This is a genomic window from Streptomyces sp. NPDC042259, from assembly GCF_055582085.1.
Genome location: NZ_JBVJDW010000008.1, coordinates 278,799 through 334,588, shown reverse-complemented (window position 1 = coordinate 334,588; position 55,790 = coordinate 278,799). Strand labels below are relative to the sequence as shown.

Here is a 55,790-nt window from a genome sequence, read left to right as displayed (position 1 = left end):
CCGGACGGGCTTACGCGGCGGTCACCACGTGCTCGGTGCCCAGCGGCCGGTGCGGAGCGATGATCTGTCCGTCCGGCAGCAGCTCACCGGTGTCCTCGAAGAACAGGACGCCGTTGCACAGCAGGCTCCATCCCTGTTCCGGGTAGTGCGCCACCAGATGGGCGGCCTCCCGGTCGGTGGAGTCGGCTGACGGGCACGCGGGCTGGTGCTGGCACATGGAAGGGTTCTTTCGCTGCGGTGTGGTCTCTGTCCTGCGGCTCGATGCGGTGGTCATGCCGCCCCCCGTTGTGAATCGTTTGGTCGCTCCCCAGTGTTGCCCTACGGGCGTGATTCCGCAGGGATTTCCCGGCAGCTCTCCTCACCGGAAGGAGACGCGTCACCCGTGCGGGCGGTTGCTGTCAACAAGACGGCCACTTCGGGGGGTTCGGGAGTAGTCAATGTGGGCTACGCCGCGGGGGTGAGGACAGCACGGCGCCCCGCGACCGGTGGGTCACGGGGCGCTCGGTGCTCGTAGCGGGACGGATGGTTCGAAGATCTGCGCGGCGGCCGCGACTGCCGTGCCTCAGGCCGCCGGAGACGTCAGACGCGGGGCCGGGGCGAGCCGGTGGGTGAGGACCGTCAGCAGATCGGCGACCCGGTGCGGGCGGTGGGCGGCGATTCCGGGGGGAGCGGGGGCGAGCGGCACCAGCAGATCGCCCGGCCCGGGGACGCCCGACGAGGCGTCGGCGGTGATGTCGGCATGCAACCAGAGGGTGAGCATGTACAGCTCGGGCACCGACAGCAGCCGCGGTTGGTAAGGCGTCGTCATCGATTCGGCCTGACGCAGGGCCAGCTCGGTCGAGGCGACGTACGGCCCCTCGAAGAAGTAGGAGAACGCCCAGCCGTCGGCGGTCGGCGTCGTCTCGCCCGCGGCCACCGCCCGCTGCGCTTCCTTGATCAGAAAGCGCCAGCCGGTGAGCCGGGTGCGCGGCGCGCCGCTCCGGGCGGTCACGTGCTCCAGCACATGGACGGGCAGCGGGAGTTCGGCGGTGAGGGGCCCTTGGGCGGCCTTGAGGGAAGGGGTGCGTGCCGCACGGACCGCGGTGGGGGAACCGAGGGCCGTGAGGACCGTGCGGAGGGCAGGCGCGGGGGCAGGGGGGACATGCAGGGGCATGGCGGGTCGCCTCTCACTTCGGAGACACGGTGATGCTGGGCAGGTGCGGACGACGCTGTCGGTGTGCAGGGTCAGAGGGGGGCCGGGACCGACTGCCAGGGCGCCTACTCTCTGCCTTGTCCATGGAGTTTATACGACACATGTTCACGGAGTGTTTCCGCTAGCGGTCGTGCGTATTTCCGGCAAGGGGAAATCCGGGCCCGGTTCCGGGGGGATTTCGGTGAATTTGTTCCCGGCCCGCTCTCATGACCTCGGAATCTGCCCCGGATACGGTCGGCCGAATCTCGTCGGTGTTTATCACCAGCGCAATGCGATATGCCCGGGGTGTCGCTTCATGCCGACGGAATGTGCCGGAGTGCGCTTCGGGCCGAGCCTACCGGGTATGCGGCTCCGGCACGGCGTTATCGATCACATTGCCTGGGCATCATCGATGCGGACACGAGCGCCTGACGCCGCGGGCGACCCACGTGAGGAGGGACCCTTCGATGGGTGAGAAGGTCGTGGCCGAGGAGTTCGACCTCGCTGACCGGCAGTGGTACCGGGACAAGCTCCGGCGGTGTCTGCGCGGGCTGGGGAGGCTGCTGGAGGAGAAGCGGTTCGACCGCCCCAGGAATCTCATGGGTGTGGAGATCGAGCTGAATCTCGCGGGCCCCGACGGGTTGCCGAGCATGATGAACTCGAAGGTGCTGGAGCGTATTGCGAGCCGTGATTTCCAGACCGAACTGGGGCGTTTCAATCTGGAAGTCAATATCGTGCCGCACCGGCTGACCGGCCGTGTCCTGGACCAGCTCGCCGAAGAGCTGCGCACGGGCCTTTCCTACGCCGACCGCAAGGCCGGCGAAGTGGATTCCCGGATCGTGATGATCGGTATTCTGCCGACGCTCACCGCGGCGGACCTGGTCTCCGCCAACCTCTCCGAGGCCGATCGCTACACCCTGCTCAACGACACGATCGTGGCCGCGCGCGGTGAGGATTTCACCATCGACATCGCCGGCGTCGAGCGGCTGACCTGCACCGCGAAGTCGATCACGCCCGAGGCGGCGTGCACCTCCGTCCAGCTGCATCTGCAGGTGACCCCCGGCCGGTTCGCCGCCGTATGGAACGCGGCGCAGGCCGTCGCCGCCGCGCAGATCGCCGTCGGCGCCAACTCCCCCTTCCTCTTCGGCAGGGAGCTGTGGCGCGAGTCCCGCCCGCCGTTGTTCGTGCAGTCCACCGACACCCGGCCGCCCGAACTCCAGGCGCAGGGCGTGCGGCCGCGCACCTGGTTCGGGGAGCGCTGGATCGAGTCGGCCTACGAACTCTTCGAGGAGAACCTGCGCTTCTTCCCGCCGCTGCTGCCCCTCTCCGACGACGAGGACCCCCTGCGGGTGCTGGACGAGGGCGGGGTGCCCGGGCTGTACGAACTCGTGCTGCACAACGGCACCGTCTACCGCTGGAACCGGCCCGTCTACGGCATCGCCGACGGCGTCCCGCACCTGCGGGTGGAGAACCGCGTCCTGCCCGCCGGCCCCACCGTCTGCGACACCATCGCCAACGCCGCCTTCTACTACGGGCTGGTCAGGGCGCTCGCGGAGGAGGGGCGTCCGGTGTGGACGCGGCTGCCGTTCGCCGTCGCCGGGGAGAATTTCGACGCGGCCTGCCGGGACGGCATCGAGGCCACCCTGCGCTGGCCCAAGGGGCGCACCGGCACCCTGACCCGGGTGCCGGCCGTGCGGCTGGTGCGGGAGGAGCTGCTTCCGCTGGCCGCGGCCGGGCTCGACGCGTGGGGTGTGGAGCCCGCCGACCGGGACCGCTATCTCGGCATCGTCGAAGAGCGCTGCCGGCGCCGGGCCAACGGGGCGTCCTGGCAGGCCGGCACGTACCACCGGGCCCGGGGCGCGGGGATGGGCCGGGACCGGGCACTGGCCGCCACCACCCGGCGCTACCGCGAGCTGATGCTGACGGGGGAACCGGTACACACCTGGCCGCTCGGGCTCGGTGACTGACAAAGGACCCGGTCGGCGGCCGTTTGGCGGGCGCGAGGTCGTCGGGCAAGCTGGTGACGACCATGGGCGACGCTCCTCTCCGCGGGTGTGAGGGCGGGAGGAAGTGGAGGCAGGTGTGCGACGAGGTGCGCGCGACGAGGTGGACGTTCCGCCCGGCGGCCTGTCCGGTGTGCTCCCCGGTTCCTCGCCCGGCAAGGCGGGCGACGCCGGGGCGGGGCTGTCGCGGCGGACGCTGCGGGCCGAGCTGCTGCTCGTCCTGGCGCTGTCACTCGGGGCCAGCGGTGTCTCGTCGCTGATCAGCTTCGTCGGCGCGGCCACCCGCCCCGGGGGACTGAGCGACCAGGCCGCCACCCTCAACGGCAGCCACGCCCCCGGCCGGCCGTGGCTGGAACTCGCCTGGCAGGTCTTCGGGATCACGACCTCGCTGGTGCCCGTCTTCCTCGTCGCGCATCTGCTGCTGCGCGAGGGCGCGGGACTGCGGGTCATCGGCTTCGACCGGCGGCGGCCGCGATACGACCTGACGCGGGGGACGGCCCTCGCCGCGGCCATCGGCGGCACCGGGCTGCTCTTCTACCTCGGTGCCCGCGCGGCGGGGTTCAACCTGACGGTGGTGCCCGAGGCGCTGCCCGACGTCTGGTGGAAGCTGCCGGTACTGATCGCCTCCGCCGCGCAGAACGCGGTACTGGAGGAGGTCGTCGTGGTCGGCTACCTGCTGCGCAGACTCGGCCAGCTGGGCTGGACACCGATGGCGGCCCTGGTGGCCAGTGCCGTGCTGCGCGGCTCGTACCACCTCTACCAGGGCATCGGTGGTTTCGTCGGCAACATGGCCATGGGCGTGGTGTTCGTCCTGCTCTACCGGCGCTGGGGGCGGGTGGGGCCGCTGGTCGCCGCGCACGCGCTGATCGACGTCGTGGCCTTCGTCGGCTACGCCCTGCTCGCCGGCAAGGTGGGCTGGCTGCCCACGGCCTGACCGGACCGGTCGAAGCCGTGGGCGGGCGCGGGCTCGTCAGGCGAGCAGTTCGCCGTCGATGACGGTGACGGCGGTGCCGGTCAGCAGGGTGCGGTCGCCGCGCAGGCCGGTCCGTACGCGCCCGGAGCGGGCGGACGCCTGCAGACCCGTCAGGTCGTCGCGGCCCAGGCGTGCGGACCAGAAGGGGGCCAGGGCGGTGTGCGCGCTGCCGGTCACCGGGTCCTCGTCGACGCCGACGTTGGGGAAGAAGCAGCGCGAGACGTAGTCGTAGCCGCGCGCGGGGTCCTCGGCCGCGGCCGTGGCGATGATGCCCCGGCGGGAATGCCGGGCGAGCGCGGGAATGTCGGGGGACAGTCCCCGGACGGTCTTCTCGTCGGCCAGTTCCACCAGGAGGTCGCCGATGTGCGGGCCGGTGTCGTGCACGGAGAGCGGTTGTGCGCCGAGCGCGGCGGAGACGCCGTCGGGGACGGTGGCCGGGGTGAGCGGCGACGTCGGGAAGTCCAGGGTGATCGAGCCGTCGTCGTGTGCCGTCGCGGTCAGGATGCCGCAGCGGGCGGAGAAGCGGACGGTGCCGGTGGCGGTGCCCGTGCTGTGCAGGACGTGCGCGGTGGCGAGCGTGGCGTGCCCGCACATGTCGACCTCGGTGGTGGGGGTGAACCAGCGCAGCGCCCAGTCGGCGTCGGCGCCCCGGGGCAGCCGGTGCGCGAAGGCGGTCTCGGAGAGGTTGACCTCGGCGGCGATCCGCTGGAGCCGGCCGTCGTCGGGGAAGGCATCGGAGTCGAAGAGCAGGACCCCGGCCGGGTTGCCGGCGAAGGGGCGGTCGGTGAAGGCGTCGACGATTCGTATCCGCATGGCCGGACCGTAGAGGGTCACTGACCTGCGGCGACACGGCCAATTCGGAAAATGTGGCCCGGTTCGGGCGACGGGCGTGGCGGAAGAGCGTTGTCATACGATCGGTTCCGATATATCGTTGATGCATCACGAAAGATCAACGATGGGAGAAACGTCATCATGCGTTTTCACGGGCACGAGCACGAGCACGGTGGACCCGGCCCTCGCGGTCGGGGTGAATCCGGTGGCGGCCGCGCCGCCTTCGGGCCGTTCGGACCTCCTTTCGGGGGCCCGCCCCCCTTCGGCCGGGGCCCGTTCGGCGGCCACCGGCGCGGCGGGCCGGGCGGCAGGGCCCGGCGGGGCGATGTACGGACCTCGATCCTGGCCCTGCTCAAGGACCGGCCGATGCACGGCTACGAAATGATCCAGGAGATCGTCGAGCGCAGCGGCGGCACCTGGAAGCCGAGCCCGGGCTCGGTCTACCCGACGCTCCAGCTGCTGGAGGACGAGGGGCTGATCAGCAGCGCGAGCGAGGGCGGCAAGAAGCTGTTCACGCTCACCGAGACGGGCCGGGCCGAGGCCGACGCGGGGGCGCGGGCCCCGTGGGAGGAAGCCGGGCGCGGCGTCGACTGGGAGGCCGCGAACGAGATCCGCCAGGCGGGTTTCGGGCTGATGGAAGCCTTCGGTCAGGTCTGGAAGACCGGCAGCGAGGAGCAGCGGCAGAAGGCTCTCGCGGTCATCAACGAATCGCGCAAGAAGCTCTACCTGATCCTCGCCGACGAGGCCTGAGGCCGGCCGGGCCGGCAAGGGGGCGTCCTGTGGGTTCCCACCTCTTCGGCCCGGACAGGTGACGGAACCGGCGGGAGACGAACAGGAGCCAAAAGGGGTGACGCTCCTGACATCGGCTGCCATGATGCAGCGATGCAATCGTCTCAAGACAGGGGCGCGGGCAGGGGCGCGGGCCTCGGGCCGGCCCTGGTGTCCGCGCTCGCGTTCGGCGGCTCCGGCGTCGCGGCCAAACCGCTGATCGAGGCGGGTCTCGACCCGCTCCACGTGGTGTGGCTGCGAGTGGCCGGGGCGGCGCTCGTGCTGCTGCCCGTCGCCTGGCGGCACCGCGCCCTGGTGACGCGCCGGCCCGCACTCCTCGCGGGGTTCGGGCTGCTCGCCGTCGCGGGGGTCCAGGCCTGTTACTTCGCCGCCATCGCCCGGATCCCCGTCGGGGTGGCCCTGCTGGTCGAATACCTCGGGCCCGCCCTGCTGCTCGGCTGGGTGCGATTCGTCCAACGACGATCCGTCAGCCGGGCCGCCGTCGTGGGCGTCGTGCTCGCCGTCGCCGGGCTCGCCTGCGTGGTGGAGGTGTGGGCCGGGCTCGGGTTCGATGCCGTGGGCCTGCTGCTGGCCCTCGGCGCGGCCTGCTGCCAGGTCGGCTATTTCGTCCTGTCCGACCACGGCGGCGAGGGGGACGAGCCCGCCGACGCGGTCGGAGTCGTCGCCTACGGGCTGCTCGTCGGCGCGGTCGTCCTGACGGCGGTCGCCGCCCCCTGGACCATGGACTGGCAGGTGCTCGCCGGGCGGGCCGAGCTGGCCGGGACGGCGCTGCCGGCCGGGCTGTTGCTCGCCTGGATCGTGCTGGTCGCGACCGTGGCGGCGTATCTCACCGGCGTCCTCTCCGTGCGTCGGCTCTCGCCGCAGGTGGCCGGTGTGGTCGCCTGCCTGGAAGCGGTCGTCGCCACCGTCCTGGCCTGGGTGCTGCTCGGCGAGCACCTGTCCACGCCGCAGATCGTGGGCGGGGCCGTGGTGCTGCTGGGTGCCTTCATCGCCCAGACCTCCACCCCGAAGCCGGCCCCCGCCGCCCCGGTCGCGGGCGGCGGGCCGCCGGCGGGCGCCGAGGGGAAGTTGTCGAGCGGGTCCCGTCCGGCTTAGTGTGCCGATCATGCCGATGACTGTTCTGCCGCCTCCCGCCGCGTAGCGCGGGCGGCCGCTCCCGGAAGACCGGGCCCGGGGCGATGCCCCGGGCGGATCGCCGCTGCCCGCACAGGGGACCACGCGATCACCTCTTGTCTTACGCGGGAGAACAGTCATGCGACGCTCCACTCTTTCCCCCTGCCCTGCGGCGGGCCCGTCCTCCGTGCTGCCCTCGGGCGGCCGGCCCGCGCGGCCGGGACCGTCCGTCGGCCGGGGGCTGCTCTATGTGGCCTTCGCGGCCGCCGCCTGGGGCACCACGGGCCCGACCGCCGCCCTGGTCTTCGACAGCAGCGGCCTCGGCCCCGTCGCGCTCACCTTCTGGCGCACGGCCGGGGCACTCGTCCTGTTGTCCGTCGTCCGGGCCGTACGGTCGCGCCGCCTGCCGAAGGGCCCCGCGCGGGCTCACGAGCCCAAGCGGCGCCGGGTGCTCCGGACGCTGGTCACCGGCGTGGGGCTCACGGTCTTCCAGACCGCCTACTTCGCTGCGGTGGCCGGAACGGGGATCGCGGTCGGCACCGTCGTCACTCTGGGGGCCGCGCCCGTACTGGTGGCACTCGGGGGCAGGCCGCTGATGGGCGAACGGCTCGGCGCGGGAGGCAGGGTGGCCGTGTGCGGCGCGCTCCTCGGGCTGGCCGTGCTGATGACGGCCGGCGACGGCACGGGCGCGGTGCGGCCGGCGGGGGTCGCCCTCGGGCTGCTGTCCGCCGCCGGATACGCGGTGGTCACCCTCGCCACGCGGTTCCCGGGCCGGACGGGCCCGGCCGCCGACCCGTTCACGACGACACTGGCCTCCTTCGCCGTCGGCACGGTCTGCCTGCTGCCGCTCGCGGCCGCCGAGGGGCTGTGGCCGCACACGCGTGAACTGGGCCGCACCCTGTGGCTGATGGGGTACCTGGTCACCGTGCCGACGGCGCTCGCCTACGGGCTGTTCTTCGCCGGGCTGCTGGTGGTGCGCGGCACCACGGTCGCGGTCGTCACCCTCATCGAACCGGTGACGGCCGCGGTCATCGCCGTCGTCCTGCTCGGCGAGCACCTCACCGCCGCGACCGTGGCGGGCACGGCGGTCCTTCTGTGCGCGGTGGCGGCGCTGGCCCTCGCCGAGGCGCGCGGCGCCGCCGCCCCCGCGGACGGAGCCCCGCTCAGCGGAGCCCCACTCAGCGGGCGGTGAGGTAGCCGGGCACGGGAATGCCCGGCGTGAGGTCGTCCGCGGGGATCAGGGGGCCGTAGCCGGTGGTGAGCGGGACGACGCCGCTCCAGTAGGGCAGGGCGACGTCCTCCTCGTAGTCGTCCGGGCCGGCATCGCGGACCTTGGCGGACACCTCGGTCAGATCGATGCCCAGCACGGCCGTCGCGGCCAGCTCCCGGGGCGACGCCGGCCGGCAGTCGGCCGCGCGGCCCGGCACCACCTGGTCGACGAGGGCGTCGAGGGCGGCGTTGACCTCTTCCTCGTCCGTCACCGGCCGGGCCGTGCCGTGCACCACGACGGAGCGGTAGTTGAGCGAGTGACTGAAGGCGGAGCGGGCGAGGACGAGCCCGTCGACATGGGTGACGGTGACGCACACGGGCAGGCCGTCATCCGTCCGCCCGGCGGCGCGCAGCGGGCGGGAGCCGGTCGAACCGTGCACGTAGAGCCGCTCGCCGATGCGTCCGTAGAGGGTCGGCAGGACGACGGGCGCCCCGTCGCGGACGAAGCCGAGGTGGCAGACGTAACCCGCGTCGAGTATCGAGTGGACCAGCTCGCGGTCGTAGTGGGCGCGCTCGCGGTGACGGGTGACGGTGGTCCGCTCGGTCCGCTCGTAGGCGGGCGGCTCGTGCGAGGCGGGGGCGACGGGTGCCGGCATTGCGCTCTCCATTGCACTAGTGCATACTTGGCTTTGTGCTAGGAGACTATCGGATCGAAGGTCGTCGCGCAGCGGACATTTCGGCGAATGTGGAGCGCGCCGTCGGAGCGGGCAAGCTCGCCCCGGGCGAACTGCTGCCGCCCATGCGGGAGTTGGCGGTCGAGCTGGGCGTCAATCCCAATACGGTCGCGGCCGCCTATCGCATCCTGCGTGAGCGGGGAGTGATCGAGACCTCGGGCCGCCGGGGCAGCCGGGTGCGCCACCGTCCGGCCAGTACGCACCGCGAGCTGATCCGCGTGGAGGCGCCCGAAGGCGTGCGCGACGTGTCGACCGGCAACCCCGATCCGGAGCTGCTGCCCCCGCTCGGCGAGGCGCTCGCCGAGGCCGCCACCCGCGCCGCCGAGGGCCCGGTGCTCTACGGTTCGTCCGCCGTCGACACCGAGCTGGAGCGGATGGCCCGCGCCGCCTTCGACGCCGACCGGGTCCCGGCCGGGCCGCTGGCGGTCACCTCCGGATCGCTGGACGCCATCGAGCGCGTCCTGAGTGCCCATCTGCGGCCGGGGGACGAGGTGGCGGTCGAGGACCCCGGCTGGGGCAGCCTCCTCGACCTGATCTCCGCGCTCGGCCTGCGCGCGGTCCCCGTCGCGCTCGACGATGACGGGCCGCTGCCCGAGGAGACCGACCGCGCGCTACGGCAGGGCGCCCGGGCCCTGGTCGTCACCGACCGGGCGCAGAACCCCACCGGTGCGGCCGTCAGTGCGGCGCGCGCCCGTGAGCTGCGGGCCGTGCTCGCCGAGCACCCGCAGGTGCTGCTCATCGAGGACGACCACGGCCACGGCATCGTCGATCTCCCCCTGCACCCCCTCGCGGGCGGCACCGATCACTGGGTGCTCGTGCGCTCTGTCGCGAAGGCGTACGGGCCCGATCTGCGGCTCGCGGTGCTCACCGGCGACGCCGTCACGGTGGACCGGGTGCGCGGGCGGCAGCGCCTGGGGCCGGGCTGGGTCAGCCATGTGCTGCAGCGGGCCGTGGCGCACCTGTGGCGCACCGGCGCGGTGGACGCGTCGGCGGTCGCCGGCTCGTACGGGCACCGCCGGGAGGCACTGATCGGGGCGCTGCGGGAGCGGGGGATCGTGGCGCACGGGCGCAGCGGGATGAACGTATGGCTTCCGGTGCCGGACGAGACGGGGGCGGTGGCGCGCTTGCTGCAGGCGGGCTGGGCGGTGGCGCCGGGCGCGCGCTTCCGGGTCTCCTCCCCGCCCGGGGTGCGGCTGACCGTGTCCCCCCTGTCCATGGACGACATAGGGCCGGTCGCGGACGCGCTGGCGTCCGTGACCGGCCCGGATGTGACGGGGCGCTACGACTGAGGCGCTTACCGGACCGCACGCCGCACCGGGTGCCAGGGGCGCGTCGGGGGCGTAGGGCGCCTGGGCGTGGGCGTCGTCGGGCCCGCGCGGATCCGCCGGGCGGGCTCAGCGCTCGCGGACCGCGCCGGCGAGGGGCCGGCGGGAGGCCTTCGTCCGTGACCCGCCCTGGGTGAGCGCCGCTCCGGCCAGCACGATCAGCGCTCCGACCGGGGTGTTCCAGGTGAGCCGCTCGTCGAGGAGGGCGACACCGGCCGTCGTCGCGATGACCGGGATGAAATAGGTGGTCATGGTCGCGGTCGTCGGTCCGACCTCCGCCACCAGCCCGTACTGGAGAAGGAATGCGAGCCCGGTGCCCAGTGCCCCGAGCGCGACGATCGCCAGCACCGGCACGACGGGAAAGGAGCCGGGCAGGGGGCTGACCAGCGGGGCGACGACGCCGAGCTGAACGGTGGCCAGGAGGAGCTGGGCGCCGGACATCGACAGGTGGGAGTTGCCGGTGTCGGCCAGCGTGCGCCGGACGTATATCCAGCCGACCGCGTAGCTGAGCGAGGCGATCAGGGCCAGCAGGGTGCCGGTCGGGTCCTGGCCGTCGAAGCCCTGCCAGGCGCCGAGGACGGTGAGCACACCGATGAACCCGAGGCCGAGACCGGCGAAGCGGCGGCGGGTGGGGCGGTCCTCGGAGAGGGCCACGAGCGAGAGGAGCATGCCCCACAGCGGGGTGGTGGCGTTGCAGATGCCGGCCAGGGTGGAGGAGATGGTCAGCTCGGCGTAGGCGAAGAGCGAGAAGGGGAGGGCGTTGAGCAGCAACGCCGCGACGGCGAGATGCCCCCAGGTGCGGGCGCCGCGCGGCAGCCGCTGCCGCTTGACGGCGAGCGTGGCCACGAGCACCAGGGCACCGAAGAACACCCGCCCGAAGGAGACCTGGAGCGGGGCGAAACCGTCCGTGCCGAGCTTGATGAAGAGAAAGCTGAAACCCCAGATGAGCGAGAGCACGCCGAAGCGGATACGCCAGTCCACGGTGGACCGGCCCTGGCCGGAGCCATCGGGAGCACCCGGGCCGGGGCGGGCCCCGGCGCCGGTCGCGGGGCCGGTGGCGGAAGGGGCCCCGGGAGAGGGGCGGGTGGTGGCTGTGGCGGAAGGTGATCCCGATGCGACGACGCTCATGGAGATCACCTTGCCTGGCCATACGTATTAGAACAAGCGAATAATTGTGTATGACATCGCGTAGCATTCCTTACATGTTGAACCTGGACCGTCTGCGGACGCTCAACGCCGTCGCCCGCCATGGCTCCGTCAGTGGTGCCGCCGACGGACTGCATGTGACGACTTCCGCCGTTTCACAACAGCTGGCCAAGCTGGAGCGGGAGACCGGTCAGCAGCTGCTGGCCAAGAACGGCCGCGGGGTACGGCTCACCGACGCCGGGCGGCTGCTCGCCGAGCACGCCTCGCGCATCCTCTCCCAGGTGGAGCTGGCCCAGGCCGATCTGGAGGCACAGCGCGGCCGGGCCGTCGGCGAGCTGCTGCTCGGCGCCTTCCCCACGGCGGCCCGTGGGCTGTTTCCGGCCGCGCTCGCGGAATTGCGCGACGCGCACCCGCAACTGCGGGCGCGGCTGGAGGAGATGGAGCCGGACGAGGCCGTGCCGCGCGTGGTGCGCGGTGACATCGACGTCGCCGTCGTCCTCGACTGGTACAACAAGCCGCTGCCGATGCCCGACGGTCTGGCCAAGGCCCCGATCCTCGACGACCCCGCCGATGTGGCGCTGCCCGCCGATCATCCGCTCGCCGACCGGGCCGAGCTGGATCTGGAGGACCTCGCCGACGACGAGTGGGTCTCCTGGCCCCGTGGGGAGTTCTGTCACGACTGGCTGATGCTCACGCTGCGCGGCAAGGGCATCGAGCCCCGCATCTCGCACATGGCCGAGGAGCACCACACCCAGCTCGCGCTCGTCGCCGCCGGCCTCGGAGTCGCCGTCGCGCCCCGCCTCGGCCGCGGCCCGGTGCCGGAGGGGGTGCGAGTGGTCCCCGTCCGGCACTCGATGAGCCGCCATGTGTACGCGGTCTGGCGGGCGGACGCCGACCGCAGGCCCTCGATCCGGGCGGCGGTCGAAGCGTTGCGCACCGTGGGTGCGGCGGTCGGCGGCCGAACCGGCTGAGCGGACACTGCCCCGCGAAGCCTGCCCGGCGAGCCTTCGGCCGCCGGCCGGTTTCGCCGCCTGCGGCGGCGGGCGCCCTGCGGCGCGTCCTCACCACCGGACGGGCTTGACCGGGCTGGGCTCGGCCGCCGCCCGTCCGGCGTTGAAGGCACCGCCGCGTAGGGGTGGTGGGGGACGATCCGGTTTCGGGGCCCCGCGCACATGGTCCGCGTGACACGCCCTACGCGCGGGGCAGCTTGCGGAAGTCCCAGGAGGCGACGGCCTCCGGTACCAGGCGCAGCCAGGCGTGCCGGCCGTCGTGGGGCAGGGTGTCCAGCCCGAAGTACTTGGTGGCGAACAGCGCCTCCGGGGCGTCGAGTTCGGGGCACGGACTCCCCGTGCGCGGGGCCTCGCCGACGAAGGCCGCGGTGCCGGACAGCTCCGCGCCGCGCAGCTCCCCGTACTCCCGCCCGTCGTCGACGACCACCGCCACACGCGGATCCCGCCGCAGGTCGGCCCACCGGCGGCTGCGGGTCAGGGAGTACAGCCACAGCGCGGCCCCGTCCCAGACGAACCACAGCGCGCCGACGTGCGGCCGGCCGTCGCGGCCGACCGTGGCCACCCGGCAGGTGCGCCGCTCGGTGAGGAAGGCGTCCAGTTCGGCCCGCGTCATCATGATCCGGCGGCCCCGCCGCTGTATGGCGGTCATTCCCGCACCACCTTCCCTGAGCTGACAGGTCGTCAGGAAGCATCGGGCAACTTCCCCTGCCGCGCAATGCCCGCTACCCTCGCGCGACTTGGGTCCCGGGCCGTGCGGCCCGTCCGGACCGTACCGAGAAGCAGGCGAGGAGCGCGTCATGGCGCCGCAGGACCATCCGGGCGAGCGGCTCGACCCGGCGACGACCGTGCTCCTGACCGTGGAGTGCCAGCGCGGAGTCGTCGGCCCCGACAGCGCGCTGCCCGAACTCGCGGCCGTCGCCCGCGCCTCCGGCGCCCTGGGCAATGTCGCACGGCTCGTCGAGGGCGCCCACGCGGCGGGTGTCCAGGTCGTGCACGCCATCGCCGAACGCCGCCCCGACGGCCGAGGCGCCGGTCGCAACGCCCGTCTCTTTCGCGTCGCCGAGCGGCTGCCCGTGCAGCAGCTGACCGGCACGCTGGCCGTCCGCGTCGCCGAGCCGATCCCGGTCGGCGAGGACGATCTCGTCGTACGGAGACTGCACGGGCTCTCCCCGCTCGCCGGCACGGGCGTGGACGCGCTGCTGCGTAACCTCGGCTGCCGTGCCCTGATCGTCACCGGTGTCTCGGCCAACGTCGCGATCCCCAACACCGTCTTCGACGCCGTCAACCTCGGCTACACCGCCGTCGTCCCCACCGACGCCATCGCCGGCGTGCCCGCCGAGTACACCCAGGCGATGGTCCGCCACACCCTGGCCCTCGTCGCCACCCTGACCACCACCGACACCGTCCTGCGCGGTTGGCGGCGGCCGGGCGGGCGGCGCTGAACACGGCCGCGCCCGGCCGCCGTCACCTCAGGCGAGCCCGATGGAGTCGCCCCGCACGGAGATCCTCACCTCCGGCAGCGGCAGCTTCGCCGGCTCGTGCCGGACGCTGCCGTCCTCGATGCTGAACTCGCTGCCGTGACAGGGGCACTTGATCGTCCCGTCCGACACGTCCTTGACCACGCACTTCTGATGCGTGCACACCGCCGAGAACGCCTTGAACTCGCCTTTGGAGGGCTGCGTCACCACCACCCGCCGGTCCGGGAAGACCTTCCCGCCGCCCTCCGGGATCTCCGAGGTCCGGGCCAGCACCCGGCCCGCACCACCCCCGGAAGGCGGTCGCGCCGTATCGGACGCGGCACCCGTATCAGGGGTGCCGGACCGCGTCGAAGCATCGTCCGAGCCGCATGCCGCGAGGGCGGCGGCGAGGCCGGTGGCCCCGACCGCCGCCACGACGCTGCGGCGGCTCGCGCCGCCCGGGGCGGGTGACGTGTGGGTCATGTTCGCTCCTTGCTGCCGTTGCCGAGCGGTCACCGGACCGGCGCCGGGACCGCTGCGCGTGCGCGACCGGTGCGCGAGACGACAGGCACTCGCCACGACGGGCACCCGACGCGACCGGTCACAAGGAGACGTACGGGCCCGCCCCCGCCCGCGTTCAGCGCGCGAGGGCCTTTCGCAGGAAGTCCAGCTCGAACAGCAGGAGGTTCTCGGTCGTCTCCTCCGCCGTCACGTGCGTCGATCCCACCAGCGGCAGCACCGAGTGCGGCCGTCCCGCCGCCAGCAGCGCCGCCGACATCCGCAGCGTGTGCGCCACCGCCACGTTGTCGTCCGCCATCCCGTGGACGAGCAGCAGCGGACGGCGCAGCAAGCCCGCGTCACCGATCGTCGACGAACGCGCGTAGTTCTCCGGCTCCTCGTCGGGGTGGCCGAGGAAGCGTTCCTTCCAGTGGGTGTCGTACAGCCGCTGATCGGTCGGAGCCGCACCGGAGACCGCCGCGTGGAAGACCTCGGGGTGGCGCAGTACCGCGGCCGCCGCGACGGTTCCGCCGAACGACCAGCCGCGGATGCCCACCCGCCCAGGGTCCAGATCCGGGTACCGTTCGCACACCGCCCGCAGCGCGTCGGCCTGATCCTCCAGAACGGGTGTCAGCTGGTCGCCGCGCACCGCCTTCTCCCACGCGGGCCCCCGGCCGGGCGTGCCCCGGCCGTCCACGATCAGCACCGCGAAGCCCTGCTCGGCGAACCACCGGGCCACCAGGGTCCACCACGCGCGGTCGCGCACCACGAGCCGGACCCCGGGTCCAGCGTACGGGCAGAGCAGCACCGGCAGCTTTCCCGCCCCCGGCTCGTGCCAGGACGGCAGGAACAGCATGCCGGGCAGCTCCCGCTCGCCGAGCGTCAGGAACTCGGGCCGTGGCGCGAGCAGGGGGTCGGCGACGAACGAGGCGATCGAGCCGGCCGGTTCGCCGTCGCGCAGGACCGTCACGGTGTGCCCGTCCGGGGTCCGGCCGTCCAGCACCACGGTGGGGCCGCCCGCGACCGCCGTGTACATGCCCGGCTCCCGGCTCAGCCGGGTGAGGCCCGGGCCCGGTTCGTAGGCCCAGACGTGACGCTCGGTCGGGTCCTGCCAGGCCGTGAACAGCACCCGTTCGCCGTCCGTGCCGAGGACGGCGTCCAGTTGCAGGCCCTCGGGGGTCACCGGTCGGCCGTCGACGGCCAGCTGTCGGGTGCCGTCGGATTCGAGGGGTTCGACCAGGGCACCGGAGCGGGTGCGGGCCGGGGTGCCGGGGACGAGTTCCACCCACGCCGCATCGTGCCGCTCGCCCGCCGTCCTCGTCGCGCCCGTCTCCGGATCCACCGTCAGCACCCGCAGGTGACGCTGGTCGCGGCTCTGCACACCGAGCAGCGGGCCGTGCGCGTCCCAGCCGGCCGTGGCCAGGTATTCGTATGCCGCACGGTCCCAGCTCACCTCCGTGCGCCGGCCGTCGAGCGCCACTACGGACAGGGTGACCTCCGCGTTGGTGGTGCCCGCCGCCGGGTAGCGGACGGGGCGGGGCGCCTTCGCCGGGTGCGCGGGATCGGCGAGGTACCACAGCGGCACGGGCGTCGGGTCGACCCGGGCGACCAGCAGCGCCCGCCCGTCCGGCGCCCACCAGTAACCCCGCGAGCGCCCCATCGACTCCATCGCCGTGTACTCCGCCAGGCCGTAGGTGACCTCCGCTTCCTCCGGCACCAGCCGCAGCACCTCCTCGCCCGCCACGGACACGACGTGCAGCGCGCCCCCGCTGACGTAGGCGACATGGCGGCCGTCGGGTGAGGGCCGCGGGTCCACGGCGGGCCCCGCCGTCGGCAGCCGGAAGGGCGCGGCGCCGTCCGTGCGGACCGCCCAGAGCGTGCCGCCGAGCGCGAACACGGCCAGCCGCGCCTCGCGGTCGGTCGCGTACGACACGATGCCCGCGGACTGCTCGCGGGCCCGCTCCCGCCGCGCCCGCTCCGCGTCCGGTATCCCGGTGCCGTCCGTCAGCGCCGCCGGGTCGGCGAGCGGCCGCTCCCGCCCGTCCTCGTACAGCCACAGCCGGCTCAGCGGGTCCAGCCCGCCGCCCGTGCGCGTGAACAGCACCCGCCGCCCGTCGGGCGAGACCGTGAAGCCGCGCGGCGCGCCCAGCGAGAAGCGCCGGGAGCGGGCGAACCGGCGGGGGAATCCGGCGACGTCCGTGCCGTTCCCGTCGAGGGGGGTGTCTTTCTTGCCGATCATGTCGTTCATGATCGGCACCCTGACAGGAATCCGCCGTCACCGGTACCGGCACCGAAGCCGCGCCACGGGCCGGGGAGGTTCACCGGCGAGCCTGACCCGGCACGGCGCCACGGTTGTCGCGCCGGGCGGTACCGTGCCAGTCCAGTATGAGGACGGTGGCGTCGTCCTTGAGGTTGCCCCGGCAGGCGTCCAGTACCGCCGTTGTCAGCGTGCGCACGGCCTCCCTGGGATGCGAGGCGCGGGTCTCGCGCACGAGCGAGGGCAGATCCACAGCCGCGGCACCGCGTTCCAGCATGCCGTCGGTGAGCAGGACCAGACGGTCGCCGGGGCCCAGCTGCAGTGTCTGGAGTTCGTAGGAGGTGGGCGCCGCCACGCCGAACGGCAGGTTGACGGCGAGTTTGACCTCCTCGGTCTCGTCAGCGCCGCCCCGGAGGCGCAGGGGCCAGGGATGACCCGCGTTGACCAGTTCGCAGGTGCCTGTCTCAAGACGCACGCAGAGCAGTTGTCCGGTGGCCAGTCCACGACTGTGGGTCAGCAGGGCCTCGTGGGCACGGTGGGCCTGATGGAGCGCGTCACAACCCGTGCGGCGGGCGCCGCGCAACGCACCTGTGACCAGCGTGGCCAGCAGGGCGGAGTCGGTGTCGTGGCCCATGGCATCGGTGATGGACAGGTGCAGCGTGTCCCGGTCGAGCGTGTAGTCGTAGGTGTCGCCACCGATGTCGTCGGCCGGGACCAGCCCGGCGGCGAGGGTGAACTGAGGAGCTTCGCAGCAGGAGGCCGAAGGCAGCAGCTGGTGCTGGATCTCGGCGGCCAGACTGGTCCGGGTGGTACGCCGGTTCGCGTGGTACAGATCGGTGAAGCGGCGGTCCGTGACGATGATGTAGGCCAGCGCGTGGGCGGCGGCGCCGATCTGTTCGAGCACGGTGTCGTCGGCGTACTGCAGTGTCACCTCCAGCACACCGATGCAGTCACCGCGATTGGTCACCGGCGAGATCACACGCCGCCCGCCCTGGCCGTCCGGTTCCACGTACTGGCGCTGGCTGCGCAGAACCGTGTCGTAGACGCTGCCGTGCAAATCGCTCCGTTCCGCGGCGTCCGCCCTCTCGCCCTCGGCGGGCGCGCTCAGACGTAGCAGTCGCTGCCCCATGAGGTCGACGAACAGGAACGACACCCGCTCCGCCCCGAAACGCTTGCGCAGGTCGTGCGCGATGACGTCGACGGACTCCCCGGGCGGCGCGGACTCCGCGGCGGCCAGAAGCTCGCCCAGTTCCACATCTCTACCGTTCATGGCAACCTCCTCGTCTGTCGCCGCTTATTCCCCGAGTTCCGCCGACCTCACCCCGAGCGTCCGTCTGTCCGGTCACAGCGTGTGATTCCGTCCGGCCGTTCCCTCGTTGGTGTGAAAGCGGAAGGAGGGGGGGAGCTACTCACCGCGGATGAGTAACATCGCCGATGCCGACGGGCTGCCGAGGGTTTTTGGCTGGTGTGATGACCGCCAGCCCGTCAACCGACAGTCAACGTTCAGCCGCCTGGCAGATCCGCTGTGCGAGGATCCTCGCCCGGCTGGGGCTGGGGCTCCTCGTGCCGGGAACGGTGCTCTCGCTGGCCGTCGCCGTCGTTCCCTCATACGGTGAGTGTTACGACGGTGGTGCGTGTGCGGTGCTGCCCTCCGGCCGACTGCTCGCCGCTCTGTTCCTCGTGTCCCTCGCGTCCGGCCTCATCGCCGCGTTCGGTTTACGGCCCTTCCGGTGCCCTCCGAAGGTGTGTTGGGCGGCGTTGGCCGTCCAATGGGGCACCCAGATTTTCCTGGCCCTGTCGCTCGCGACGGCGGGCGCCTAGCCGGGGCGGGCTGCCGCCGTGAACGAACACGACACCGCGCGTGGCCTTGTCGGGTCAGGGGCCGTGGCGCCCTGGCCTTCCACGAAGTCACCCTGAAGTGCGATTGAAGACAAGCGGGTGGTCTTCCCAACATACGATCCGCCGGTCACGCCTCGTGGGTGTCGGGTGAGTGGTGGTGCGGGCTCACCGCCCGGTGGTGGGCGAGGAGATAGGGATCGCGCAGGCGTGCGTCGTCGGCGCGGTCGCGTACGGCATCGGTCAGAAGCCAGTCCAGCAACTCCGCGGTGGCGTGGTATTCGCCGTAGAAGCCCATGCCCAAGTCGATGATCTCGAACTCGCACATCACGCTGTCGATGAGGTCTGCCAAGTGGGCGTCGGCGGCAGGGGTACGGATGGTGGTCCACATGTCCAGCCAGGGACGCAAGGCGTTGGTGGCGACGGTGATGAGGCTGAGGGTCTCCCTGATGGGGACGGGGCTGGGGTGCGTATGAAGGGTGGCCCGCCACCAGGCGGACCACACGTCACGGAGGGCGTCGGCCAAGGGCTCGTCCCACGTGGTCCAGGCCGCCTGCAGCAATCGGGAGGCGACGATCTCCTCGCTGACGTGGAACCGGCCGGTGACGACGGGGCGGATGACGCGTGGCGTAAGACGGCGGAAGAGGCGGGGGAAGTCGTCCCAGTGGCTGGGCACCTCCAGGGCCACGGCGGTGACCATTTCGTCGGAGATCAGGTGCAGCGGTCCGGAGAGTTCGGCGAAGTGCTGCTCGCCATAGCAATACGGGCACCCCTCGACCGGAAAGGGCTCTTCGTGGGCGAACGCGCGGTCCAGAGCGTCGAGTGCTGTCATGAGCTGCTGGCAGTGGGGCACGGTGACCTGCAGGGGGACTCCGTCCGGGCGACCGGCGAAGATCGCAGAGTATCAGCGCGTCCTCTGCGGGAAGCCTGGGTGGACATGAGCGGCGCCGGGTACGACGGCTCGGAAGTCCGTCCGAGCTGCCGAACCCGAGCGCGGTGTGACTGAGCGCTTCAGTTGGCCCCATCGGCCATGCAGAGCGCTCAGCTCGCGAGGCTCTGCCCAGCGTCCAGCGGCGCATCCATATCCGGAAGGTGGATCTTTGTGGAGACTGCCGCCCGGGAGGGCGTACGTGGGCGGACCTGCGACGGTTCGGGGTCAGGTGGGCCGGTGGTCCTGACGTTGACTGTTCGCCCCCTACTGAGGTCTTGCTCCGCGCCCGTCGGCGCCGGCCTGGCGGCCGTCCAGACCGGCGGACGGGGCGACGTCATGCAGGGACGCCGAGCGGTGGGTGCTCGAGCACGCGGGGCTTGTACTCGACCAGCTGGATGCGGCCGTCGAAGGTGCGGTGCCCGATCATCTCGAGGGCAACGTCCGGATAGCCGTCGTAGATGCGTTCTTCGCCCGTGGCCCCGGTGATCACCGGGAACATCACGACCCGGAAGCGGTCGACGAGACCGGCTCGTAGCAGGGACCGGCACAGGCTGAGGCTGCCGATCGTGCTGAGCAGCCCCGAGCCACTCGACTTCATGGCGCGGACCGCCTCGACAGCGTCGTCGCGGACGAGCGTGGAGTTGGTCCACGTCAATGGCTCCTCGAGTGAGGAGGAGAACACCACCTTGGGCGCTTGCGTGAGCTCGTCGACGGACGCCTCTTCTTCGGGCCTGAACTCGTCTTGGCCCTTCGGGACCTCGCCTGCGGCGAAACCCGACATAAGGCGGTAGGTGTTCGCTCCCATCAGGTAGGTGGCCTCGGGCTGCTCGCCGAGCCATGCGAGGTACTCCGGGCCCTCGAGGCCCCAGAACCCGGGCCACCCCTCTCCCGATGCATGGCCGTCGAGGGAGGTGATGAAGTCTACGAGAAGCTCCGACATGGCGGTGTCCTTTCCTGGGGTGTCACTAGCTTGGACCGACCGGAAGCAACGAACTCATCGGCCGCGCTGTGGAGCAATGAGAAAACGGCCCGGGCCAACCATCACGCTCAGCCGGGCCAAGTACAACGCTCAGGGGCCAACTGAAACGCTCAGTCACAACAGCGGCAGCGGTAAAACTGGGTGTGACCCCTGGACTGCTGTGTTCGGTTAAAGTTCGACCCCCATCACTACGCGTATGACTTCGGGGATTTCTCTTGACCACCCTGCCGCCCCTGGGCGACTCACTCCAGCCCGACCGCAGCCTTCGCCGCATCTGGATGTTCGTGGGGGTGCTGGTCGTGGTCTGTGCAGCCGCGTTTCTCATCAACCGCCAGTTCCTGGACGAGGACGATCACACCGAGGTGACAGCGGGCGACTGCTTCACCAACACCGGCACCGCCGAGAAGCCGAAGATCAAGAAGCTGGATTGCGGTGACCCGAAGGCCGAGTACAGGGCGCTGAAGAAGATCGACGGTGCCGTCACGGGCCTGGCGTGTTCGGATGTCGAGGGCACCACCGGAGCGCTCACGCAGATCAGTTGGGGCAAGAAGTCGGAATCCTTCGCCGTCTGTTACACATCCAACCGCCACTGACCGGCCGGCTCGCCCTGTCGAACAGGGCATGTCCGCCCAGCGGAACCGCCGAGCGGCCGGCGGCGCTGTGCGAGCGATGTGGGCCGGCGGGTCTCAGCGCGGGCCGTTGACCTTCCGGTCAAGGTCGAGGGTGAGTTTCAGAGCGTCCAGCACGCTGTGCTCGAAGGCGGCGGTGTAACCACCGCGGGCTCCTCATGCCTTGGGCACCAAGGAGGAGACCGAGCTGCGCGCCGCCGCGCGCTCGAAGCCGAAGTGGGCCTCCGCTCTACCGGCATCACCACGCACGGTGCGCGTACGATCGGTTGCTCCATCTCCCCTCTGCTGTAGGAGCGAGTTCCGGTGCCCGCCATGCCTTCCGTCGTTCCGTCGCCGCGTACGCATGTGCCGCGAATACTGGAGGTGGAGCAGCTGGTGCGGACGGAGGAGGGGCTACGGCTGCCCGCTCTGTTGTGGAGGGCCGGAGCCGGCTGGCGGATGGCCAGCAGCGCTGTCCTCGGTGGCGGGATCGGGGAGCGTCACTGGGTTCTCAACGCCCAAGTGCCTCATGGATACCGGGAGACTGATCCGGCGGAGTATCTGTCCCGGCTCGCACGGAACAGCGGGGGAGCCGCAGGACCGGGTGTGGGCCTGATGACCGCCGCCGATGTCTCACGTGCGGCGCGCGGTCTCGACGGCGGTGTTGAAGTAGTGGCGACCGTCGGCATCGGAGTGTCGGGCTGGGCGGCCTCGCCCCAGGCAGGCAGCAGTGACCGGCCGGAGGCCGGCACCATCAACATCATCGTCGCCGTACCGGTGCCCTTGAGCGACGGCGCCCTGGTCAATGCCGTGGCCACGGCGACGGAAGCCAAGGTCCAGGCGCTGTTGGACGCCGGGTACGACTGCTCCGGCACCCCGACCGACGCGGTGTGTATCGCCGCCCCGGCTCCGCGTCCCGAAGGGGAGGTACAACAGTTCGCGGGCCCCCGCTCGCTGTGGGGCGCGCGCCTGGCCAGGGCGGTCCATCAGGCGGTGCTCGACGGTATCCCGACTGTGAGGCGGGCTCCGACGGCTCGCTGACGCTCCACCGGAAGTGTGGGGGTCACTGCCCTCCTTGCCACCGTGGGAGCAGAGAGGGCACACCGCCCGGTGGCTCGGTCAATCGTCGCCGGGCGTCACGCTCGGTTACTATGCCCACTCACGCCAGAGGCCGAAAGCAAGGGGCGCACCGCCACCGACGGACTGCTCGCGAGGGCGAGGAGTGCCAGGCCGACTGAAACTCCCCAGAGCCTCCCCAAGGCCGATCGTGGATGCTTCCCCCAAAGATTATCTCTTGGAGTATGTGATGGATTGTCAGGTAAAAGAGCCGCGGGGCCTGCGGTAATGCTGCCAGAGGTCACCGCCACCCGCTATGTCACGCCCTTGCGTGAGGGCGGCTCGCTTCCCGGCATCGTCGAGGCCGACGACCTGGGCACCTACGTCATGAAGTTCACCGGCGCCGGGCAGGGCCGTAAGACGCTGGTCGCGGAGGTCGTCTGCGGCCTGCTGGGGCGTCGGCTCGGGTTGCGCGTCCCGGATCTGGCGGGCATCCAGCTGGACCCGGTGATCGGCCGGGCCGAGCCGGACCAGGAAGTGCAGGGACTGCTGAAGGCGAGCGGCGGCCTCAACCTCGGGATGGACTTCCTCCCCGGGGCGCTCGGCTTCGACCCGCTCGCCTTCGAGGTCGACGCGGCCGAGGCCGGACGCGTGGTCTGGTTCGACGCGCTCGTCAACAACGTCGACCGCTCGTGGCGCAACCCCAATCTGCTGGTCTGGCACGGCGAGCTGTGGCTCATCGATCACGGCGCCACGATGATCTGGCACCACAACTGGCCGACGGCGCGGGCCGCCGCGGACAGGGCCTACGACGCCTCCGACCACGTCCTGGCCACCTTCGGCCCGGACGTCGCCGCCGCCGGGGCCGAACTCGCGCCCCGGATCACCGAGGAACTGCTGACCGAGGTCACGGCCGAGGTGCCGGACGAGTGGCTGGTGAACGAGCCGGGCTTCGCCGGTCCCGACGCGCTGCGGCGCGCGTACGTCGAGACGCTGCTGGCCCGTGCCGCGACCATCGGTGACCGGATCACGTTCGGCGAACGCAGCAAGGACAAGCCCTCGCAAGCCCCGGAGTGGGTGCGGGTCAGGCTCGACGGAAGGGCCGGAAAATGACCGGGCGCCACAACGGACGCGACGTTTTCGAGTACGCGCTGCTGCGCGTCGTGCCGCGCGTGGAGCGCGGTGAGCTGATCAACGCGGGGGTGGTCGTCTACTGCCAGGCGAAGTCGTTCGTCGCGGCCCGCGTCCACCTGGACGAGGCCCGGCTGCTGGCGCTCGACCCGACGGCCGACGTGGCGTGTGTGCGCGCCGCACTCCGTGCCGTCGAGGGCGTCTGCTCCGGCGGGGAACGGGCCGGGCAGGCCGCCGGGGACGACCCCGGGCGGCGCTTTCGCTGGCTGATCGCACCGCGCAGCACGATCGTCCAGCCCGGGCCGGTGCACACCGGGCTGACCGCGGATCCCGAGCGGGAGTCCGAGCGGCTGCTGGATCTGCTGGTGCGCTGAGGCCGGGCGGGCCCTCGGGCAGCGTTGACAGCGGGTGGCGGGGCTTCTAGCGTCTGTCTGCTGAAGCTACTAAGCGGTTGCTCACCCGTGGCGGTGCCAAGGGGCCGGGTCCTGGACCCGGAGCCGGACGCCCGGTGAGCCGCCGTGCCCTGTCGTCCGAGGTGAGGAGAACCCGCATGTCCACCACCGAGCAGCGCGTAGCCGTCGTCACGGGCGCCGCCCGTGGCATCGGCGCCGCGACCGCCGTACGCCTGGCCGGGGAGGGCCGCGCGGTCGCCGTTCTCGACCTCGACGAGGCGGCCTGCGCGGAGACCGTGGAGAAGATCACGGCGGCGGGCGGCAAGGCCCTCGCCGTCGGCTGTGACGTCTCGGACGCCGCACAGGTCGACGCCGCCGTGACCCGCGTCGCCGCCGAGCTGGGCGCCCCCGTGATCCTCGTCAACAACGCCGGGGTGCTCCGCGACAATCTGCTGTTCAAGATGAGCGAGGACGACTGGGACACCGTCCTCAACGTGCATCTGCGCGGTGCGTTCCTGATGTCGCGGGCCTGCCAGAAGCACATGGTGGACGCCGGCTTCGGCCGGATCGTCAACCTCTCCAGCAGCTCGGCCCTGGGCAACCGGGGCCAGGCCAACTACGCCGCCGCCAAGGCCGGTATGCAGGGCCTCACCAAGACCCTCGCCAAGGAACTCGGCAAGTTCGGCATCACCGCCAACTCCGTCGCCCCCGGCTTCATCGCCACCGACATGACCGCGGCCACCGCGGCCCGCGTCGGAATGGGCTTCGAGGACTTCAAGACCGCGGCGGCCTCGCAGATCCCGGTGCAGCGCGTCGGGGAGCCCGCGGACATCGCCAACGCCGTCGCCTTCTTCACCGGCGAGCAGGCGGGCTTCGTCTCCGGCCAGGTCCTGTACGTGGCCGGCGGACCGCTCAACTGACAGGGGTACGAGACCACATGACGACACAGGACAGCGGAAAGGTCGCCCTCGTCACGGGCGCCAGCCGCGGCATCGGCTACGGCATCGCCGAGGCGCTCGTCGCCCGCGGCGACCGCGTCGTGATCACCGGCCGCAACGAGGAGGCGCTCAAGGAGGCCGTCGAACGGCTGGGCGCCGACCGGGCGGTCGGGGTCGCGGGCAAGGCGCACGACGAGGCCCACCAGGCCCTCGCCGTCGAGCGCGCCATGGACGCCTTCGGCCGTGTCGACCACCTGGTCAACAACGCCGGTACGAACCCCGTGTTCGGCCCGATCGCCGAGCTGGACCTCGCGGTCGCCCGCAAGGTCTTCGAGACCAATGTCATCTCGGCGCTGGGCTTCGCCCAGCAGACGTGGAAGGCGTGGCAGAAGGAGAACGGCGGGGCGATCGTCAACATCGCCTCCGTCGCCGGCCTCGGCGCGTCCCCGTTCGTCGGCGCCTACGGGATCAGCAAGGCCGCCATGGTCAACCTCACGCTGCAGCTCGCACACGAGATGGCGCCGGGGGTGCGGGTCAACACCATCGCCCCGGCCGTGGTGAAGACCAAGTTCGCCGCCGCGCTCTACGAAGGGCGCGAGGAGGAGGCCGTGGCGTCCTACCCGCTCGGCCGGCTCGGCGTCCCGCGGGATATCGGCGGCGCGGCGGCGTTCCTGCTCTCCGACGACGCCGGGTGGATCACCGGCCAGACGCTCGTCGTGGACGGCGGGCTCTTCCTCAACGCGGCCGTCTGACGCGGGCGGCCGCCCGGGCCCCGGGCGGCCGCACAGCCGCGCGTCGGGCTTTGTCAGTGGTCGCCGGTAGGTTCTCCGATGAGAAGCGAACGAACCCCGGAGGTTGTTGACGTGACCTACACCGACATGCTGCCCGAGTCCTGGCGCGGAGTCCTCGGCGAGGAGCTGGAGAAGCCGTACTTCAAGGAACTCGTCGACTTCGTCGAGGAGGAGCGGGCGGCCGGGCCGGTGTACCCGCCGCGCGAGGAGGTCTTCGCGGCCCTGGAGGCGACCCCCTACGGCCAGGTGAAGGTCCTGATCCTCGGGCAGGACCCCTACCACGGCCCGGGGCAGGGCCACGGCCTGTGCTTCTCCGTCCGCCCCGGGGTGAAGACCCCGCCCTCCCTGCGCAACATCTACAAGGAGATGCACGAGGAGCTGGGCTACCCCGTGCCCGACAACGGCTATCTGATGCCGTGGGCCCGGCAGGGTGTCCTGCTGCTCAACGCGGTGCTGACCGTCCGCGGCGGCGAGGCCAACTCCCACAAGGGCAAGGGCTGGGAGAAGTTCACGGACGCCGTCATCCGCGCCGTCGCCTCCCGGCCGGACCCGGCCGTCTTCGTGCTGTGGGGCAACTACGCCCAGAAGAAACTTCCCTTGATCGACGAGGAGCGCCACATCGTGGTCAAGGGCGCCCACCCCTCGCCCCTCTCGGCCCGGAAGTTCTTCGGCAGCCGCCCCTTCACGCAGATCAACGAGGCGATCGCGGCTCAGGACCACCAGCCCGTCGACTGGCGGATCCCGGACCTCGGCGCCTGACCGGCTCCGCCGGGGCCTGGGGTGTCTCCGTGCGGGCCCGCCGGGCGCTCCGGTCGGGCGGCGGATCAGCGTCCGTACACCTGGCGGCAGATCCGCGACGCGTCGTCCTCCTTCTTCCACCGTCCGTACGTTTCACCCAGCCCGCACACGTTCGAACCCGAGCGGGGCGGGGACTGCTGCGCGGGGCGCGACTCGGAGCGCTGCGGTGGCGGAGGAGCCTGCTCGTCGCGGTGCCGGGAGGGCGGGGCCTCGCGGGGCGGTGGCGGTGCGGGCGCCGATTCCGGCTCCCGGCCGGGAGCCGAGCGGGCCGGGGAAGCGGCGTGCGGCCGGCGCGCCTCACGACGCTCCGTCCCGTCCCGCCGCACCGGATCGACCGCCCGCGACGAGGAGGGTCGTGAGTCCGCGGCGTCCTCCGCGCGGGCCTCCGCCTCGGTGCTCCGGTCCGGATCCTCACCCTCGTCCCGCTCCTGACCCGATCCGGACGCCGACGGCGCCTTCGTATCCGCCGCGGACGGAGACCGCGAGCCGTCCGATCCCTCCGGCCCCACCAGGCCCAGGGACTCCCGGGCGGGAGCCGGTGACATCCTCGGTGCGGTGGCTCGGGCGAAGCCGGACCGGTCGTCGGACGCGGGGGAGGCGGCATGGGGCGAGAGGGCGACGCAGCCGGCGACGGCCGACATCGCCACCGCCGCCAGAGCCGCCGCCGCGGGCATTCGATGCATTCGTCCCACCCTGCTGCCCGGCGAGGTGTGTTGGGTATTCCCCGCACGGGTGACGCTCGCCCGGCCTGCCGGCCGCAGGTCCTTCCCGGGGCGGGGTCAGGACCCGGCCGCGCCGTCGATCCGCTCGCGCACGAGGTCGGCGTGACCGTTGTGCCGCGCGTACTCCTCGATCATGTGGAGATAGATCCAGCGCAGATTGAACGCCTTGCCGCCGTGATGCGGGGCGTGGCCGACGTCGTCGAGTGAGCGGCCCCGTGCCGCCTCGCGTGCTGCGGCGATCTCCGCCTGCCAGGTGGCGTAGGCCTCGTCCCAGGTGTCCTCGGGCGAGGCCAGGAAGTCACCGTCGGGGTTGTCCTCGGTGCAGTAGATCCGCCCGGCCGTCGCCTCCCCGGCGAGCACCCGCCGGAACCAGGAGCGTTCGACCTCGGCCATGTGCCGGACGAGCCCGAGCAGGGAAAGAGCGGCGGGCGGTACGCTCGCCTCGCGCAGCTGATCGTCGTCGAGCCCGGCGCACTTGATGGCCAGTGTGGCCCGGTGATAGTCGAGCCAGCCCTCCAAGGAGGCGCGTTCGTCGGCGAGGGTGGGCGGCGAGGGGCGCTCTGGTGTGATCATGGCGGCCATCCTCATCCGGCCGCACACCCCGCCGCCACGGGTTTACCGCCCGAGCATGCCGCGCAGCAACGCCCCGACTCCTTCCCGAAGTTCTTCCCGCCCCGGCACCTCCGCGTGATAGGCCCCCGCCGCGCACAAGAACATCAACCCCTCGCCCCACGCGATCACGGACAGCGCGTGCCGCTCCGGGGCGTCGGACCCGGCGGCGGCCATCAGGGCGATCAGTGGTTCCCGGAAGGCCCGCCCCTCCTCGTCGTAGATCTTCCGCAGCTCCGGCCGCCGGGTCGCCTCCAGCGCCAACTCGTAGCGTGCCACGAGCAGTTCGCGGTGGTCGGTCAGGGTTCGGTGCAGTGCCAGCGCCAGGAAGTCGGCCAGCGCCTCCCGCCCGGCGGCCGGATCGGGCGCATCCGGCAGCGTGAGCGCGCGCGCCTCCAGAGCCGCGTGCCGCCGCAGCGCCAGCTCCAGCAGCGCCGCGCGGGTACGGGCGTGGTTCGAGGTCGAACCCGGCGGCAGTCCGGCCGCCTCGTCCACCGCGCGGTGCGTCAGCCCCCGCATGCCGCGCCCGGCGAGCAGGGTGATGGCGGTGTCGGCGATCAGTTCGGCGCGGGAGGCGCCCGAGGTGCGGGTGCTGCGGTCGGCGGTCATGGAGTCAACCTAGCGCTTTCACTACGGACGTAGTAATCTGCACTACAGATGTAGTATTACGTTTGTAGTGAAGGGGAGGGGTCATGCGGCAACCCCATGCCGTCGTCATCGGAGCCGGGGTCGGCGGACTCACCGCGGCGGTGGCCCTGCACCGGCGGGGCTGGCACATCACCGTTCTCGAACGCGCGGCCACCCTCGAACCCGTGGGCGCCGGTATTTCCCTCGCCCCCAACGGCCAGCGTTCCCTCGACGTCATCGGTCTGGGCGACGACGTCCGGGCGCTGGCCGCCTGGCAGGGGGGCGGCGGCCTGCGCGCCCCGGACGGCCGCTGGCTCTCCCGCACCAGCAGCGACGCCGCGGCCCGCCGCTTCGGCGGGCCCCTGGTCCTCCTCCACCGTGCCACCCTCGCCGACCTGTTGACGCGGCAGCTGCCGGCCGGGGCCGTCCGCACGGGCAGCGCCGCCGCCCTCGCCGACCCCGGTGCCGCCGACCGGCCGGCCACGGTCGCCACCGTGGCCGGCGACCTGGAGGCGGACCTCGTCGTGGCCGCCGACGGCATCAACTCAGTGGTGCGCGCCGCGCTCTTTCCCACCCACCCCGGGCCCGTGTACTCCGGCTTCACCACCTGGCGCATGGTCACGCCCACCCCCGGCCGGCCCTTCGCCGCACACGAGACCTGGGGCCGCGCCCGGCTCTGGGGTACCCAGCCGATGAAGGACGGCCGGACCTACGCCTACGCCGCGGCCACGGCCCCCGCGGGCACGCGGGCGCCCGACGACGAGAAGGCCGAACTGCTGCGCCGCTTCGGTGACTGGCACCACCCGGTGCCCGACATCCTCGCGGCGGCCGCACCCGAGGAGATCCTCCGCCACGACGTCCGCTTCATGGCCGAACCGCTGCCCGCCTACCACCGCGGCCGCGTCGCCCTCCTCGGCGACGCCGCCCACGCCATGCCCCCCTCCCTCGGGCAGGGCGGCAACCAGGCCATCGAGGACGCGGTCGTTCTCGCCCACCACCTGGCTCCCGGCCCCGGGGACCTCTCCCCGGCACTGGCCGCCTACACCCGGGACCGGCTGCCGCGCACCATGGACGTCGTGCGCCGCTCGGCCCGAACCGCCCGGCTGTTCATGCTCCGCGGCGCCCCCGCCGTCATCCTGCGTGACACGGCCGTCGCCGCCGTCAGCCGTCTCGGCCCCGGGCTCCTGCTGCGCGGCTTCGACGGCATCGCCGACTGGACGCCACCCGTACAGACGTATGCTTCTCCGACGGGATGACGCACCAAGGAGGCTCCGTGAAGGTCGGCTGCATCGGGCTCGGGGACATCGCACAGAAGGCCTACCTTCCGGTACTGGCCGCTCAGCCGGGAATCGAACCCCACCTCCACACCCGCACCCCCGCCACCCTCCACCGGGTCGCCGACACCTACCGCGTCCCCGAGGCCCACCGCCATACCGACCTCGACGCCATGATCGAGGCCGGGATCGACGCGGCGTTCGTGCACGCGGCGACGGCCGCGCACCCCGAGATCGTCACCCGGCTCCTCGAAGCGGACGTACCGGTCTACGTCGACAAGCCCCTCGCCTACGACCTCGCCGCGAGCGAACGCCTGGTCCGTCTCGCCCAGGCGCGTGGGGTGAGCCTCATGGTCGGCTTCAACCGCCGCTTCGCGCCCGGCTACGCGCAGTGCCTGGACCACCCGCGCGAGCTGATCCTGATGCAGAAGAACCGTGTCGGCCTCGCCGAGGAAGCCCGCTCCCTGGTCTTCGACGACTTCATCCACGTCGTGGACACCCTGCGCTTCCTCGCCCCCGGCACCATCGACCACGTCGACGTCCGGGCGCGGGTGCGCGACGGTCTGACGCACCACGTCGTCCTGCAGCTCTCGGGCGACGGTTTCACCGCCATCGGCACCATGAACCGGATGAGCGGCTCCACCGAGGAGATCCTCGAGGTCGCCGGCCAGGGCACCAAGCGGCAGGTCCGCGACCTCGCCGAGGTGGTGGACCACAAGGGGCAGCCGACCGTCCGCCGGCGCGGCGACTGGGTGCCGGTGGCCCGCCAGCGCGGCATAGAGCAGGTCGCCCTCGCCTTCCTCGACGCGGTCCGCGCGGGCACGGTCCTCGACGCCGAGGACGCGCTGCGCACCCACGAACTGTGCGAGCGGATCGTCACCGCGATCGGCGAACAGGCCGCCTGACCCCACGCCGGAGCGCACGAGCGCCCTCGATGGCGCAGAAGACACCGAGGGCGGCCAGCGAGCCGTACACCGCCCAGTCCCCGAACCGGACGTAAGGGCTGGTGCCCCGCGCGAGCGGCACGTCGTAGACGGCGACGGCGCTGCGCTCGGTGCCCAGCCGCTCGCCGACCCGCCGTCCCCGGGCGTCCGCCACCACGCTCACCCCCGTCAGCGTCGCGTGCGCCATCGGCCGCCAGGTCTCGGCGGCCCGCAGTGCGGCCAGTGAGGCGTGCTGCCCGGGCGCCCAACTGTGCTGGAACGTCGAGGTCGCGGACTGGGCGACGATCACTTGGGCCCCGTCCCGCACCAGCCGGCGGCTCATATCGGGAAACGCCGACTCGAAGCACACCAGCGGGCCGATCAGCGGTCCGTCGGCGCCCGGCAGCCGCATCACCACCGGGCCGTCGCCGCGCCGCCGGTCCTCGGTCGCCGCCTTGCCCACGGAGGTGGCCCAGCCGAGCAGCGACCGTGCCGGGATGTACTCGCCGAACGGCACGAGCCGCGTTTTGTCGTAGCGGTCACCGGTCGGCCCGTCCGGCCCGATCAGTACCGAACTCTTGAAGATCCCCGGGCGGTCCGAGCGTCGCGCGTCGACGTTGACGAGCAGGGGCGCCCCCACCGCCCGGGACAGCGCGGCCAGCCGGTCGCGCAGCTCGGACCGCCGCCCCAGGTCCTCGCCGACGCTGCTCTCGCCCCACACCACCACATCGACCCCGCGCCCGGCCAGCCGGCGGGTGAGCGTCTCCTCACGGTCGAAGCGCCGCTGCGGACTCCGGCCGCCGTCGATCACACCGGGCTGGACGAGCGCGATCCGTACCGTGCCCGCCCGCTTCGGCAGCGGTGCCCACACCCAGACCGCGGCCACCGCCACCGCGCACGACAGCAACCCCGCCGCCCCGGCCGTCCGGGCGCGGGGCGCCGAAATGAGCGCGGCGAGAGCGGTGTTGAGTGCCACCAGCAGGAAGCCCACGAGCCAGACCCCGCCGACCGAGGCGAGGCGCAGGGCGGGCGCGACCTGCCACTGGCTCGCGCCGAGCAGCCCCCAGGGCCCGCCGAGGTACTCCCAGGAACGGATCAGCTCGACCGTCAGCCAGCCGGACGGCACCAGGACCAGTGCCGCCGCCACCCGGCCGGGGCCCGGGCCCCCGCCCAGCAGCCGTCGCACCAACAGCCCCCAGGGCGCCCACAGCAGTCCCAGCAACGCGGCCAGCACGACGATGAAGACATGCAGGCTCGGCAGCAGCCAATGGTGCACGGCGAGCAGGAACCCGGCTCCCCCGAACCAGCCGTCCAGGGCGGCGCGCCGGGGCGTGGCGGCCGAAGCGACGATCAGCAGCCAGGGGACCAGGGCCACGTAGGCCAGCCACCACAGCGCGGGCGCGGGGAAGGCCAGCGCGGGCAGCGCGCCCGCGAGCAGGACCGCCCCCGTCCGCCACCACGGCGCGGCACCGCACCGGGACCACCGTCGTACCGCCGACATCGCCGCCATGCCGCGCCTCCCTCGTCCCGGCCGGTTCACCAGTGTGCGGGAGGGAGGCGATCAAGGGCAGGGTGCGGCGGCCACGACACGCTGCACGGCCGGCGGGCCGGGGCGCGCGGCGGGTCGGGGGCGCCGTCGTCACCGGCCGAAAATGCCACAGGCACCCCGGGGTTCGCGCGGTCACGCCGCTTCCCCAGCCGCCCAGGGGCGCATACGCAGCAGCCGTGCCCCCCTCCGATCGCCTGCACACCATATGCGTAAGAGGGTTCCGGCCATCCCCGGCGCGTCTGGATACTGGCCTGTCGGAAGGCCAAAACCCCGACAACAGCGCGCAATTTTCAGCCTTTCTGGTCGTGAAGCAAGCCAATGTCGGCTTAATTTGGTCTGAATTGAGCTGAAGTGATCCTGGCGGCGTGCGTCAGAAAGGCGCACGGTGGTACGTAATGTGGGTTATCGCTGACCCGGCATGGGCAGGTACCGGGCAAAACTGGACAGGCGTGCTGGTTGTGTGTCGCTGGGGGGCGGCGTGACATACGTACGAGACCGAACATGCGATTCAGTCACCAGGGAACGTCCCTCCCCGCGGCCCGTCTCCCTGTTCGCCTCTTCACCGACAGTCGATGTCTCGGAGGTATCCCATGGAGAACCTTGTCGCCGAGGTGGCCGCCGCTCAGGAGGCGGTACGCGACGAGACCCAGGTGCCGCTGTACTACTCGAGGAAGACCGCCGACATCCTGCACAAGTACGGCCCCGGCCCCCGGGTCCACTTCCATGTGGGGTTCTTCGACTCCGGTGCGGCACCGAACACCACGGTCTCCCAACGCGTCCTGCGCCGCCGCCTCTTCGAGTCCCAGGAGGTGGCGCTCGACCACGCCGCCGCCTCCTGGGGAGTGACGGCCGACCCCCCGGGCTCGCTCTTCGACATCGGCTGCGGTCTGGGCGGCGGCTCCATCTACTGGGCGCAGGAACACGGCTGTGAGGTCACCGCGATGACCGTCACCGCCAAACACGTACCCGTGATGGCGGACCTCGTCCGGCAGGCGGGCGTGGAGCACCTCGTCACCCCCGTCCTCGGCGACATCCACGACCTGTGCGATGAGCGCCAGTACGAAGCCGCCGTCGCCATCGAGAGTTCGGGCTACATGGACCGCGAACGGCTCTTCTCCGTGGTGGCCAAGGCACTCAAACCCGGCGGCTGGTTCGGGATCCAGGAACACTTCCTGTGCCGGCCGGAGTGGACCAACTTCATCGACGGGTACTACAAGACCAGGCTGGGCACCCTGTCCGAATACATCGACGCCGCCCACGCGGCCGGCTTCGAACTGGAGCAGGACGAGGACGTCACCGACCGGGTCGCGGAGTTCTGGGTGCAGTCCATGGCCTGGACGACAGCCGAGCTGGACCGGATGGAACGCACCGGCGACCAGTCCCCGATCGCGGCCGACCGCCTCGTCGAATCGGCCCTCACCCACGGGAAGTTGTTCCGCGTCTGGCGGGACCACGCGATCGAGACCAGGCTCCTGCTCTTCCGTCTCGAAGGACACTGAGGCCATGACCGAGACAGGCACGCGCGCGTCCGCCATCGGCTGGCGGCTGCCCCCCTTCTACTGCCCGATCGAGGCCGCCGTCCACCCACGGGCCGACCAGCTGGAAAAGCAGGCCGTGGCCTGGCTCGACGCGATGGGCATCTTCCGTGACAGCACCGAGCGGGCCTGGAGCATCGCCACCCACAGCACCGACTTCAGCTGCCGGATGATCCCGTACGGGAAGGACGAACCGCTCCTGCTGTTCATCCAGTGGAACCACTGGGCGTTCGCCCTCGACGACTTCTGGCACGACACGGGCTCCGCGGACATCCGCACCTCCCGCATCGTCGACCTCAACGCCCGGATCTCCCGCTGCCTCGAAGCAGCGGGCTCCGCCATGCTCGGCGACACCCCGTTCGCCGCCGCCCTGGAGGACCTCGCCTCCCGCACCAGGGCCCTGACCACCCCCGTGCAGCTGCGACGGGTGGCCGAGGGCCTGCGCGACTGGCTGTTCGGCGCCACCTGGCAGGTCAGCAACGTCGAACGCGGCATCATGCCGAACCTGTCCGACTACGTCGCCCTACGGCCCTCCATCAACGGCACCCGCTTCTCGTTGGCCTGGAGCGAGATCGCCAACGACATCGACATCCCGGAAGGGGAGCTCTACTCCGCCCCCGTCCAGGCCCTCACCGATGCCGCGGGATTCATCGTGAGCTGCGACAACGACCTCTTCTCCTACGCCAAGGAGGACAGCCAGGAGACCACCGACCAGAACCTCGTGAACGTCGTGGCCCACCAGGACGGCATCCCCCCGGACCAGGCCCTCGACAAGGCCCTCGCCATACGCGACCGGGCCATGACGCTCTTCCTGGACCTGCGCGACCGGATAGCCGAGGACGCCGGCCCGGAGCTGTGCCGCTATCTCGAAGCTCTCGGGCACTACATCGCCGGCTGCATACGCTGGATGAACGCGGCCCCGCGCTATGCCAGCCCCCGGAACCGGCACGCACTGCCGGTCCCCGGGGCGACGTACGGCATCACCTGGCGGGACACGCCCAGCGACCCCGGCACCGGACCGCTGCCCATCGCGTCGGCGGCCTGGTGGTGGGACCAACTGGAGAGCGTCACTCACCGCCGCCGGAACCACCCGGTCAGCGACTTCCACACCGACACCCGGGGGCGGGACGGCCTCGGCGGTGCCGGGATCGCCGCGGGCTTGTCCGGCGTGGAGGCCTGAGGACCCGGCACCGCCGGTTCCGGCCGGTCCGACGCGGCCGGAACCGGCAGTCCCGACTCCTCCGGCGGCAGCGGCCGCTGGGGCGTGAACTGCACCGGCAGCGCCACCAGATGACGCGACATCAAAGAGGAGGCCCAGTTCAGTTCGGACTCCGCCACGGCCAGCCGGATGTCCGGCAGCCGGTTGAGCAGCGCGTCGATACCCGTGTCCGCGATGGCCCGGCCGATGTCCTGGCCGGGGCATTCGTGGGCGCCCCCGCTGAAGGCCAGATGGGAGCGGTTGCCGTGCACGGGCGCCGTCGGGTCGGGGCGGACGGCCGTGTCCACATTGGCCGCGGCCAGCCCCAGCACGAGAGCGTCCCCCGCCTTGATCTTCTGCCCGGCCAGCTCGGTGTCCTGGGTGGCCCAGCGGCCGAGGATCGTGGTGAACGGCGGTTCGTCCCACAGCACCTGCTCGACCGCGTCCGGCAGGGTCATGTGGCCGCCGGCCAGATTGGCCCGGCACCGCGGGTCGGACAGCACCATGCGCACCGTGTTCGCGATCAGGTTCGCCGTGGTCTCGTACGCCGCGATGAGCACCAGCCGCAGATGCTGCTGGACCTCGTCGTCGGAGAGCTTGGCGGGGTGCTCCAGCAGCCAGCTGGTGAAGTCGGGACCGGGATCGGCGTGCTTGCGCACCACCAGCTTGCGCAGCGTCTCCTGCACGTACGCGTTGCTGGCGACGGCCGTCTCGGTGCCCTTGATCATGTCGCGGGCGGCCTTGACCAGCTGCGGCCCGTACTCCTCGGGCATGCCCAGCAGCTGTGTGAGCACCAGCATCGGCAGGTGCTCGGCGAATTCGTGCACCAGGTCGGCCTTACCGGTGGTGCAGAAGCCGTCGACGAGCTGGTTGGCGAAACGGGTGATGTGGCGGCGGACCCCACGCCGGTCGAAGCGGCCCATGGCGTCGTTGATGGCGCCGCGCCACCGCTCGTGGACCTGGCCGTCGGCGAACGCGCAGATGGGCTGCCAGGTCGAGATCGGGGCCAGCGGGTGATCGGGGGTGAGCTTGCCCTCGCGCATGTCGCGCCAGTTCCGCGAATCACGCGAGAAACGCGACGGAGTCCGCGTGACGTCGAGGTTCTCGCGGTAGCCGAGGATCAGCCAGGCCGGGAGATCACCGTGCAGCAGCACCGGTGCGACCGCGCCGTGCCGGTCGCGGAGCTGTTCGTACAGTCCCATCGGATCGGCCTCGGCCGCGGGCCCGTACAGCCGCGCGATGCCGCCCTCGCCATAGGCATGGGCGGGACACTGCGGGGAAGCGACCGTCGCGGAGTCGGCGCGGGAGTGTTCGTCACGGGGGGTCACTGTGGCTCCGGGGATTCGTTCGTGAGGGTGTAGAGGTAGCGCATGAGGGCCATCAGCGCGTCCCGGCAGGAGGCGCGCTCGCGGGCGTCACAGGTGAACATGGGCACGGAGTCGGGGAGGTCCATGGCCGCCCGCAGCTCCGACATGGCGTGGACGGGCGAGCCGGGGAAGGTGTTGACGGCGACGACGAAGGGCACACCCCGCTCCTCCAGCAGACCCATCACGTCGTAACTCACCTCCAGACGACGGGTGTCGAGGAGGACCACCGCACCCAGGGCCCCTTCGAACAAGCCGTCCCACAGGAACCAGAAGCGCTCCTGGCCGGGCGTGCCGAACAGATACAGCACCAGCTGTTCGTTGATGCTGATCCGGCCGAAGTCCATCGCCACGGTCGTCTCGGTCTTGTGCTCGATCCCGGCCAGGTCGTCCACGCCGACCCCGGCCTGGGTCATCGTCTCCTCGGTGGTCAGCGGTCTGATCTCGCTCACCGCGCCGACCAGGGTCGTCTTACCGACCCCGAAACCACCGACGATCACCACCTTGACGGCCGCCGCGGTCGAGGCCGGGAGGATGTCCTCGGTCCTGGGTCCGGCGGCTGTGTCAAAGGTTCTGTAGTCCATGCATCACCGCCTCCAGGAGTCGCACATCGGGTAGCGCGGCGACCGGGACCGGGGGCCTGGCCTCCACTTGATCTTTCGTGAGCAGATCCGTGAGCAGTACGGTCACGGTGCTGACGGGCAGGGTGAGATAGGCCGATATCTCGGCGACGGACAGCGGGTAGTCACACATCCGCACGATGGCGGCGTGCTCGGGCTGGAGTCCGGGATCGGGCTCGGCCCGGGCGACGATCAGCGTCACCAGATCCAGTTTGAGGTCCTGGTCGGTGCTGCTGCGCCCGGTGGTGAGGATGTATAACCGATCCGGATTTCCCTCGTCCCACGGATTCTTGGGCTTACTCACGTGACCGGCCCGCTGACGCGCGGCGGACTGGTGAGGTGCTCACCGATCCGGGCCACCAGGTCCCGCATCCGCTGTCCCATCAGCCCGGCGTCGACATCGTCGTCCGCCAGGACCGCCAGATACGCCCCCGCGCCGGCCGCCATCAGATAGAAGAAGCCGCCGTCGACCTCGATCACGACCAGTCGCATCTGCCCGTCGCCGTGCGGGAACTCCGCGGCCACCGCCGTGGACAGGCTCTGGAGCCCCGCGCAGGCGGCGGCCAGGCGATCCGCGGCGTCCGTGTCCGAACCGTGCTGCGCCATGCGCAGTCCGTCCGAGGACAACACGATCACGTGGCGGGTCTGAGGAACGCTGGATGCCAGGTCCTTGAGCATCCAGTCCATGTTGAACCGCAGCTGCGTCACTTGGCTACTCTTCCTTGTCTGACGATTCATCACTGAACGGTCCCCGCGGGTCGGGTGTCGGCTCCTCACCGTTGACGGCGCTCGTGAAGGCGGCCAGCCACAGACCGGGCTGCGGGGGAGGCTCGGACGCCGGGGAGTTCCTGCGGGGGGGACGGCCCGCCGCGGCGGCCGCGGCCTTCCGGGCGGCCCGCGAGGGGATGCCGGGGGCGCGCCGGCGGCGCTGCGGAAGTCCGCCCGAGCCGTCGGTCTCCTCGGTCGGCTGGTCGAGCTCCGGGGGCGGCGGTAGCGGCCGGCCGGGCTTCTTCCTGGGCTTGGGGGGCGGCAGGGTGGCGGCACGCGCGATCTCGCCGCCCGGTGTGGCGCTCGCCGTGATCAGGTTCTCCGGCACGATGAGCACGGCCCGCACACCGCCGTACGCCGACGGCCGCAGCGAGACCCGGAACGCGTAGGTCTTGGCGAGCCGGCTGACGACCGCCAGCCCCAGTCGGGGGGTCTCCCCGAGGTCGTTCAGGTCGAGACCGCGGTCGGCGAGTTCCAGCACCGCGTCGGTGCGGCGGCGGGCCTCGTCGGTGAGACCGACGCCGGCGTCCTCGATCTCGACCGCCACCCCCGACTGCACCTCGACGGCGGTCAGGTGCACCCGGGTCTGCGGGGGCGAGTAGCGGGTGGCGTTGTCCAGCAGCTCGGCCAGCGCGTGGATCAGCGGCTCCACGCCGGGACCGGTGACCGCGACGTCCGCCACCGAGTGCAGATCCACCCGGCGGTAGTCCATGATCCGGGACATGGCGCCGCGCAGGACGTTGTAGAGGGGGATCGGATTCTTCCACTGACGGCCGGGGCGGGAGCCGCCGAGTACCGCGATGCTGTCCGCGAGCCGGCCGATCAGCGCGGTCCCGTGGTCCAGGTGGAGCAAGTCGCCGAAGACATCCGGGTCGTTGCCGTGCCGGTCCTCCATCTCCCGCAGGTCGGTGGCCTGTTGGTGCACGATGGCCTGTACCCGGCGGGCGATGTTGACGAAGGCGCGGTGCGCGGAGTCGCGCAGCCCCTCCTCGGCCTGCACCGCCTCCACCACCGAGCGCAGGACCGAGCGGTGCGCGGCCTCGAACGACGGGTCGAGCGGGGTCAGCGGCCGGACCTCACGGAGCACCTCATCGGCTGACGCCCCCTGCTGCAGCATGTTCACCGCGGCGGGCAGCAGCTCGCGGGCCAGCCGCCGGGTCTCGATCTCCTGCTGGACGAGCCGGTGGCGGAACGCGGCCTCCTGCTCGGCGCAGCGCCGGCGCAGCGTGTCGATGATGCGGCCCCGCCGCACCGCCTCCGACGAGGTGAGGGCCACCGCGACGGTCGCCGCGGTCCCGCACCAGGCCACCGGGGAGCGGGCGCCGAGGGGGACGAGGACTGCCGCCGTCACCGTGCAGACCGCCAGTACGACGGGGGGGACCAGCCATATGAGAACGGAGGCGGGCCGCCTGCCTTGGTGGGACGATCCAGTACCAACCATCGAGATCCTCGTGCTCTGGGGAAATGACTTACGGGGCGCCGCGGGAATGTGGCGACGCCGTACGCGGAATGCTGTGTGATGTTCTCCGGCCAGCGGTGGCACGGCGGTTGGGGCAGCGGTATCGAGTCGCCTCGACCCGCTGCGCGACATGGAGCGTAGCCTGTCACGCGGTTCCGGGACCGCGAAGTTGTCATATTCGCGGATTGGGCTGACGAGTGAATTCGAAAGGCCCCACAATGCCCTCGACTTCGAAATATCGAAGACATTTCCGGGTGCAACGAATAAATGTTCGGCGCCGGGGGAGGGTCACGCGGGCGGGTGGATCCCTGCGGTGAACCGTGCCCCAACGTCCGCCGACGGGGCTAGGCTCGGCCCACCACACCCCTACAGGAGACACTGCCATGACGGGGCATCAGCGTGATCGACGCCAGTACACCGCCCTGTTCGAGCGCGAGCAGGAGATCGCCGCCGCGGAACAGGCTGTAGACGGTCTGTGCGGCCGCATCGCCGAGGGGGAAGCGATCCTCGGCGGACTGTTGCTGTACAGCGGGGAGGCGGGAGTCGGCAAGACGGCCCTGCTGGCGGAGCTGCGGAGGGTCGCCGTCGAGCGCGGCTGCACCGTGCTCTCCGGCCGGGGCAGCGAGTCGGCCCAGTCCGTCCCCTTCCATATCGTGCGCCAGCTCCTCCAACCGGCCCTGGCGCCCATGACACCGGCCCGGCGACAGGAGTTGCTGGGGGACTGGTACGACGTCGCCCTGCCGGTCCTCGGCATCGCGCCACCCCTCGGGCCGCCGGCCGACCCCCAGGGCGTGCGCGACAGCCTCGACTGGGTGGTCACCCAATTGGCCATGACCACCTCGCCGTTGGTCGTGGTGGTCGACGACGCCCAGTGGGGTGACGCCGAATCCCTCGCCTGGCTGGCCTCCTTCGCCGTGCGGCTGCGGGAGCTGCCACTGCTCGTGGTCGTCGCCTACCGGCCGGACGAACTTCCCGACCACACCCCGGCGTTCAAGGAGATGGTCGCCGGGCGCGGCAACCGGCCCGTGAGCCTGCACGCCCTCACCCCGGCGGCCGTGGCCGAACTGGTGCGGGCCACGCTCAGCAAGGACGCGGACGACCCCTTCTGCCGTGAGGTCTGGGCCGTCACCGGCGGCAATCCCTACGAGACCGTCGAGCTGATCGCCAAGGCGCAGGACCGGGGCCTGCGCCCGGCCGAGGAGTCCGCCTGTCTGCTGCGCGAACTCGGCGCCGCCGCCCGGGGCAGCGGCCTCGTCACCCGGCTGGAGCGGCTGGGCACGTCCGTCACCCGCTTCGCCTGGGCGGCGGCCGTCCTCGGCACGGAGATCTCCCCGCGCGTCGCCGCGATGCTCGCCGGCATGAGCCCCTCGGAAGCCGCCGAGTGCGCCGACCGGCTGCGCGAGGCCCGCATCCTCACCGGCGCCCCCGACCTCGAATTCGTCCACCCGCTGATCGCCACCTCCGTCTACCAGGCCGTGCCGCCCGCCACCCGCACCGCGATGCACGGCCTCGCCGCCTGGGCGATCACCAACGCGGGCCACGGCGCGGCCGCCGCCTCGCGGCACCTGCTGGAGGTCCACCCCGACGACGACCCCGATCTCGTCCGGCAACTGCGCGCCGCCGCGCACGAACACCTCGCCGTCGGTGCCCCCGAGGCCGCCCGCCGCTGTCTGGAGCGCGCGATGGCCGAGCCGCCGCCGGACGAGGACCGCGCCTCGGTGCTCTACGAACTCGGCTGCTCGGCCCTGCTCACCTCGCCGTCCACCACCATCAACCATCTGCGCGCGGCGCTGGCCCTGCCGAGCCTGCCCAAGGAACTGCGGGTCGACGCGACCTACCGGCTCTCGCAGGCCTACGCCCACAACGGCCAGCTGATCGCCGCCGCCGAGGAAGTGGCCGCCCGGGCGGCCGAGGTGCCGGCCGGGCCCGGGCAGATGCGGCTGCAGGCCGCCCACTTCCTGTGGAAGGGCATCCAGTACGAGGAGGAGGGCGCCCCCCAGCGCTCGCGCCAGATCGCCGAACTCGCCGACGGCCTCGACGGGCGGAACAATTCCGAGCGGGCTCTGCTCGCCCTGCGTGCCTTCGACGGCATGGTCCGCGGCGAGGACGCGGTGGAGGTGGCCGAGCTGAACGACCGCGCGCTCGACGACGGACGGCTCGCCGCGGGCATGTCGTGGACCAACACCGAATGGGGCTTCGAGATCCCCAGCATCATCGGGATCACCTACGCCTACACCGACCGGCTCGACCGCGCCGAGCAGCTGTTCAGCGAGGCCGTGCGGGCTTTCGAGATCTCCGGCTGGAGCGGTGCCCACCTGGCCTTCGCCCACGACTTCCTCGGGCTCGTCCACCGGCGGCGCGGCAATCTCTCCCTCGCCGAGGACTTCCTGCGCGAAGGGCTGCGGCTGGCGGGCCGGCTCGGTACGGGGCTGCCCATCCAATGGGACGGCACCTGTCTGCTCGTGGAGACCCTGCTGGCCCGGGGCAGGGTGGCGGAGGCCGAGGCGCTGGCGGAGCAGAATTCCTTCGGTCCGCCCTATCCGCCGGAGCTGGTGATGCCCGACGCCCCGTCGGTGGTCGGCAAGCTGCTGCTCGCCGGCGGCCACCGCAAGGAGGCCATCGCCGAACTGGAGGCCGCCGGACGGATCATGGAGGAACGCGGGCGTCACAACACCCTCTGGGCACCGTGGGCGCTCGACCTGGCCTCGGCGGTCGCCGAGGACAACCCCGAGCGGGCCCGCGCCCTCGCCGACCAGGCCGTCCGGCACGCCGGACGGTTCGGCACCGACACCGCCATGGGCGAGGCACTGCGGCGGGCGGCCCGGATGGCCGAAGGGGACGAGGCGCTGGACATGCTCGGCCGTGCCGTCACGCATCTGCGCAGATCTCCCAGCCGGTACGAGTTCGCCCTCGCGCTGGTGGACCACGGCACCGCGCTGCGCGGCGCGGGCCGGACCCGCGAGGCCGCCGCGTTGCTGAGCGAGGGCCTCGCGGTCGCAAAGCGGTGCGGTGCGGACGGCCTGGTCGCCACCACCCGCCGTGAACTCGAGGCGGCCGGGGGTGAGGGCGCGGGTCCGGCCTAGGAGGGCGGAAACACCTCTCAGGGAGGGGGCGCGCCACAGGGATTCAGGAGGCGCGGCTCGACTTCCGCGCGGTGGACTTCTTCGTGGCCTTGGCGGCGGTCTTTCCGGCCGCCGCCGATTTCTTGGCGGTCGTGCGTTTGGCCGACCCGGTGCCGGAGGAGTCCGGCGGGGCGGATTTCTTCGCGGCCCCCCGGGCCTTCGCTTTCGCCGGTTTCTCCGCCGCCGTCTTCTTGGCCGCCGTCTTCTTGGCGGGCTTCCGCGAGCGCCCCCCGGTGGCTCCTTCCCCTCCCGCTTCCCCTTCCGCACCCGTGTCCGTCTCGCCGCGCTCGGCGGCCCGGTCGATGGAGGCCTGGAGCGCGGCCATCAGGTCGATGACGTTGTCGGGCGCCGGGGCGGTCTCCTTCTTCGGCACCGGCCTGTCCTCCAGATGGGCGGAGATCAGCTCGGTGAGAGCGACCTCGTACTCGTCCTCCAGGGCGTCGAGATCGAAGTCCTCGGAGAGGGTGTCCATCAGGCTGGTGGCCATCTTCAACTCCTGCGGCCGCACGGTGACCGAGGAGGGCGGGGCGAGATCGCCGCTGTCGCGGACCTCGTCGGGCCAGTACATGGTGTGCAGGGTCAACAGCTCCTCATGGACCCGCAGCAGCGCCAGCGACTCCCGGGTACGCAGCGCGATCTTGGTGACGGCCACCCGTTCGGTCTGCTTCAAGGTCTCCCGGAGCAGGACGTACGGCTTGTTCGCCGCAGGACTCTCGGGGGCCAGGTAGTACGCGCCGGAGAGCTGGAGCGGATCGATGTGGTCGGCGTCGACGAAGGCCAGAACGTCGATGAGCTTCTTGCTCGGCAGCGGCAGCCCCGCCATCTCGTCCTTGGTGACGACGGCGACGTGCCCCTCGTCGTCCTCGAAGCCCTTGGCGATGTGTTCAAAGGCGACCTCCTCGGCGCAGACGTCACAGACGCGCTTGAGGTGGATCCGGCCCCCGTCGGCGTCGTGGACCTGATGCAGCTTGAGGCCGTGCTCCTGTGTGGCGGCGTACAGCCGTACGGGCACGGACACCAGCCCGAAGCCGATCGCGCCTCTCCACATCGTCCGCATAGTTTGATCCCTCCAGGGGGAATTCCTACCTTATGCCCGCATCTTCGGACCGGCAGGTGGTGGAAGTCGACGGCCACCGGCTGTCCCTGTCCCACCTGGACCGGGTGCTGTTCCCCGCCACGGGCCACACCAAGGCGCAGCTGCTGCGGTACTACGCCGCGATCGCCCCGGTGATGCTGCCGCACGTCAGCGGGCGGCCCGCGTCCTTCGTCCGCGCCCCCGAGGGCCCGGCCGGGGAGAGCTGGGTCGCCAAGAACCCGCCGCCGGGAGCACCCGGATGGGTGCCCCTGGTACCGGTGGAGCACCGCGACGGAACCACCGAACAGGTGATGGTCGACTCCACCGCCGCGCTGGTGGCCATGGCGAACCTCGGCGCGTACGAGGTGCACGTTCCGCAGTGGAAGGCCGCCGCCGGGCGGGACGGCCACGACCGGCTCGTCCTCGACCTGGACCCCGGCCCCGGCGCCGGCCTGGTGCTCTGCTGCCGCGTCGCCCAGCGGCTGCGCCAGCTGCTCGACACCGACGGGCTCACCGCCCACGCGGTGGTCTCCGGGTCCAAGGGCCTGCACCTCTACGCCCCCATCCGGCCCGCCTCCGGCCGTGCCACCGCGCACTACGCCAAGGATCTGGCCACCCGCATGGCGGGCGAGCACCCCGGGCTCGTGGTCGTCTCCATGGCGCGCGCGGAACGCCCCGGCAAGGTGCTCATCGACTGGTCGCAGAACGCGAGCGCGAAGACCACCGCGGCCCCCTACACCGTGCGCCTGCGCGAGAGCCCCGGCGTCGCCGCCCCGGTCGGCTGGGACGAGGTCGCCGCCGTCGGCGATCCCGGCGACCTCGCCTTCACCCCCGAGCAGGTCCTCGACCGCGTCGCCGCGCACGGCGACCTCCTCGCGCCGCTGGCCGCCGGCGCGTGCCGCGGCGCGCTTCCGACGGTCTGACACCGTTGTGCCGCCTCTCGCCTGTCCGGCGGGACTTCGGCTGCCGGCCGCTGTGCCGCCTGCGGCGGCGGGCGCCCCGCGGGCGCGTCCGCAAACGCCGGACGGGCTGCCATTGGCCCTAGTCGAGCCGCGTCAGGTCCGGGCGCAGCCGGTGCCAGGTCGGGTGCCGCATCCGCCCGCCGGGCGTCCAGCCGGAGAAGGCGACCTCGGCGACCAGCCGGGGTTCGACCCAGTGCGCACCCGGCACGTCGACCGGGTTCACGAACGGAGGGGCGTCCCGCCGGAGCACCCCCAGATAGCGGGCGAGGTCCCGGCGCTCGTACTCGGACAGCCCCGATCCGACGGAGCCGACGTAGCGCAGACCGGTCGGCTCCCACAGGCCCGCCAGGACGGCCCCGGGCAGCCCGGTGAGGCCGCCGCGGCCCTCCGCCCAGCCGCCGATGACCACGTCGAGGGTCGACAGATGCTTGGTCTTGCGCCACTCGGGTGACCGCATCCCCGGGGTGTACACGGACGACAGGCGTTTGGCCATCACCCCCTCCAGCCCGTTGCGCAAGGTGGCGTCCCACGCTTGCCGGCCGTGCCCCTCCAGATACCCCGGCACCGACCAGCTCGGCCCGCCGAGCCCCATCCCGGACAGCACCGCCCGGCGTTCCCGGTAGGTGGAGGCGAGCAGCGACCAGCCGTCGAGGTACATCAGGTCGAACAGCATCAGGTGGACCGGGTACTCCATCGCCAGATGTGCCGCGCGGCGCGGGTTGACCACCCCCATCCGGCGCTGCAGAAGCCCGAAATCGGGACGCCCCGCGGCGTCCAGGACCACCACCTCGCCGTCGAGGACCGCGGGCCGGCCGCGCAGCTGCTCGCCGAGCGCGGCCAGCTCGGGGTAGGTCGCGGTCGCGTCGTTGTCCGCCCGGGTGGTGAGCCTGACGGTGCCGTCCCCCGGGGCGGCGACGACCAGGCGCACCCCGTCCCACTTGGCCTCGAACGCCCAGCCCGCGTCCTCGCCCTCGGCCGGCAGCGGGCCGGGGGTGGCCAGCATCGGCCGGATCACGGGCAGCGTCATGTCTTCGATGATCAGGGGGGTCGCGGCCGCGCGCAGGTCGGCCGGGGGCCGTCAGCGGGAGCGGGTCCACTCCAGCAGCTCCGGGGCGCTCCACGAGTTGACGATCCGGTCGGCGGGCACCCCGCATTCCTCGGCGCGGGCGCAGCCGTGGATCTGCCAGTCGAGCTGGCCGGGCGCGTGGGCGTCGCTGTCGATCGAGAACAGCACCCCCGCGTCGAGGGCCTGCCGGAGCAGCCGGCGCGGCGGGTCGAGCCGCTCGGGACGGCTGTTGATCTCCACGGCGGTTCCGAAGCGGGCACACGCGGCGAAGACCATCGCCGCGTCGAACTCCGACTCGGGGCGGCTGCCCAGCAGCCGTCCGGTGCAGTGGCCGAGGATGTCGGCGAGGGGGTTGGCCACGGCCGACACCAGACGGCGGGTCATGCTCTCCGCGTCCATGCGCAGCTTCGAATGCACCGAGACGACCACGACGTCCAGCCGTTCCAGCAGCTCGGGTTCCTGGTCGAGCGAGCCGTCGGCGAGGATGTCGCACTCGATGCCGGTCAGCAGCCGGAAGTCCTTCCCGAGCCGGTCGTCGATCTCGGCGACCACGTCGAGCTGGGCCCGCAGCCGCTCCGGTGTCAGGCCCCGGGCGACCGTCAGCCGGGGGGAGTGGTCGGTGAGCACCGCGTACTCGTGTCCGAGCGCCTTGGCCGTCGCGGCCATGACCTCGATCGGGCTGCCGCCGTCCGACCAGTCGGAATGCAGATGGCAGTCGCCGCGCAGCGCGGCCCGCAGCTCCCGGCCGCCGTCGGCCAGCGGTCCGCCGGCCTCCTCCTCCAGCCGTTCCAGGTAGGCCGGCACCCGGCCCGCCGAGGCCTCGGCCACGACGGCGGCGGTCTTCGGTCCGATGCCCTTCTCCCGGGTGAGGGATCCCTCCGCCGCCCGTCGGCGCACCTCCTCGGCGGGCAGCGCGGAGATCACCTCGGCGGCCGTGCGGAACGCCTTCACGCGGTACGTCGGCGCCCCCGTCCGTTCCAGCAGGAACGCGATCCGGTCCAGCGCCTCCACCGGTTCCATCACGCCACCGCCTCGCCTCGTCCCCTGGTTCCCCCTCCACCGTGCGGTACCCGCCGGGCGGGCGCACCCCGTCGCGTCCGGTCCCGGGCCGGGGCTCAGCGTGGCCGCAGGGCCACCGGGGGCAGGAACTCGTGCTCCAGCGTCCGGTGCCACCAGGCGCCGGTGGCCCGCCGTTCCTGGCGGGTGGTGAAGCGGTAGCGGTAGACGCGGGCCCGGACGTGGGTGGGAGGCGCGTCGGGGAAGGGGTTGTGCCGCAGCAGTCGCAGCGTCGCAAGGTCGCCTTCCAGCAGCCGTTCGACGAACGGGGCGAACCAGGGCTGCGCGTAGCTCGGCGAGATGCCGGCGAACCACATCAGCCAGTCGAGCCGTAGGTGGTAGGGGGCGAACTGGCGCGGCGTCCGGCGGACGTCGCCGGGCTTCCCCTTGAAGCCGTACTCCCGCCACACGGTCTCGGGCCCCAGTACCGCCGCGTCGGTGCCCTCCACCACCACCTCGTGGCGGCGGCGGTTGATGCTGCCGAACGCCCCATAGGTGTTGACCAGGTGAAACGCGTTGAAGGACATATTCATCCGCTGGTGCCGCGAGAGCATGTTGCGCGCGGGCCACCAGCTCATGCCCACCACGAGGACCGTCACGGCGACGACGAGGACCTCGTACCAGAGCGGGGGAGCGGGCGAGGGGGTGTGCGCGGGCAGCGACAGCAGGTCCGCGAGCGCCGCCCCGTCGACGGCGGCGAAGGCGAGGACGATCGTCAGCCAGTTGAGCCAGGCGAAATTGCCGGAGGCGACGAGCCAGAGCTGGGTGCAGACGATCAGCCCCGCCGCGCAGCTCGCGACGGGCTGCGGGGTGAACAGGAGAACGGGCACCACCAGCTGGGCGACGTGGTTGGCGGCCACCTCGACCCGGTGCAGGGGCCGGGGCAGACGGTGGAAGAACCAGCTCAGCGGGCCGGGCATCGGCTGGGTCTCGTGGTGGTAGTACAGACAGGTCAGATCCCGCCAGCAGGTGTCCCCGCGCATCTTGATCAGTCCGGCGCCGAACTCGACGCGGAAGAGCAGCCAGCGCATCAGCCACAGCACCAGGACGGGCGGGTCGGTGCGCGCGTTGCCGAGGAAGACCGCGAGGAACCCCGCCTCCAGCAGCAGGGACTCCCACCCGAACGCGTACCAGGTCTGGCCCACGTTGACGATCGACAGATACATCACCCACAGGGCCGCCCACAGCACCATCGACGCCCACAGCGGCACCGCGTCCGCGGCCCCCGCCACGACCGCGCCCGACAGCAGGACACCCGCCCACGCCCAGCCCGCGAAGAAGCGGTCCGAGTAGTGCAGGTGGAAGATGCCGGGCGCCCGCAGGAAGGGCACCCCGCGCAGGAACCGCGGCACCGGCAGCATCCCCCGCTCCCCGATGAGCGGACGGAACTGCAGCGCCGCCCCGAGGAAGGCCACCAGGTAGACCGCGGCGAGCGCGCGCTGGAGCACCAGCCGGCTCAGCCAGTACCCCGACTCCGTGAACCACTCCATGGCGTATCCGTACCACCCGACCGCGCAGCCACATCGAAGAAACGGACAAAAGATGTCAGAGTGGCTCCATGGTTGATCGGGGAGCGACGCCTGCCGCCGGGGCGCGGTCGGACGACTGGCCCGCCCGCCCGGAGCTGAGCCTCGCACTCAACCGCATCGGCACCTTCGACTGGGACCTCGACGGCGGGCGGCTGCACCTGGACGACCCGGCCCTGGAGATCCTCCGGGTGCCACCGGGGAAGTTCGACGGTCACATCACCGACGTCGGCGGCCGGGTGCCCCGCTCCGAGGCGGTCATGCTCGACTCCCTCGTGGCCACCGCCATGAAGGACGGCAGCGACACCTACGGCGCGTACTACCACGTACGGGACGACACCGACGCCCTGCGCTGGACCTATACCCAGGGCCGGATCCTCCGCGACGAGCAGGGGCGCCCCTACCGCATCCTCGGCATCGTCCGTGACGCCACCGAAGAGCTGAGCCACGCCGCCGAGCCGCGCGACGGGGCCGAGGAGCACCGCCATCAGACGACCGTCGTCGAGACGACGACGGCCGCCCTCGCCCACGCGAGGACGGTCGAGGACGTCATCGACTTCTTCAAGGACTCCCGGGCCGTGGAACACCTCGGCGCCGACCTTTTGGTCCTCGGCCTCGTCGAGTCCGGCCGGATCCACCTCGTCGCCGAGGGACCAGAGGAGCACTACATCCCCGGCACCCGTTACACGCGGATCGACGACAACTTCCCCATGAGCGAGGTCATCCGCACCCTCACCCCGCGCTTCATCGAATCCCGCGGGGAGTTCGCCGCCGCCTACCCCTGGCTGTGGGAGCGCATCGAGGACATCGGCATCTCCTCCGCCGCCTATCTGCCGCTGATCGCCCAGGCCCGCCCCATCGGCGCCCTCGGGCTGCTCTACCGCGAGGGCCGCGGCTTCACCCGGCAGGAGCGCAACCTCTTCATCGCCCTCGGCAGCAGCCTCGCGCAGAGCCTGGCCCGGGCGATGCTCTTCGACCAGGAACACGACCTCGCCGAGGGCCTGCAGCAGGCCATGCTGCCGCGCCGCATCCCCGACGTCCCCGGGGCGCAGATCGCCGTGCGCTACCGCTCCGCCCGGATGGGCCGGGACATCGGCGGCGACTGGTACGACGTGATCCCGCTGCCCGGCGGCCGGGTCGGCGCGGTCATCGGGGACGTACAGGGCCACGACACCCACGCCGCCGCCGTCATGGGCCAGCTGCGGATCGTCCTGCGGGCCTACGCCACCGAGGGGCACGCCCCCGCGACGGTGATGGCCCGCGCCTCCTCCTTCCTGCACGAGCTGGACACCGACCGCTTCGCCACCTGCTCCTACGTCGAGGCCGACCCCTCCACCGGCATGCTGCAACTCGTCCGCGCCGGCCATATCGATCCCCTGCTGCGGCACCCCGACGGCACCTGCAGGCGGCTGCCGCTGGCCGGCGGGCTGCCGCTCGGGCTCTCCGCCGAGTTCGGCCGGCTCGACTACCCGGTCACGACCGTGGAACTGGACCCGGGGGAGACGCTGCTGCTGTTCACCGACGGCCTGGTCGAGCAGCCCGGGGCCGACCTCGACGACGGCATGCAGATCCTCGCCGGCATCGTCCGCGACGGCCCCCACGACCTCCAGAGCCTGGCCGACACGCTCTGCGACGTGGTCGAGGAGCGGGTCGGCGAGGACGACATGGCCGTCCTGCTGCTGCGCCGTGAGGGCGTCGCGGCCCGTGGCGGCGGCCGGCTCCAGCAGCACATCGCCCCCGCCGACCCCGAGGCGCTCTCCGCGGCCCGTCATATGATCCGGGCGGCGGTACGGGCCTGGGGCGCCCGGGAACGCTCGGACGAGATCGAGCTGGTCGCCGACGAGTTGGTCACCAACGCCCTGCTGCACACCGACGGGCCCGCGACGGTGACGATCCGTATGCTCGGCGGCCCCGAACGCCGGCTGCGGCTGGAGGTGGAGGACAGGTCCAGCACGCTGCCGCGCCGCCGGGAACCCGGCGAGTCGGGGGTCTCGGGCCGGGGGCTGCTGCTGGTGGACCGCCTCGCCGACGTCTGGGGCGTGGAATCACGCGGCACCGGCAAATCCGTATGGTGTGAATTCGTCGTCCCCGAACGGCACGAACGCCAGGAAACGGACTGACGACCGACGTTCGAGGACCACGCCGAAAGGCGGGGCAGAGCACGCCGACGGTGCCCGCGGACTGGGAAGAGGCCAAGGTCACAGCGGTTGCCCCTGCTACGGGACGCCTCCGCGCCCTAGCCTTCCCCCCATGACGGTCCAGCCTGATGACGGCTTCTCCCTGGCCGCCGAGTTCCCCGACGCGACCCGTGAGCAGTGGCAGCGCCTTGTCGAGGGCGTACTACGCAAAGCGGGCACCGTGGCCGAGGGCCCGGCGGCCGAGGAAGCGTTGTCCACCGCACTGATGGACGGGCTCACGACCCGCCCGCTCTACACCGCCGAGGACGCCGCGGCGGCCGGCCCGGACGGGGGACGGCCCCTCGGCCCCGCTGGGCCCGGCTACCCCGGCTTCCCGCCGTTCGTCCGGGGCGGACGCGTGGCGGGCACCGCGGTCTCGGGGTGGGACGTCCGCCAGCGCCACGCCCATCCGGACCCCCGGCGCGTCAACGACGCCGTGCTCGCCGACCTCGAGAACGGCGTCACCTCCCTCTGGCTGACCGTCGGCCCGGCGGGCCTGCCCACGGACGGCCTCGCGACCGCCCTGGAGGGCGTCTACCTGGACCTCGCCCCCGTCGTACTCGACGCGGGCACCGAGACCGGGGCCGCCGCCCGCGAGCTGCTGCGCCTCTACGCCGAGCGCGGGGTCGCCCCGCACGCGGCGACGGGCAACCTCGGCGCCGACCCGCTGGGCACCCTGGCCCGTACGCACACCGCCGGAGACCCCGCCGAACCCCTGGCGGCCGCCGCCGAACTCGCCGTGCTGTGCGCCCGCGACCACCCCGGCATCCGGGCCCTGACCGTCGACGCCCTGCCCTACCACGAGGCCGGTGGATCGGCCGCCCAGGAACTCGGCTGCTCCCTCGCCACCGGCGTCGCCTACCTCCGCGCGCTCGTCGCGGCGGGGCTGGACACCGAAGCGGCCTGCGCGCAACTGGAGTTCCGCTACGCGGCCACCGCCGACCAGTTCCTGACCATCGCCAAGCTGCGCGCCGCGCGGCGGCTGTGGGCCAGGGTCGCCGACGTGTGCGGCGCGGCCCCGGGCGCCGGAGCACAGCGCCAACACGCCGTCACCTCCTCGGTCATGATGACTCGTCGCGACCCGTGGGTGAACATGCTGCGCACCACCGTCGCCGCGCTGGGCGCCGGAGTCGGCGGCGCCGACTCGGTGACCGTGCTGCCCTTCGACGACGCCCTCGGCCTGCCCGACGCCTTCGCCCGCCGGATCGCCCGCAACACCTCCTCCATCCTGCTGGAGGAGTCCCACCTGGCCCGGGTCATCGACCCGGCCGGCGGCTCCTGGTACGTGGAGCGGCTGACCGACGAGCTGGCCCACGCGGCCTGGGCCTGGTTCCAGGAGATCGAGCGCGCCGGCGGCCACGCCGCGGCGCTTCGCTCCGGGCTCGTGGGGGAGCGGCTGGCGGACACCTGGCGAGAGCGGTCCGCGCGGCTCGCGACCCGCGAGGAACCCATCACGGGCGTCAGCGAGTTCCCGAACCTGGCCGAGGAGCCGGTGCGGCGCGAGACACCGGCCGTCGCGGACGTCCCGGGCGGCCTGCCCCGGGTCCGCCGTGACGAGGCGTACGAGAGGCTGCGCGCCCGCTCCGACGCGCACCTGGCCCGGGCCGGCGTCCGCCCCCGCGTCTTCCTCGCCGCGCTCGGCGACGCCGCCGCGCACACCGGCCGGGCCACCTTCGCCGCCAACCTCTTCCAGGCCGGCGGCATCGAGCCCGTGCACGTTCCCGCCACGGTCGACGCCGAGTCCGCCGCCGCGGCCTTCGCCGCCAGCGGCGCCGCCGTCGCCTGCCTGTGCTCCAGCGACGCCCTCTACGCCGAACAGGCCGAGGCCGTGGCCACCGCGCTCAAGAAGGCCGGCGCCGACCGGGTGTTCCTCGCCGGAAAACCGCGCGGCGAACAGCGGGAAGCCTTCGAGCGGGCCGGAGTCGACGAGTTCGTCTTCGCCGGCGGCGACGCCGTCGCCGCCCTCTCCTCCGTCCTCGACCGCATGGGAGTGGTGTGATGTCGATCCCCGATTTCTCCGGCATCGACCTGGGACCCGTGGCCGGCGCCCCCGCCGACCCGGCGGCCTGGCGGGCGGCCCTGAAGGAGAGCACCGGCAAGAGCGCCGAGGACCTCGTCTGGGACACCCCCGAGGGCATCGGCGTCAAGCCGCTCTACACCGCCGAGGACCTCGACGGGCTGGACTTCCTCGCCACCTACCCGGGCGTCGCGCCCTATCTGCGCGGCCCCTACCCGACGATGTACGTCAACCAGCCCTGGACCATCCGGCAGTACGCCGGATTCTCCACCGCCGAGGAGTCCAACGCCTTCTACCGCCGCAACCTGGCGGCGGGTCAGAAGGGTCTGTCCGTCGCCTTCGACCTGCCGACCCACCGCGGCTACGACAGCGACCACCCGCGCGTCACCGGCGACGTGGGCATGGCCGGCGTCGCCATCGACTCCATCTACGACATGCGCCAGCTCTTCGACGGCATCCCGCTGGACAGGATGAGCGTGTCGATGACGATGAACGGGGCCGTACTGCCCGTCCTCGCCCTCTACATCGTCGCCGCCGAGGAACAGGGCGTACCGCCCGAGAAGCTGGCCGGGACCATCCAGAACGACATCCTCAAGGAGTTCATGGTCCGCAACACCTACATCTATCCGCCCCGGCCCTCGATGCGGATCATCTCGGACATCTTCGCGTACACCTCGCAGAAGATGCCGCGCTACAACTCCATCTCCATCTCCGGCTACCACATCCAGGAAGCCGGGGCCACGGCCGATCTGGAGCTGGCCTACACCCTCGCCGACGGGGTGGAGTACCTGCGCGCCGGGCTCGGCGCCGGCCTGGACGTGGACGCCTTCGCGCCCCGGCTGTCGTTCTTCTGGGCGATCGGCATGAACTTCTTCATGGAGATCGCCAAACTGCGGGCGGCCCGGCTGCTGTGGGCCAGGCTCGTCAAGCAGTTCGATCCGAAGAACACAAAGTCGCTGTCCCTGCGCACCCATTCGCAGACCTCCGGCTGGTCGCTCACCGCGCAGGACGTCTTCAACAACGTGGCGCGCACCTGCGTCGAGGCCATGGCGGCGACCCAGGGACACACCCAGTCGCTGCACACCAACGCCCTCGACGAGGCCCTCGCCCTGCCCACCGACTTCTCCGCCCGCATCGCCCGCAACACCCAGCTCCTGCTCCAGCAGGAGTCCGGCACCTGCCGGGTGATCGACCCCTGGGGCGGCAGCGCCTACGTCGAGAAGCTCACCCACGACCTCGCCCGCCGCGCCTGGCAGCACATCCAGGAGGTCGAGGCGGCCGGCGGCATGGCCCAGGCCATCGACGCGGGCATCCCCAAGCTGCGCGTCGAGGAGGCCGCGGCCCGCACCCAGGCCCGCATCGACTCCGGCCGCCAGCCCGTCATCGGCGTCAACAAATACCGCGTCGACAGCGACGAGCAGATCGACGTCCTCAAGGTCGACAACTCCTCCGTGCGCGCCCAGCAGATCGACAAGCTGCGGCGGCTGCGCGCCGAACGCGACGAGGAGGCCTGCCAGGACGCGCTGCGCGCGCTCACCGCGGCGGCCGGCGCGGGCCACCAGGAGGGCGGCAGCCTGGACGGCAACCTCCTCGCGCTCGCCGTGAACGCGGCCCGCGCGAAGGCGACCGTCGGCGAGATCTCCGACGCCCTGGAGAAGGTGTACGGGCGGCACGCCGGGCAGATCCGTACGATCTCCGGTGTGTACCGTGACGAAGCCGGACCGTCCTCCGGAGTGGAGCGCACCCGCGCCCTGGTGGCGGCCTTCGAGCGGGAGGACGGCCGCCGCCCCCGCATCCTGGTCGCCAAGATGGGCCAGGACGGCCACGACCGCGGCCAGAAGGTGATCGCCACGGCCTTCGCCGACCTGGGCTTCGACGTCGACGTCGGCCCGCTCTTCCAGACACCGCAGGAGGTCGCCCGGCAGGCGGTGGAGGCCGATGTGCACATCGTCGGCGTCTCCTCGCTCGCCGCCGGCCACCTCACGCTCGTCCCCGCGCTGCGTGAGTGCCTGGTGGAGGAGGGCCGGGAGGACATCATGATCGTCGTGGGCGGGGTCATCCCGCCGCAGGACGTCGCCACGCTGCGGGAGATGGGAGCCGCCGCGGTCTTCCCGCCAGGGACGGTCATCCCGGACGCGGCCCACGACCTGCTGAAGACCCTCGCCGGGGTCCTCGGCCACGAGCTGTGAGCCCGGACCGCTGATGGCACCCTCCTTCCGCGAGAACGATCCCCGCGACGCCGGCCCCGGCGGGACGGCCCGGCAGACCGTCCCGCCCGTCCCGCGCCGGACGATCGACGTCGACGCCTACGTCAAGGGCGTGCTGGACGGCAAGCGGGCGACCGTCGCCCGTGCCATCACCCTGGTCGAATCGGTACGGGCCGACCACCGCGAAGCCGCCCAGCGGATGCTCACCGCGCTGCTGCCGCACGCGGGCAGGGCTCGCCGGATCGGTATCACCGGCGTGCCCGGAGTCGGCAAGTCCACCTTCATCGACGCCCTCGGCACCCTGCTCACCGGCCTCGGCCACCGGGTCGCGGTGCTGGCCGTCGACCCCTCCTCCAGCCGCACCGGCGGGAGCATCCTCGGCGACAAGACCCGCATGGAGCGGCTCGCCGTCGACCCCGCCGCGTTCGTCCGGCCCTCGCCCACGGCCGGCACCCTCGGCGGCGTGGCCAAGGCCACCCGGGAGACCATGGTCGTGATGGAGGCGGCGGGCTACGACGTCGTGCTCGTGGAGACCGTCGGCGTCGGCCAGTCCGAGACCGCCGTCGCCAACATGGTCGACACCTTCCTGCTGCTCACCCTCGCCCGCACCGGCGACCAGCTCCAGGGCATCAAGAAGGGCGTCCTGGAGCTGGCCGACATCGTCGCCGTCAACAAGGCCGACGGCCCGCACGAACGCGACGCCAAGTCCGCCGCCCGGGAACTGGCCGGCGCGCTGCGCCTGCTCCAAGCCCCCGACGCGGCCTGGAACCCGCCCGTGCTGACGTGCAGCGCACGGGAGGGCACCGGCCTCGACACCCTGTGGGAGCGGCTCGAACAGCACCGGCGGGTCCTGGACGCCACGGGTGAGCTGGCCGCCCGGCGCCGGGAGCAGCAGGTCGACTGGACCTGGACCATGGTCCGGGAGCAACTCCTCGCGGAGCTGCGCGACCACCCCGAGGTGCGCCGCCGGGGCCCGGACCTGGAACAGCGGGTGCGCGAGGGCACGCTGCCGGCGAGCGTGGCCGCGGAGCGGCTGCTGGAGGCGTTTCGCGTTCCGCGCGAGGGTGAGGGCACGGCCTAGCCGCCTGCGGCGGCGGGCGCCCTGCGGGCGCGTCCTCAAACGCCGGACGGGCTTGATGTGGCCGAGGTCAGCCCAAACCAGCCCGTCCGGCGCTTGAGGACACCGCCGCGCAGCGGTGGTGCATTCGGCGAGGTCAAGCCGCCAGAGGCTTGTTCAGTACCGCCTTGCGGTGGCTGAACGTCTCGATCGAGTAGCGGCCGTGGTAGCGGCCCATGCCGCTCTCGCCGACCCCGCCGAACGGCAGCTCCGGCACGGTCAGATGCGCCAGCGGCAGCCCGAAGCCGAGGCCGCCCGACGAGGTCTCCTCCGCCAGCCGCCGCCGGGTGGTGTCGGAGTCGGTGAACGCGTACAGGGCCAGGGGCTTGTCCCGGTCGTTGACGAAGTCGATCGCCTCGTCGAGCCCCGGCACCTCGACGATCGGCAGGATCGGCCCGAAGATCTCCTCCCGCATGACGGGGGAGTCGGGACGGACATCGGCCAGCACGGTCGGTGCGATGTACTTCGCCGCCCGGTCGTGACCGCCTCCGACGACGCGGCGCCCGGAGTCCAGGAGCGCCGTCAGCCGGTCGAAGTGCCGGGTGTTGACGATCCGTCCGTACGCGCCGGACGCGGCCGGATCGGCTCCGTACAGCGCGTCGACCGCCTCGGCCAGGGCGGGCTCCAGGGCCCGGGCGGTCTCCGGGTCGGTCAGTACGTAGTCGGGCGCCACACAGGTCTGGCCGGCGTTGAGGAACTTGCCCGCCGCGAGCCGCGCGGCCACCGTCCGCACGTCCGTGTCCCGGTCGACGAAGACCGGGGACTTGCCGCCGAGTTCCAGCGTGACCGGCGTGAGGTGACGGGCCGCGGCCGTCATGACGATCCGCCCCACCACGGCGTT

51 protein-coding genes (1 of these 51 only partly in view) are annotated in these 55,790 nt (G+C 72.2%); 26 read left to right on the top strand and 25 right to left on the bottom strand.

What is annotated here, in order from left to right; translation table 11 throughout:
- Positions 1-10: 10 nt before the first annotated feature.
- Entirely contained in the window at positions 11-217 is a 207-nt protein-coding gene (locus ACZ6MA_RS22905; protein ID WP_207303840.1) for a DUF5999 family protein, read from the bottom strand.
- A gap of 345 nt (positions 218-562) precedes the next feature.
- The gene (locus tag ACZ6MA_RS22900) at positions 563-1,153 is read right to left on the bottom strand and encodes a hypothetical protein (protein ID WP_469435771.1); all 591 of its coding nucleotides are present in this window, start codon (positions 1,151-1,153) and stop codon (positions 563-565) included.
- Positions 1,154-1,638: 485 nt separating this feature from the next.
- Between ACZ6MA_RS22900 and ACZ6MA_RS22895 the strand changes: the two genes are divergently transcribed.
- Both ACZ6MA_RS22895 and ACZ6MA_RS22890 read left to right on the top strand, forming a co-directional pair.
- On the top strand, positions 1,639-3,138 hold the full coding sequence (locus tag ACZ6MA_RS22895; RefSeq protein ID WP_469435770.1) for a glutamate-cysteine ligase family protein: 1,500 nt from the start codon (positions 1,639-1,641) through the stop codon (positions 3,136-3,138).
- A gap of 160 nt (positions 3,139-3,298) precedes the next feature.
- Positions 3,299-4,108, top strand: coding sequence for a CPBP family intramembrane glutamic endopeptidase (locus ACZ6MA_RS22890; protein ID WP_469435790.1), 810 nt, complete (start codon positions 3,299-3,301; stop codon positions 4,106-4,108).
- Between the two features lie 36 nt (positions 4,109-4,144).
- Here ACZ6MA_RS22890 and ACZ6MA_RS22885 read toward each other — a convergent pair whose 3' ends face one another.
- A complete protein-coding gene (locus ACZ6MA_RS22885; RefSeq protein WP_469435769.1) occupies positions 4,145-4,960 on the bottom strand; it encodes a PhzF family phenazine biosynthesis protein in 816 nt (271 codons plus the stop codon).
- 159 nt (positions 4,961-5,119) lie between these two features.
- On the opposite strand from ACZ6MA_RS22885, the gene ACZ6MA_RS22880 reads away from it, so the two are divergent.
- From ACZ6MA_RS22880 to ACZ6MA_RS22870, 3 genes are all read left to right on the top strand, one after another.
- Positions 5,120-5,728 (top strand): PadR family transcriptional regulator, encoded by a 609-nt coding sequence (locus tag ACZ6MA_RS22880; protein ID WP_469435768.1) that lies wholly within the window; start codon positions 5,120-5,122, stop codon positions 5,726-5,728.
- Between the two features lie 132 nt (positions 5,729-5,860).
- Positions 5,861-6,862, top strand: a complete 1,002-nt coding sequence (locus tag ACZ6MA_RS22875) for an EamA family transporter (protein WP_469435767.1) — start codon at positions 5,861-5,863, stop codon at positions 6,860-6,862.
- Between the two features lie 157 nt (positions 6,863-7,019).
- On the top strand, positions 7,020-8,072 hold the full coding sequence (locus ACZ6MA_RS22870) for a DMT family transporter (protein ID WP_469435766.1): 1,053 nt from the start codon (positions 7,020-7,022) through the stop codon (positions 8,070-8,072).
- On the opposite strand, the gene ACZ6MA_RS22865 is transcribed toward ACZ6MA_RS22870, so the two are convergent.
- Complete coding sequence (locus ACZ6MA_RS22865; protein ID WP_469435765.1) at positions 8,059-8,745, bottom strand: pyridoxamine 5'-phosphate oxidase family protein; 687 nt, start codon at positions 8,743-8,745, stop codon at positions 8,059-8,061. The two genes, ACZ6MA_RS22870 and ACZ6MA_RS22865, sit on opposite strands and share 14 nt — an antisense overlap.
- 35 nt (positions 8,746-8,780) lie before the next feature.
- Here ACZ6MA_RS22865 and ACZ6MA_RS22860 point away from each other — a divergent pair, with 35 nt between their 5' ends.
- Positions 8,781-10,112 (top strand): aminotransferase class I/II-fold pyridoxal phosphate-dependent enzyme, encoded by a 1,332-nt coding sequence (locus ACZ6MA_RS22860; RefSeq protein WP_469435764.1) that lies wholly within the window; start codon positions 8,781-8,783, stop codon positions 10,110-10,112.
- A gap of 105 nt (positions 10,113-10,217) precedes the next feature.
- Here ACZ6MA_RS22860 and ACZ6MA_RS22855 read toward each other — a convergent pair whose 3' ends face one another.
- Entirely contained in the window at positions 10,218-11,276 is a 1,059-nt protein-coding gene (locus ACZ6MA_RS22855) for a DMT family transporter (protein ID WP_469435763.1), read from the bottom strand.
- A 74-nt stretch (positions 11,277-11,350) separates the two neighbouring features.
- Here ACZ6MA_RS22855 and ACZ6MA_RS22850 point away from each other — a divergent pair, with 74 nt between their 5' ends.
- Positions 11,351-12,265: a LysR family transcriptional regulator gene (locus ACZ6MA_RS22850; RefSeq protein WP_469435762.1), complete on the top strand. Its 915-nt coding sequence runs from the start codon at positions 11,351-11,353 to the stop codon at positions 12,263-12,265.
- A 220-nt stretch (positions 12,266-12,485) separates the two neighbouring features.
- On the opposite strand, the gene ACZ6MA_RS22845 is transcribed toward ACZ6MA_RS22850, so the two are convergent.
- The gene (locus ACZ6MA_RS22845) at positions 12,486-12,953 is read right to left on the bottom strand and encodes a pyridoxamine 5'-phosphate oxidase family protein (protein ID WP_469435761.1); all 468 of its coding nucleotides are present in this window, start codon (positions 12,951-12,953) and stop codon (positions 12,486-12,488) included.
- A gap of 148 nt (positions 12,954-13,101) precedes the next feature.
- On the opposite strand from ACZ6MA_RS22845, the gene ACZ6MA_RS22840 reads away from it, so the two are divergent.
- Complete coding sequence (locus tag ACZ6MA_RS22840) at positions 13,102-13,746, top strand: cysteine hydrolase family protein (RefSeq protein ID WP_469435760.1); 645 nt, start codon at positions 13,102-13,104, stop codon at positions 13,744-13,746.
- Between the two features lie 27 nt (positions 13,747-13,773).
- On the opposite strand, the gene ACZ6MA_RS22835 is transcribed toward ACZ6MA_RS22840, so the two are convergent.
- From ACZ6MA_RS22835 to ACZ6MA_RS22825, 3 genes are all read right to left on the bottom strand, one after another.
- A complete protein-coding gene (locus ACZ6MA_RS22835) occupies positions 13,774-14,244 on the bottom strand; it encodes a Rieske (2Fe-2S) protein (RefSeq protein WP_469435759.1) in 471 nt (156 codons plus the stop codon).
- A gap of 154 nt (positions 14,245-14,398) precedes the next feature.
- Positions 14,399-16,498, bottom strand: a complete 2,100-nt coding sequence (locus ACZ6MA_RS22830; RefSeq protein WP_469435789.1) for a S9 family peptidase — start codon at positions 16,496-16,498, stop codon at positions 14,399-14,401.
- A gap of 79 nt (positions 16,499-16,577) precedes the next feature.
- Positions 16,578-17,786: a PP2C family protein-serine/threonine phosphatase gene (locus ACZ6MA_RS22825; protein ID WP_469435758.1), complete on the bottom strand. Its 1,209-nt coding sequence runs from the start codon at positions 17,784-17,786 to the stop codon at positions 16,578-16,580.
- A gap of 200 nt (positions 17,787-17,986) precedes the next feature.
- Between ACZ6MA_RS22825 and ACZ6MA_RS22820 the strand changes: the two genes are divergently transcribed.
- A complete protein-coding gene (locus ACZ6MA_RS22820) occupies positions 17,987-18,337 on the top strand; it encodes a hypothetical protein (protein ID WP_469435757.1) in 351 nt (116 codons plus the stop codon).
- A gap of 145 nt (positions 18,338-18,482) precedes the next feature.
- Here ACZ6MA_RS22820 and ACZ6MA_RS22815 read toward each other — a convergent pair whose 3' ends face one another.
- Together ACZ6MA_RS22815 and ACZ6MA_RS22810 are read right to left on the bottom strand one after the other, a co-directional pair.
- Positions 18,483-19,184, bottom strand: coding sequence for a hypothetical protein (locus tag ACZ6MA_RS22815; protein ID WP_469435756.1), 702 nt, complete (start codon positions 19,182-19,184; stop codon positions 18,483-18,485).
- A gap of 433 nt (positions 19,185-19,617) precedes the next feature.
- Entirely contained in the window at positions 19,618-20,223 is a 606-nt protein-coding gene (locus ACZ6MA_RS22810) for a dihydrofolate reductase family protein (protein ID WP_469435755.1), read from the bottom strand.
- A gap of 254 nt (positions 20,224-20,477) precedes the next feature.
- Between ACZ6MA_RS22810 and ACZ6MA_RS22805 the strand changes: the two genes are divergently transcribed.
- The 7 genes from ACZ6MA_RS22805 to ung all read left to right on the top strand — a co-directional run bounded on the left by ACZ6MA_RS22805 (position 20,478) and on the right by ung (position 25,937).
- Positions 20,478-20,855, top strand: a complete 378-nt coding sequence (locus ACZ6MA_RS22805) for an LppU/SCO3897 family protein (RefSeq protein ID WP_469435754.1) — start codon at positions 20,478-20,480, stop codon at positions 20,853-20,855.
- 348 nt (positions 20,856-21,203) lie between these two features.
- Entirely contained in the window at positions 21,204-21,911 is a 708-nt protein-coding gene (locus tag ACZ6MA_RS22800) for an adenosylcobinamide amidohydrolase (protein WP_469435753.1), read from the top strand.
- 303 nt (positions 21,912-22,214) lie between these two features.
- Positions 22,215-23,039 (top strand): HipA family kinase, encoded by an 825-nt coding sequence (locus ACZ6MA_RS22795; protein WP_469435752.1) that lies wholly within the window; start codon positions 22,215-22,217, stop codon positions 23,037-23,039.
- The gene (locus ACZ6MA_RS22790) at positions 23,036-23,431 is read left to right on the top strand and encodes a DUF3037 domain-containing protein (RefSeq protein WP_469435751.1); all 396 of its coding nucleotides are present in this window, start codon (positions 23,036-23,038) and stop codon (positions 23,429-23,431) included. The genes ACZ6MA_RS22795 and ACZ6MA_RS22790 overlap by 4 nt, the downstream gene beginning before the upstream one ends.
- 176 nt (positions 23,432-23,607) lie before the next feature.
- Entirely contained in the window at positions 23,608-24,369 is a 762-nt protein-coding gene (gene fabG / locus ACZ6MA_RS22785) for a 3-oxoacyl-ACP reductase FabG (RefSeq protein ID WP_469435750.1), read from the top strand.
- 17 nt (positions 24,370-24,386) lie between these two features.
- Positions 24,387-25,139, top strand: a complete 753-nt coding sequence (locus ACZ6MA_RS22780; RefSeq protein ID WP_469435749.1) for an SDR family oxidoreductase — start codon at positions 24,387-24,389, stop codon at positions 25,137-25,139.
- 111 nt (positions 25,140-25,250) lie between these two features.
- Positions 25,251-25,937 (top strand): uracil-DNA glycosylase, encoded by a 687-nt coding sequence (gene ung / locus ACZ6MA_RS22775; RefSeq protein ID WP_469435748.1) that lies wholly within the window; start codon positions 25,251-25,253, stop codon positions 25,935-25,937.
- Between the two features lie 65 nt (positions 25,938-26,002).
- On the opposite strand, the gene ACZ6MA_RS22770 is transcribed toward ung, so the two are convergent.
- From ACZ6MA_RS22770 to ACZ6MA_RS22760, 3 genes are all read right to left on the bottom strand, one after another.
- Positions 26,003-26,659, bottom strand: a complete 657-nt coding sequence (locus tag ACZ6MA_RS22770) for a hypothetical protein (RefSeq protein ID WP_469435747.1) — start codon at positions 26,657-26,659, stop codon at positions 26,003-26,005.
- Positions 26,660-26,755: 96 nt separating this feature from the next.
- Complete coding sequence (locus ACZ6MA_RS22765) at positions 26,756-27,280, bottom strand: DinB family protein (RefSeq protein ID WP_469435788.1); 525 nt, start codon at positions 27,278-27,280, stop codon at positions 26,756-26,758.
- A gap of 33 nt (positions 27,281-27,313) precedes the next feature.
- Positions 27,314-27,916 (bottom strand): TetR/AcrR family transcriptional regulator, encoded by a 603-nt coding sequence (locus ACZ6MA_RS22760; protein ID WP_469435746.1) that lies wholly within the window; start codon positions 27,914-27,916, stop codon positions 27,314-27,316.
- An 83-nt stretch (positions 27,917-27,999) separates the two neighbouring features.
- Here ACZ6MA_RS22760 and ACZ6MA_RS22755 point away from each other — a divergent pair, with 83 nt between their 5' ends.
- Both ACZ6MA_RS22755 and ACZ6MA_RS22750 read left to right on the top strand, forming a co-directional pair.
- The gene (locus ACZ6MA_RS22755; RefSeq protein WP_469435745.1) at positions 28,000-29,190 is read left to right on the top strand and encodes an FAD-dependent monooxygenase; all 1,191 of its coding nucleotides are present in this window, start codon (positions 28,000-28,002) and stop codon (positions 29,188-29,190) included.
- A 17-nt stretch (positions 29,191-29,207) separates the two neighbouring features.
- Positions 29,208-30,113, top strand: a complete 906-nt coding sequence (locus ACZ6MA_RS22750) for a Gfo/Idh/MocA family protein (RefSeq protein WP_469435744.1) — start codon at positions 29,208-29,210, stop codon at positions 30,111-30,113.
- Here the strand turns inward: ACZ6MA_RS22750 and lnt are convergent.
- A complete protein-coding gene (lnt, locus tag ACZ6MA_RS22745) occupies positions 30,085-31,641 on the bottom strand; it encodes an apolipoprotein N-acyltransferase (protein ID WP_469435743.1) in 1,557 nt (518 codons plus the stop codon). The genes ACZ6MA_RS22750 and lnt overlap by 29 nt on opposite strands.
- A gap of 629 nt (positions 31,642-32,270) precedes the next feature.
- Here lnt and ACZ6MA_RS22740 point away from each other — a divergent pair.
- Positions 32,271-33,179 carry an SAM-dependent methyltransferase gene (locus ACZ6MA_RS22740; RefSeq protein ID WP_469435742.1) on the top strand — a complete coding sequence of 303 codons (909 nt, stop codon included), beginning with the start codon at positions 32,271-32,273 and terminating at the stop codon, positions 33,177-33,179.
- A 4-nt stretch (positions 33,180-33,183) separates the two neighbouring features.
- Entirely contained in the window at positions 33,184-34,395 is a 1,212-nt protein-coding gene (locus tag ACZ6MA_RS22735) for a terpene synthase family protein (protein WP_469435741.1), read from the top strand.
- Here the strand turns inward: ACZ6MA_RS22735 and ACZ6MA_RS22730 are convergent.
- The 5 genes from ACZ6MA_RS22730 to ACZ6MA_RS22710 are packed head-to-tail and all read right to left on the bottom strand — an operon-like array spanning position 34,287 to position 38,606.
- Complete coding sequence (locus tag ACZ6MA_RS22730; RefSeq protein ID WP_469435740.1) at positions 34,287-35,741, bottom strand: cytochrome P450; 1,455 nt, start codon at positions 35,739-35,741, stop codon at positions 34,287-34,289. The two genes, ACZ6MA_RS22735 and ACZ6MA_RS22730, sit on opposite strands and share 109 nt — an antisense overlap.
- Entirely contained in the window at positions 35,738-36,361 is a 624-nt protein-coding gene (locus ACZ6MA_RS22725; protein ID WP_469435739.1) for a GTP-binding protein, read from the bottom strand. Before ACZ6MA_RS22725 ends, ACZ6MA_RS22730 begins: the two co-directional genes overlap by 4 nt.
- Positions 36,342-36,701, bottom strand: a complete 360-nt coding sequence (locus ACZ6MA_RS22720) for a DUF742 domain-containing protein (RefSeq protein ID WP_469435738.1) — start codon at positions 36,699-36,701, stop codon at positions 36,342-36,344. Before ACZ6MA_RS22720 ends, ACZ6MA_RS22725 begins: the two co-directional genes overlap by 20 nt.
- On the bottom strand, positions 36,698-37,084 hold the full coding sequence (locus tag ACZ6MA_RS22715; RefSeq protein ID WP_184737155.1) for a roadblock/LC7 domain-containing protein: 387 nt from the start codon (positions 37,082-37,084) through the stop codon (positions 36,698-36,700). Before ACZ6MA_RS22715 ends, ACZ6MA_RS22720 begins: the two co-directional genes overlap by 4 nt.
- Positions 37,085-37,109: 25 nt before the next feature.
- Positions 37,110-38,606: an ATP-binding protein gene (locus ACZ6MA_RS22710; RefSeq protein WP_469435737.1), complete on the bottom strand. Its 1,497-nt coding sequence runs from the start codon at positions 38,604-38,606 to the stop codon at positions 37,110-37,112.
- A gap of 401 nt (positions 38,607-39,007) precedes the next feature.
- Between ACZ6MA_RS22710 and ACZ6MA_RS22705 the strand changes: the two genes are divergently transcribed.
- Entirely contained in the window at positions 39,008-41,707 is a 2,700-nt protein-coding gene (locus ACZ6MA_RS22705) for an ATP-binding protein (RefSeq protein WP_469435736.1), read from the top strand.
- 43 nt (positions 41,708-41,750) lie between these two features.
- On the opposite strand, the gene ku is transcribed toward ACZ6MA_RS22705, so the two are convergent.
- Complete coding sequence (gene ku / locus ACZ6MA_RS22700; protein ID WP_469435735.1) at positions 41,751-42,803, bottom strand: non-homologous end joining protein Ku; 1,053 nt, start codon at positions 42,801-42,803, stop codon at positions 41,751-41,753.
- Positions 42,804-42,835: 32 nt separating this feature from the next.
- Here ku and ligD (ACZ6MA_RS22695) point away from each other — a divergent pair, with 32 nt between their 5' ends.
- Positions 42,836-43,744, top strand: coding sequence for a non-homologous end-joining DNA ligase (ligD, locus tag ACZ6MA_RS22695; protein WP_469435734.1), 909 nt, complete (start codon positions 42,836-42,838; stop codon positions 43,742-43,744).
- 118 nt (positions 43,745-43,862) lie between these two features.
- On the opposite strand, the gene ligD (ACZ6MA_RS22690) is transcribed toward ligD (ACZ6MA_RS22695), so the two are convergent.
- The 3 genes from ligD (ACZ6MA_RS22690) to ACZ6MA_RS22680 all read right to left on the bottom strand — a co-directional run bounded on the left by ligD (ACZ6MA_RS22690) (position 43,863) and on the right by ACZ6MA_RS22680 (position 47,395).
- Positions 43,863-44,810 (bottom strand): non-homologous end-joining DNA ligase, encoded by a 948-nt coding sequence (gene ligD / locus ACZ6MA_RS22690; protein ID WP_469435733.1) that lies wholly within the window; start codon positions 44,808-44,810, stop codon positions 43,863-43,865.
- A 51-nt stretch (positions 44,811-44,861) separates the two neighbouring features.
- On the bottom strand, positions 44,862-45,869 hold the full coding sequence (locus tag ACZ6MA_RS22685; RefSeq protein ID WP_469435787.1) for a PHP domain-containing protein: 1,008 nt from the start codon (positions 45,867-45,869) through the stop codon (positions 44,862-44,864).
- 95 nt (positions 45,870-45,964) lie between these two features.
- Positions 45,965-47,395 carry a lipase maturation factor family protein gene (locus ACZ6MA_RS22680; protein WP_469435732.1) on the bottom strand — a complete coding sequence of 477 codons (1,431 nt, stop codon included), beginning with the start codon at positions 47,393-47,395 and terminating at the stop codon, positions 45,965-45,967.
- Between the two features lie 68 nt (positions 47,396-47,463).
- On the opposite strand from ACZ6MA_RS22680, the gene ACZ6MA_RS22675 reads away from it, so the two are divergent.
- The 4 genes from ACZ6MA_RS22675 to meaB all read left to right on the top strand — a co-directional run bounded on the left by ACZ6MA_RS22675 (position 47,464) and on the right by meaB (position 54,913).
- The gene (locus tag ACZ6MA_RS22675; protein WP_469435731.1) at positions 47,464-49,551 is read left to right on the top strand and encodes a SpoIIE family protein phosphatase; all 2,088 of its coding nucleotides are present in this window, start codon (positions 47,464-47,466) and stop codon (positions 49,549-49,551) included.
- A 130-nt stretch (positions 49,552-49,681) separates the two neighbouring features.
- Positions 49,682-51,607, top strand: a complete 1,926-nt coding sequence (locus ACZ6MA_RS22670; RefSeq protein ID WP_469435730.1) for a methylmalonyl-CoA mutase family protein — start codon at positions 49,682-49,684, stop codon at positions 51,605-51,607.
- Complete coding sequence (gene scpA, locus ACZ6MA_RS22665) at positions 51,607-53,814, top strand: methylmalonyl-CoA mutase (RefSeq protein WP_469435729.1); 2,208 nt, start codon at positions 51,607-51,609, stop codon at positions 53,812-53,814. Before ACZ6MA_RS22670 ends, scpA begins: the two co-directional genes overlap by 1 nt.
- 13 nt (positions 53,815-53,827) lie before the next feature.
- Positions 53,828-54,913: a methylmalonyl Co-A mutase-associated GTPase MeaB gene (meaB, locus tag ACZ6MA_RS22660; protein WP_469435728.1), complete on the top strand. Its 1,086-nt coding sequence runs from the start codon at positions 53,828-53,830 to the stop codon at positions 54,911-54,913.
- A gap of 133 nt (positions 54,914-55,046) precedes the next feature.
- Here meaB and ACZ6MA_RS22655 read toward each other — a convergent pair whose 3' ends face one another.
- Positions 55,047-55,790 carry the 3' portion of an aldehyde dehydrogenase family protein gene (locus ACZ6MA_RS22655; protein ID WP_469435727.1) on the bottom strand. The gene runs 582 nt beyond the window's last position, so only the last 744 of its 1,326 coding nucleotides appear in the window; its start codon lies off the right edge, out of view; the stop codon is at positions 55,047-55,049.

Bases quoted from the DNA above. Each gene is read 5' to 3' on its own strand.
- ACZ6MA_RS22845 (WP_469435761.1), bottom strand. From the start codon at position 12,953: ATGACCGCCATACAGCGGCGGGGCCGCCGGATCATGATGACGCGGGCC.
- ACZ6MA_RS22885 (WP_469435769.1), bottom strand. From the start codon at position 4,960: ATGCGGATACGAATCGTCGACGCCTTCACCGACCGCCCCTTCGCCGGC.
- ACZ6MA_RS22710 (WP_469435737.1), bottom strand. From the start codon at position 38,606: ATGGTTGGTACTGGATCGTCCCACCAAGGCAGGCGGCCCGCCTCCGTT.
- ACZ6MA_RS22760 (WP_469435746.1), bottom strand. From the start codon at position 27,916: ATGACCGCCGACCGCAGCACCCGCACCTCGGGCGCCTCCCGCGCCGAA.
- ACZ6MA_RS22815 (WP_469435756.1), bottom strand. From the start codon at position 19,184: ATGACAGCACTCGACGCTCTGGACCGCGCGTTCGCCCACGAAGAGCCC.
- ACZ6MA_RS22850 (WP_469435762.1), top strand. From the start codon at position 11,351: ATGTTGAACCTGGACCGTCTGCGGACGCTCAACGCCGTCGCCCGCCAT.
- ACZ6MA_RS22835 (WP_469435759.1), bottom strand. From the start codon at position 14,244: ATGACCCACACGTCACCCGCCCCGGGCGGCGCGAGCCGCCGCAGCGTC.
- ACZ6MA_RS22830 (WP_469435789.1), bottom strand. From the start codon at position 16,498: ATGATCGGCAAGAAAGACACCCCCCTCGACGGGAACGGCACGGACGTC.
- fabG (WP_469435750.1), top strand. From the start codon at position 23,608: ATGTCCACCACCGAGCAGCGCGTAGCCGTCGTCACGGGCGCCGCCCGT.
- ACZ6MA_RS22670 (WP_469435730.1), top strand. From the start codon at position 49,682: ATGACGGTCCAGCCTGATGACGGCTTCTCCCTGGCCGCCGAGTTCCCC.
- ligD (WP_469435733.1), bottom strand. From the start codon at position 44,810: ATGACGCTGCCCGTGATCCGGCCGATGCTGGCCACCCCCGGCCCGCTG.
- ACZ6MA_RS22705 (WP_469435736.1), top strand. From the start codon at position 39,008: ATGACGGGGCATCAGCGTGATCGACGCCAGTACACCGCCCTGTTCGAG.
- ACZ6MA_RS22810 (WP_469435755.1), bottom strand. From the start codon at position 20,223: ATGTCGGAGCTTCTCGTAGACTTCATCACCTCCCTCGACGGCCATGCA.
- ACZ6MA_RS22740 (WP_469435742.1), top strand. From the start codon at position 32,271: ATGGAGAACCTTGTCGCCGAGGTGGCCGCCGCTCAGGAGGCGGTACGC.
- ACZ6MA_RS22900 (WP_469435771.1), bottom strand. From the start codon at position 1,153: ATGCCCCTGCATGTCCCCCCTGCCCCCGCGCCTGCCCTCCGCACGGTC.
- ACZ6MA_RS22735 (WP_469435741.1), top strand. From the start codon at position 33,184: ATGACCGAGACAGGCACGCGCGCGTCCGCCATCGGCTGGCGGCTGCCC.
- meaB (WP_469435728.1), top strand. From the start codon at position 53,828: ATGGCACCCTCCTTCCGCGAGAACGATCCCCGCGACGCCGGCCCCGGC.
- ACZ6MA_RS22865 (WP_469435765.1), bottom strand. From the start codon at position 8,745: ATGCCGGCACCCGTCGCCCCCGCCTCGCACGAGCCGCCCGCCTACGAG.
- ku (WP_469435735.1), bottom strand. From the start codon at position 42,803: ATGCGGACGATGTGGAGAGGCGCGATCGGCTTCGGGCTGGTGTCCGTG.
- ACZ6MA_RS22680 (WP_469435732.1), bottom strand. From the start codon at position 47,395: ATGGAGTGGTTCACGGAGTCGGGGTACTGGCTGAGCCGGCTGGTGCTC.
- scpA (WP_469435729.1), top strand. From the start codon at position 51,607: ATGTCGATCCCCGATTTCTCCGGCATCGACCTGGGACCCGTGGCCGGC.
- ACZ6MA_RS22675 (WP_469435731.1), top strand. From the start codon at position 47,464: ATGGTTGATCGGGGAGCGACGCCTGCCGCCGGGGCGCGGTCGGACGAC.
- ACZ6MA_RS22790 (WP_469435751.1), top strand. From the start codon at position 23,036: ATGACCGGGCGCCACAACGGACGCGACGTTTTCGAGTACGCGCTGCTG.
- ACZ6MA_RS22825 (WP_469435758.1), bottom strand. From the start codon at position 17,786: ATGAACGGTAGAGATGTGGAACTGGGCGAGCTTCTGGCCGCCGCGGAG.
- lnt (WP_469435743.1), bottom strand. From the start codon at position 31,641: ATGGCGGCGATGTCGGCGGTACGACGGTGGTCCCGGTGCGGTGCCGCG.
- ACZ6MA_RS22725 (WP_469435739.1), bottom strand. From the start codon at position 36,361: ATGGACTACAGAACCTTTGACACAGCCGCCGGACCCAGGACCGAGGAC.
- ACZ6MA_RS22870 (WP_469435766.1), top strand. From the start codon at position 7,020: ATGCGACGCTCCACTCTTTCCCCCTGCCCTGCGGCGGGCCCGTCCTCC.
- ACZ6MA_RS22855 (WP_469435763.1), bottom strand. From the start codon at position 11,276: ATGAGCGTCGTCGCATCGGGATCACCTTCCGCCACAGCCACCACCCGC.
- ACZ6MA_RS22715 (WP_184737155.1), bottom strand. From the start codon at position 37,084: ATGGACTGGATGCTCAAGGACCTGGCATCCAGCGTTCCTCAGACCCGC.
- ACZ6MA_RS22840 (WP_469435760.1), top strand. From the start codon at position 13,102: ATGGCGCCGCAGGACCATCCGGGCGAGCGGCTCGACCCGGCGACGACC.
- ACZ6MA_RS22820 (WP_469435757.1), top strand. From the start codon at position 17,987: ATGACCGCCAGCCCGTCAACCGACAGTCAACGTTCAGCCGCCTGGCAG.
- ACZ6MA_RS22875 (WP_469435767.1), top strand. From the start codon at position 5,861: ATGCAATCGTCTCAAGACAGGGGCGCGGGCAGGGGCGCGGGCCTCGGG.
- ACZ6MA_RS22770 (WP_469435747.1), bottom strand. From the start codon at position 26,659: ATGCATCGAATGCCCGCGGCGGCGGCTCTGGCGGCGGTGGCGATGTCG.
- ACZ6MA_RS22895 (WP_469435770.1), top strand. From the start codon at position 1,639: ATGGGTGAGAAGGTCGTGGCCGAGGAGTTCGACCTCGCTGACCGGCAG.
- ACZ6MA_RS22800 (WP_469435753.1), top strand. From the start codon at position 21,204: ATGCCTTCCGTCGTTCCGTCGCCGCGTACGCATGTGCCGCGAATACTG.
- ACZ6MA_RS22685 (WP_469435787.1), bottom strand. From the start codon at position 45,869: ATGGAACCGGTGGAGGCGCTGGACCGGATCGCGTTCCTGCTGGAACGG.
- ACZ6MA_RS22780 (WP_469435749.1), top strand. From the start codon at position 24,387: ATGACGACACAGGACAGCGGAAAGGTCGCCCTCGTCACGGGCGCCAGC.
- ACZ6MA_RS22795 (WP_469435752.1), top strand. From the start codon at position 22,215: ATGCTGCCAGAGGTCACCGCCACCCGCTATGTCACGCCCTTGCGTGAG.
- ACZ6MA_RS22755 (WP_469435745.1), top strand. From the start codon at position 28,000: ATGCGGCAACCCCATGCCGTCGTCATCGGAGCCGGGGTCGGCGGACTC.
- ACZ6MA_RS22905 (WP_207303840.1), bottom strand. From the start codon at position 217: ATGTGCCAGCACCAGCCCGCGTGCCCGTCAGCCGACTCCACCGACCGG.
- ACZ6MA_RS22880 (WP_469435768.1), top strand. From the start codon at position 5,120: ATGCGTTTTCACGGGCACGAGCACGAGCACGGTGGACCCGGCCCTCGC.
- ligD (WP_469435734.1), top strand. From the start codon at position 42,836: ATGCCCGCATCTTCGGACCGGCAGGTGGTGGAAGTCGACGGCCACCGG.
- ACZ6MA_RS22765 (WP_469435788.1), bottom strand. From the start codon at position 27,280: ATGGCCGCCATGATCACACCAGAGCGCCCCTCGCCGCCCACCCTCGCC.